The organism is Providencia sp. SP181, assembly GCF_050446505.1.
Classification (GTDB): Bacteria; Pseudomonadota; Gammaproteobacteria; order Enterobacterales; family Enterobacteriaceae; genus Providencia; species Providencia vermicola.
In genome coordinates this window covers 1-57671 of the sequence record NZ_JBBPXM010000018.1, presented here as the reverse complement: position 1 = coordinate 57671, position 57671 = coordinate 1, and the positions used below count along the sequence as shown (strand labels likewise).

Here is a 57671-nt window from a genome sequence, read left to right as displayed (position 1 = left end):
TTTGACGCCTCATTTTATGCGCCTCACTCACGGTATGCTGATTTTCCGGAGGAGCTTATTCGAGAGTATACGGACTTGGAAATACTAGCGAGTTCTGAAGAAGCTGGAGCTTACTTATTTGCGTCTAAAGATAAACGCCTTGCTTTTGTTACAGGGCACCCTGAATACGATAAAGATACGCTTGCTCAGGAGTATTGGCGTGACTTTGATGCGGGGATATCTCCAGAGATCCCATGTAATTATTTTAAAAATAATGATCCAAACAACCCGCCATTGATCAGTTGGCGGAGTCATGGGCACTTACTTTTTTCTAATTGGTTGAATTATTATGTGTACCAGATCACACCTTTCGATCTTAGTCACATGGAGCCGACTTTAGACTAAAAAAGAATCATTATTTTGCTGGTTTTTTAATAATCATTAGGAATGTGGGACTTTATTAATTTTTATGGGGTTAAATTCCAGTTAAAAGATCATTTACAGTATAAAAGCAGCTACTTTGTAGCTGCTTTTTTGTTTTTCGGACAAACTATTCTAATTATAAATCGTTTGATAATTACTTTATTTAACAGATAGTTAACATATTTTATTTTAATAACGAAAATAAAAACCTAAAAAAATTTATAAAAAAACTCATATTTATCATTTAGTTATTAGTGTTTTTCATTAAAATGGAAATCGTTTTTGATTTATTTTGTTTTTGAGATTAAGCTTAATTCATAAACAAATATGAATGAGGGTTGCTCAATGGAACACCAATTATTAGCATCAGATTTAATATTTACTAAAGGAATAGCTGATCGAGATAATCGAGTATTACATAATGATTCTATTGAATTTCTTGTTCATTTAGTTGAGGTTTTTTTACCTCGCAGAAATCAATTACTGAAAGAAAGGCTGGAAAGACAGGCAAAAATTGATGCAGGTGAATTGCCAGGTTTTATTTCGGAATCGAATTCCATAAAAAATGAAAATTGGAAAATACAAAATATTCCAGAAGACTTACGTGATCGTCGTGTTGAAATTACAGGCCCTGTGGAACGCAAAATGGTTATTAATGCCTTGAACGCTAACGTTAAAGTTTTTATGGCAGATTTTGAAGATTCTCTTTCGCCTTCTTGGGAAAAGTTAATTGATGGGCAGATCAACTTAAGTGATGCTATTAACGGTGATATTTCCTATACCAATGAGAATGGTAAGGTTTATCAGCTTAAATCAGATCCTGCTGTATTAATTGCCCGCGTCAGGGGTTTGCACCTCGATGAAAAGCATGTGTTATTTGGTGACACGCCAATTCCTGGCGGGTTATTTGATTTTGCACTGTATTTTTACAATAACTATCAAGCATTGTTAAAAAAAGGCAGTGGTCCTTATTTTTACATTCCAAAGCTAGAATCTTGGCAGGAAGCGAAATGGTGGAGTGATGTTTTTAGTGCTGCCGAAGACTTTGCAGGATTACCTCGAGGAACAATTAAAGCAACGGTTTTGATTGAAACATTACCTGCCGTATTTCAAATGGATGAGATCCTTTATCACATGCGCCACCATATTGTTGGATTAAATTGTGGACGCTGGGATTATATTTTCAGTTATATCAAAACATTAAAAGAGCACTCTGATAGGGTGTTGCCCGACCGGCAAGTCGTCACAATGACCCAAGACTTTTTAAGTGCATATTCTCGTTTGTTAATTAAGACGTGCCATCGTCGCGGGGCGTTTGCCATGGGGGGGATGTCTGCATTTATTCCGAGTAAAGATGAAGAAGAAAACCAGACGATTCTAGCCAAGGTAAGAGCTGATAAAGAATTAGAAGCAATAAATGGCCATGATGGCTCCTGGGTAGCGCATCCAGGTTTAGCTGATGTTGTCATGGCGGTTTTTGATAAGACACTTGGTGAGCGGGCTAACCAACTTGATGTGTCTCGTGATTCTGACCCAGAAATCACCGCTGAGCAGCTTTTAACACCTTGTTCTGGTGAAAGAACTGATGCTGGAATGAGAGCGAATATCCGCGTTGCAGTGCAGTATATCGAAGCTTGGATATCGGGTAATGGCTGTGTCCCTATTTATGGACTAATGGAGGATGCGGCAACAGCTGAAATTTCAAGAACCTCTATTTGGCAATGGATAAGGCATGGTAAATCCTTGTCAAATGGTGAAAAGGTAACCAAGGTTCTTTTCGAAGAGATGTTAGATGAAGAGCTTCAGGTTATCCAAAAAGAGCTGGGAGATAAGCGCTTTCAAAGTGGGCGTTTCAGAGAGGCGGCAGATTTAATGAGGCGCATTACAACGCAAGACGAGCTCATTGAGTTTCTGACTATCCCTGGATACCAATTATTAGACTAATAATTGCAAATATAACATTCGATAAACCCTACATATTTTTATAAAGGAAGTGGATCATGACGACATCGCGCTTAGAGCAAATTGCCCAATTAGAAAATGAATGGAAAAAACCACGTTGGAAAGGTATTACACGCCCGTATTCGGCTGAAGACGTTATTAAGTTACGTGGTTCAGTTAATTTGGAATATACATTAGCACGTAAAGGCGCTGAACGTTTTTGGGAACAGCTGCACGGGAAATCTAAAAAAGGCTATGTTAATGCACTTGGTGCATTAACGGGCGGGCAAGCTTTGCAACAAGCAAAAGCAGGCATTGAAGCGATTTATTTGTCAGGTTGGCAAGTCGCTGCTGATGCAAATACTGCTTCGAGTATGTATCCAGATCAGTCACTTTACCCTGTTGATTCCGTACCTTCAGTTGTGCAGAAGATTAATAATACTTTTCGTCGAGCTGACCAAATTCAATGGGCTAATGGGATTGGGCCAGATAACAAAGAATATATTGATTTCTTTTTGCCTATTGTTGCGGATGCCGAAGCGGGTTTTGGTGGAGTACTAAACGCCTTTGAATTAATGAAGAATATGATAGAAGCGGGTGCGGCGGCTGTACATTTTGAAGACCAACTTGCGGCAGTGAAAAAGTGTGGTCATATGGGGGGAAAAGTTTTAGTGCCGACCCAAGAAGCTATCCAAAAATTGGTTGCTGCAAGGCTAGCTGCGGATGTGTCTGGGGTTCCAACTATTTTAATTGCTCGTACAGATGCGGATGCTGCTGACCTTTTGACTTCCGATTGTGATGAGTATGATGCAGGTTTTGTGACGGGAGAACGTACATCAGAAGGCTTTTTCCGTACTAATGCGGGTATTGAGCAAGCGATCAGTCGTGGCTTAGCTTATGCACCATATGCTGACCTTGTTTGGTGTGAAACATCAAAACCTGACTTAGAAGCTGCAAGGCAATTTGCGAATGCTATTCATGCGAAATACCCTGGAAAGCTACTGGCTTATAATTGCTCTCCATCGTTTAACTGGAAGAAGAACTTAGATGATGCCACGATTGCCCGCTTCCAAGATGAACTCGCAGCTATGGGTTATCGCTTCCAGTTTATTACATTAGCAGGTATCCACAGTATGTGGTTTAACATGTTTGACCTTGCACATTCTTATGCGCAAGGAGAAGGAATGCGCCATTATGTAGAAAAAGTTCAGGAATGTGAATTTGCGGCAATGAATAAGGGGTATACCTTCTCTTCACACCAACAAGAAGTGGGGACAGGCTATTTTGATAAGGTGACAACTGTTATTCAAGGTGGAACTTCTTCAGTGACGGCTTTAACGGGGTCAACAGAAGAAGAGCAATTCTAGTCAGTATTTTCTTTATTCGGTGTTTCTGTTTATTTGATGTATCGGTTAACTTTCAGGCACGTTAAGTGCCTGTTTTTTCTTTAAAGAAATAAATGGGGGGTCAATATGATCCTGACAACTGAGCAGATCATCGCCCAAACAATCTTGCAGGGATTTGATGCGCAATATGGGCGCTTCCTTGAAATAACATCGGGGGCTCAAGAACGGTTTGAGCGGGCAGACTGGCATGCTGTGCAATCTGCGATGAAACAACGTATTCAACTATATGATCATCATGTTGGATTAGTTGTTGCTCAGTTACAATTTATGGGGTTAGTACAATCATTAACACCTGATAAATTGGCGTTAATCAAAAATGTTTATAAAACATTGTTACCTGATTATCCACGCTTTGAAATTGCAGAAAGTTTTTTTAACTCAGTATACTGCCGATTATTTCAGCATAGAGAACTGACCCAGGATAACTTATTTATCTTTACCTCGCAGCCAGCGAGGCGCTTTTCTTCTTCTCCGCGGCCTCTCGCGAGGGAATACCATGCGGATGATAATTTAGCTTCTTTGCTGTTTTCAATTTTGAGTGGGTTGCCATTAAGGTTACCTTGGAGAAATTTAAGTTTTGATATTCAATGTATTATAAAATCTCTTGAACATCAGTTTTTGAATGCTAATTTGCAAAAATGTAGCCTGCATATTGCAAATGAGCTGTTTTACCGCAATAAAGCAGCTTGGTTGGTAGGCAAAATTTATATTAACGATAAAGTGTATCCATTTTTATTACCAATTCATCAAGATGAACATGGCAAAATATATATTGATACTTGTTTAGTCACATTTGATGAGGTGAGTATCGTATTTGGTTTTGCTCGTTCTTATTTTATGGTATATGCCCCTTTTCCTGCAGCACTGGTGTTTTGGTTAAGGGAAATCCTGCCAAGTAAGTCGATTGCTGAGCTTTATATGGCGATTGGGTGCCAAAAACATGGGAAAACAGAATATTATCGAGAGTATTTAGCGTACATTAACTTTTCTAGAGAGCAATTTACCATTGCGCCAGGGGTTAAAGGGATGGTGATGTTGGTGTTCACTGCACCTGCTTTTGATCGGGTATTTAAAATTATTAAAGATACATTTGCACCGCAAAAAAATGTGACAAAAGAAAGGGTGCAAGAGTGTTATCGGATCGTCAAAGAACATGATCGAGTCGGGCGAATGGCGGATACCCAAGAATTTGAAAATTTTGTGATAAATAAAAGTGCGATTAGTTACGAATTAATGAGAGAACTGTTAAATGAAGCACCATCACAGATTGAAGATCTGGGGGACAAGATATTAATTCGTCATTTATATATGGAAAGAAAGATGGTGCCGCTGAATATTTACATGGATAACGCAAATGGTGAGCAGTTAAATAATGCATTGAATGAGTACGCCTGGGCAATTAAACAGTTGGCCGCTGCAAATATTTTCCCAGGGGATATGCTTTTTAAAAATTTTGGTGTCACACGGCATGGGAGAGTTGTGTTTTATGATTATGACGAAATTTGTTATATGACGGAGGTCAATTTTCGTCATATACCCGAAGCACAGTACCCTGAGCAGGAATTATCTGGGGAGCCGTGGTATAGCATCGGCGAGCATGATGTTTTCCCAGAGGAGTTTGCTTCATTTATTTGCCAAAATAGGCAAATTCGTGATTATTTACAGCAACATCATGCCGATTTGTTTTCAGCGGATTATTGGCAAACACGACAAAAACGCATTTTAAATGGTCATGTAGAGGATGTTTATGCATACCGTGAAGAATTACGTTTTTGCTATCAATTTAACGAATTACTACCTTGTTGAGTGGTCGTATTATCCCTTGTAAGGCGAGTTAGATAGAGACTCGGTGATAGCCGAGTCGTTGATAAATTTAGGCTTGTATACCTTGAATTGCATCTTGAGCTAACTGTGTGATTTTTTCATAGTTCCCAGAGTTCAATGCATCTTCAGGGACTAACCATGACCCTCCAATACAAAGCACGTTATCTAGAGCTAGATAGTCACGATAGTTAGTTAATGATATTCCACCAGTTGGGCAGAATTTTACTTGCGAAAATGGGCCTGTAATGGCTTTGAGTGCTTTAACGCCACCATTAGCTTCAGCGGGGAAAAATTTGAATTCTTTTAAACCATAATTCATACCAAGCATCAGCTCTGAAACGGTAGAAATACCTGGAATTAAGGGGATATTTCCTTGAACTGCGGCGGCTAATAGTTCTTCGGTTAAACCTGGGCTGATAGCAAATTGAGCACCTGCTTGGGAAACTTCCATGAGTTGTTTTGCATTAATGACAGTACCAGCTCCGACAATGGCCTCTGGTACTTCTTGAGCAATTAAACGAATTGCATCAATGGCACACTCAGTTCTTAGAGTCACCTCTAACACGTTGATACCACCATCAATAAGGGCTTTTGCGAGAGGTACGGCTTGTTCTAGTTTTTTGATAACAATGACGGGGACGACAGGACCTTGTTTAAGAATAGCCTCTGCTGACGTTTTCCAATTATTCATATTTTATTCCTATTAGTAAAAATAGATTAAAAATCAATACTGCAGGCGCCTTTTTCGGCATCAGATAAATTGCGTCTTAATGCACCGAAAAGCTCTCTGCCGCAACCCATATGCTTATCACTCAAGCCATGTTTACATACGGGACGTTTCGCGATTTCTTGCTCATCAATAAGGAGTTGTAGTTCACCAGTTAGCGCATTCACTCTGATCATATCTCCATCTTTGACTTTTGATAGGAGCCCACCAGTGTATGCTTCTGGTGTCACATGAATGGCCGATGGTACTTTACCTGATGCGCCTGAAAGTCGTCCGTCAGTCACTAGGGCAACTTTATAGCCCCTATCCATTAGCACACCAAGAGGTGGCATTAATTTATGAAGCTCTGGCATGCCATTAGCGGATGGGCCTTGAAAACGAACGACGATGATACAATCCCGATTTAAAGCTCCTGACTCAAATTGGGCGGCAATATCATTTTGATTATTAAAGACAACTGCAGGAGCCTCAATAATCTGATTTTCTTCAGGAACCGCAGATGTTTTCATCATTGCACGGCCTAAATTACCAGAAAGTAATTTTGTTCCACCATGATGGGAAAAAGGCTTATCAATTTGTGCAATGACTTCGGGATTATATGAATCTTTAGGGCCATCACGCCATTCTAAATGACCGTTATTTAGCCAAGGTTCTTGTGTATAACGGGAAAGGCCAAAACCTGCAACCGTGTTAACATTTTCATGTAATAGCCCTTTTTGTAGTAATTGATGAATTAATAATGCAACACCCCCTGCTGCTTGAAACTGATTGATATCCGCCTGCCCATTTGGATAAATACGGCAAATCAGCGGGACAATCTCAGAGAGATCAGAGAAATCATCCCAATTAATGATAATACCTGCGGCACGGGCAATGGCAACGAGGTGCATGGTGAGGTTGGTTGAACCTCCCGTTGCAAGTAGGGCAACAATACCATTGACGATCACTTTTTCATCAACTAAATGCCCGATAGGTAAATATTGGCCTGATTGTTCAGTTAAACGAGTGATTTGTTGTGCAGCTGCGTTTGTTAATGCATCACGTAGGGGCGTTTCGGGAGGAACAAAAGATGCGCCTGGTAAATGTAAGCCCATGACTTCCATAACCATTTGGTTTGAGTTAGCTGTTCCATAAAAAGTACAAGTTCCAATACCATGATAGGATGCGGCTTCGGCTTCTAATAATTCGCTTCGGCCAACTTTCCCTTCAACATATAGCTGGCGAATACGCACTTTCTCTTTGTTGGGTAACCCTGTAGACATGGGACCTGCGGGAACAAAAATCGCGGGAAGGTGGCCAAATGATAAAGCACCAAGCATTAAACCAGGCACAATTTTGTCACAAATGCCTAAATATAGTGCACCATCAAACATATTGTGAGATAAGCCAATTGCTGTTGACATTGCGATGACATCACGACTGAGCATAGATAGTTCCATACCATCTTGCCCTTGAGTCACGCCATCACACATGGCAGGAACGCCAGCTGCGACTTGTCCGATAGAGCCTGCATTAAGTAATGCTTTTTTTAATTGTTCTGGGTAGTGATCGTATGGACGATGCGCAGACAACATGTCGTTATAAGAATTAATAATGGCAATATCCGCCCGAGTCATACTTTTGAGTATTTGTTTTTCTTCTGTCTGACAGGCAGCAAAACCGTGAGCGAGGTTACCACAAGCTAACGAAGCGCGATGAACAGTTGTGGTACGAGCCTGTTCAATTTTGCTCAGATAAGCGGCACGTGTTTGTGCTGAACGACAAATAATGCGTTGAGTGATATGTGCCAGTTCATCATGGATAGTGGTTAATGTCATGGTTTCAGAGATACTTTTGCTCATGATAATTGCTCCATAAGGCGGATAAAAAATAATGATTTCTACTTGGTTTTAGATTGTGTCTTGTTCATTCAGCAGCCGTTATTTTTTCAAAATCAAACATTGTTACCGGTAACATTGTTTAGCTAAAAAGTTTAAATAGCAATCATCAAAGTGAAAATTAAACACTAACTGTGACTTTAATCAAAATTAGCCAATCAACAGCTCTGTGCAGAAAAAGAGCAAATCGCATGCTATAGTGATAAAAATAAAGGTGTTAATGGCTGATTGATGCTATTTATACGATGATTGAGTTAAATGTAGCGGATAAAAATACAAGAGTCTTCGAATGCTAAAACACGTTGTTATTGTTGTAGTGTGGTTATATGCATCCATTGTGAATGCACAGGTAGCGCTATCCGCAGGGTCGTATACGGTTTTGATGAATATACTCAGCCAGCAACGTGAATTAAGTCAACATCATCAGCAAGCAGAAAAAGTTGAAATGATTACTCAGTCTTTAATAGGCACACCGTATAATAAATATACGTTAAATCAATCTCGGGCCACCATAGAAACACTCGTTGTGAACTTAAAAGCGATGGATTGTATGACGTTTATTGAATATACAGAGGCATTCAAACGCTCTGAAAGTTATGAGCAATTTATAACAAACTTAACAGATATTCGTTATGTTGATCAGAATATTAGCTTTACTAATCGGCGTCATTTTTTTTCGGATTGGGCACAAGAACCTAACCCAATCGCTTGGGATATTACTCAACAAATCAGTCCACATGCGGTAATGGTAAATAAAAGACTTAATTTGAATAACCAGGGTAGTTTTTTTATTGCAGGGGTGTCTGTAAAAGACAGGCTAATCCACTATATACCAGTGAGATTTGTTGATAATAATGTCATTAATCATTTAAAAACAGGGGATTACATTGGTATTTATTCTAAAAAAAGTGGGTTGGATGTCTCACATGTCGGTATCATTATTAAACAAGGAGATAATACTTTATTTAGAAATGCATCGTCACTAAAAGGAAACTTAAAAGTCAGTGATACCGAGTTAAAGCATTATTTAGCAGGAAAACAGGGCATTATTATTTTTAGGGCAAAATAGATTAATTATCAAATCATAAGGATTAAAATAATAGCTATTTAATCATTTTTGCTGATTATTTGTCATAAATAAAAGGGAGTTTCATTTAGGTAGCAATTAAACAGTTAGTTTCACTTTTTTTAAAAAATGAAATTAAATTAAGAATATGAATTGGTATGTATTTTTATTAGTTACTAATTATTACCAGTAACATTAAAAGTGTAAAAGGATATTAAATTATCGATTTGATCAATAAAGTATCACAATATATTTTAAATGCATTAAATTTAAAAAAAGCTTTTATAAAGCAATAGATTGCTTTATAAATAATACGAAAGTCTCTTTTTTTTGTATATAAAAAACAGGTTTACCTATCAATTTCTGTTATTTTGATTGTTCATAACTATTTTAAATGTATTCGATTAATTTTATAATGATTAATACTAGCTAAATTTTATTTTCTTATTTAGGAGATGGTTATGCATATCGTTAACAAGAAAAATATTTATGCATTATTGGGAAATCATTTACGAAAAGCTAGAGTGAGCAAGGGGTTATCTGGGAATGAGCTAGGTTCAGTTATTCAGTTAAGCCAGCAACAAGTGTCTCGTTATGAGTTAGGAATTAACAAATTAAGTTTAGATAAATTAATTGAAATAGTCATTTTTCTAGATATCGATATTAATGAAATTACTAAATTGATCATAAAACAGGTTGAGTATGAAAAAAATGAGCTAATACCAAGTTAAAAATTTTTTATGATATTTCAATAAATTTCATGGTTAATCTGCTGTATTAAAAAGTGATTCTACCTACAAGGAACTGATTTCTCATTTATTACGTTGCCTAATAAAAATAAATTAATGGATTGTACTTACTGTTATAAGTATCGTTATGATGATAAATTCTTAAGAGTGAAAAATATTCAAGTCTATTTTGCACAACTGTAATTAATTGAATTAATATTTTTTCAAATTAAAGCGATTAATATCTTCTTAATAATTTTTTGTATTTTTATTTCATTTTTTAAGTGGGTAACAACAAGCGCCTATTAGTAAAAAATGGTGATTGATGAAAGTTTTTTTGTTTCATTCTGAACATAAAAAATGTATTGTAGTATGAAAAACAAGCTTACTTATTTTTTCTATAAGAGATAGAAGAGGGTAGGTAAGCTTTAAAAAATGCACCTATGCTAATTTATTCTACCTACAATTTTTCTATTAAGTTCTACTATAGAAAAGCTGTACGGTTTCTATAGTGTTATCGATAACCTTGTGTTTAAATATGTAACACACTACAGGTAGGATAAGGTTAAAGTTTGATGTTGAAATATATAGGGATATTTTTCATTTTCTTACTTGTTGGGTGTACAGCTCCCACGTCAAATAATGGTTATTACGTCGATAAACGCTACCCTTCTCAAAATACCAGTGAACGCATCCAGTATGTTATTTTGCACTATACGGTGTCTGATGATAATCATTCTATTAAAATATTGACGAAAGGTAAGGTCAGTTCTCACTATCTAATTCCAAGTCATCCAGATACTAAAGAGGGTAAACCTATTGTATTGCAACTCGTTCCTGAAGAGTTAAAGGCTTGGCATGCAGGTGATAGCCGGTGGCTTTACCATACCAGCCTGAATGATTCTTCAATAGGGATTGAAATTGTGAATGCTGGCTTTCAGGGAGATAAAAAAGGGGACAAAAGCTGGCCTCCTTTTAATGAGTCACAGGTTACAGCCTTAATTCCGTTATTAAAAGATATTATGCAGAGGTATAACATTCCTCCCGAGAATATCATTGGTCATAGTGATATTGCACCGTTACGTAAGCAAGACCCTGGTAGAGCCTTTCCATGGCAACGCCTTTCACAACAAGGTATCGGGGCTTGGCCTGATCCTAAAACAGTGAGTAAGTACCTTGCAGAACGAAATGTGAATGAGCCTGCTAATATACTTCGTCTCCAGAAAGCGCTGAAGTTTTACGGGTATTCAGGTATTCCGTTATCAGGTCAGTTGGATGTACAAACGAAAAAAACCTTACGTGCATTTCAATTACACTTCAGACCGCGGGATATTGAGGGGTTAGCGGATGCAGAGACAGAAGCTATCGCCCTTGCATTGATTGAAAAATATCGCGATATATCAAAATTTAAAGCCTTTGAGAGAACGAGGCAGCTAGAACATGTTCCTACTACACAGCAAGGGGATTAGTTTTTTAAACACCCTTGGTTTTACAGTGTGTTACCAATAAAAGTGCGGGTTTCCCCGCATTTTATGTTTCTGAGATGCTGAAACTAGCGATTTGCCCCATACTCGCGGCTAATTTCTTTTGCCGCTTTGATGACCATCGCACCTAACTCTGTAATGCGGTCATCTGTGATTCGAGATAACGGCCCAGAGATAGATATCGCAGCAAAAGCCTCTTTGTGTTCATCATAAATACAGGCACCAATGCATCTTAAGCCTAAAGCATGCTCTTCATCATCATAAGAAAACCCTTGTTTCTTGGCTTGCTGTAAATTTTCTTTTAATGCAGAAGGGTTGGTTAAGGTAAAGGGGGTATAAGCATGTAACCCTTTACGGCTTAAAAGTGGAATGAGCTTATCTTCAGGTAAATTAGCGATAAACGCTTTACCTGCACCAGATGCATGTAAAGGGAGTTTGCCACCAATTGGCGCAGACATGCGCATTAATGCAGTACATTGTACTTGGTCGACAATAACGGCATCGTACTCAGTATGGTCAAGAATCGCTAAATTGACGGTTTCACCAGATTCATCCATTAAACGACGTAAAATAGGGTGAACTAACGCTAACAAATTCCGACTTTCTAAGAAACTACTACCAATAATAAAGGCGTTGGAGGCGATAACCCACAAACCTAAGTCACCCGTTTGGCGTACAAAGCCGTGCTGTTCTAAGGTCATTAATAGCCGGTGTGTTGTTGAGTTTGGTAAGCCCGCTTGTAATGCGAGATCAGTTAAAGCAATGCCCCCAGTAGATTCAGAAATATATTCCAACAGTGTGAGTCCACGGCTTAATGATTGAACTTGCCCTGCTGCGGTTGCACCACTTGCTGGCCCTTTTGCTTTTTTAAGTTTTTTTGTAATTGGTGCCGTTGCCATTAAGCCTCTCCTGACTGTAATGAAATTTGATTCTATTATGAACTAACTAAGCTGAAAATACTCATCGGATCAGTGAGGAAGTGATCGTCACATAACCTGAGAAACTCTCATCATAACAGTGAATTTCAAACACAAAAGTTATGGTAGGATGTTAAGTGTAAAAATTTGACTTATTTCTCAGTGTTTCCGATCAGGAGGGCAGTGCAGTGTCCGAAAAAGTGAATCAATTAGAACAAGAATTAAAAAAACGTATATTGGTATTAGATGGTGCGATGGGGACAATGATCCAGCAGCACAAACTAACAGAAGAACAATTTCGTGGTGAGCGTTTTGCGGATTGGCCAAGTGATTTAAAAGGCAACAATGACCTGTTAGTCCTCACTCAGCCTGAGATCATTCGAGAAATTCATAGTCAATATTTTGAAGCGGGCGCAGATATTGTTGAAACCAATACATTTAACTCCACATCTATTGCGATGGCGGATTATAAAATGGAAGCAATTTCCGCAGAAATTAATGAAGTCGCTGCACGTATTGCTCGTGAATGTGCAGATGAGTGGACACGGAAAACCCCTGAAAAGCCACGTTATGTTGCTGGGGTATTAGGGCCAACCAACCGAACTGCATCGATTTCTCCAGATGTGAACGACCCTGCTTTTCGTAATATCACCTTTGATCAATTAGTTGAGGCATATAGAGAATCAACTCGATCACTTGTAAAAGGTGGCGTTGATCTGATCATGATCGAAACTATTTTTGATACGTTGAATGCCAAAGCAGCTATTTTTGCAGTAGAAACTGAGCTTGAAGCGTTGGGCGTGTCATTGCCTATCATGATTTCAGGAACAATAACTGACGCTTCAGGCAGAACACTTTCAGGGCAAACAACAGAAGCTTTTTATAACTCATTGCGTCATGCGCAGCCGATATCATTTGGGCTGAATTGTGCATTAGGGCCAGATGAGTTGCGTCAATATATTGCAGAATTGTCACGAATTGCTGAATGTTATGTGAGTGCTCACCCTAATGCGGGGTTACCAAATGCTTTTGGTGAATATGACCTTGATGCACAAAACATGGCGCAGCAGATCCAAGAATGGGCAAAAGCAGGTTTCTTGAATATTGTTGGTGGGTGCTGTGGAACAACACCGCTGCATATTCGTAAAATGGCGGAAGCTGTAAAGGGGATATCGCCCCGTCAATTACCCAGTTTACCTGTTGAATGCCGCCTTTCAGGGTTAGAACCGTTAAACATTGGGGCAAAATCGTTGTTTGTGAATGTGGGGGAAAGAACCAATGTCACAGGATCAGCAAAATTTAAGCGTTTGATTAAAGAAGAAAACTACCAAGAAGCCTTAGATGTGGCTCGCCAGCAGGTGGAAAGTGGTGCCCAAATTATTGATATTAATATGGATGAGGGCATGTTGGATTCCCATGCGGCTATGGTGCGCTTTTTGAATTTGATCGCGGGAGAGCCCGATATTGCTCGAGTGCCAATTATGATTGACTCCTCGAAATGGGACGTTATCGAGGCAGGCCTTAAGTGCATACAAGGCAAAGGTATTGTGAATTCCATTTCAATGAAAGAGGGAGTTGAGGCCTTTGTTGAACACGCCAAATTATTGCGCAAATACGGTGCTGCTGTTGTCGTCATGGCATTTGATGAGGTAGGCCAGGCTGATACACGTGAACGGAAAATTGAAATTTGCCGCCGTGCCTACCAGATTTTGACGGAAGAAGTGGGCTTTCCCCCTGAAGATATCATTTTTGACCCTAATATTTTTGCTGTCGCGACAGGTATCGAAGAACATAATAATTATGCAGTTGATTTTATTGAGGTTTGTAAGGATATCAAAGAACAGCTTCCCCATGCGATGATTTCTGGTGGTGTTTCCAACGTTTCTTTCTCATTTAGGGGAAATGATCCTGTTCGAGAGGCGATCCACGCGGTGTTCCTGTATTACGCGATCCGTAATGGCATGGATATGGGGATCGTCAACGCGGGGCAATTAGCCATTTATGACGACCTGCCTACGGAGTTAAAAGATGCCGTCGAAGATGTGATTTTAAACCGCCGTGATGATAGTACGGAGCGTTTGTTGGAGCTGGCTGAAAAATATCGCGGTTCAGGCTCGGTTGAGCAGCAAGTTCAACAGGCGGAGTGGCGCAGTTGGGATGTGGAAAAGCGCTTAGAATATGCTTTAGTGAAAGGGATTACCGAATTTATTATTCAAGATACAGAAGAAACCCGCCAGCGTGCATCGAGCCCCATTGAAGTTATTGAAGGGCCATTAATGAACGGTATGAACGTGGTCGGAGACCTGTTTGGTGAAGGGAAAATGTTCTTACCCCAGGTGGTGAAATCGGCTCGTGTGATGAAACAAGCAGTGGCTTATTTAGAACCGTACATTCAAGAGCTTAAGCAGTCAGGTAGTAGTGCAGGGAAGGTATTACTCGCCACCGTAAAAGGCGATGTCCATGATATTGGCAAAAATATTGTTGGGGTAGTACTTCAGTGTAATAACTATGAAATCATCGATTTAGGTGTAATGGTACCATGTGAAACAATTTTAAAAACGGCGCGTGAGCAAAATGTCGATATTATTGGGTTGTCTGGTTTGATCACTCCATCTCTTGATGAAATGGTGCACGTCGCAAAAGAGATGGAAAGGCAAGGTTTCACATTGCCATTATTGATTGGTGGCGCAACAACCTCGAAAGCACATACTGCGGTAAAAATTGAGCCAAATTATACAGGGCCAACTACCTATGTACAGAATGCATCACGTACTGTTGGGGTTGTTGCTGCACTCTTATCTGAAACACAAAAAGAGGATTTTGTTGCGCGCACGCGTCGTGAGTATGACACTGTGCGTATACAACATGGGCGAAGAAGGCCGAAGACCCCACCCGTTACGCTGGATATCGCACGAGCGAATGCCGTGAATATTGACTGGCAAGCTTATCAACCTCCTGTACCAAAATCGCTAGGCGTTCAAGAAGTTAGTGCCTCAATAGCGACCTTGCGAGAGTATATCGACTGGACGCCATTTTTTATGACATGGTCATTGGCAGGCAAATACCCGCGTATTTTAGAAGACGAAGTCGTCGGGTCTGAAGCTCGTAAGTTATTGAATGATGCCAATGAGATGTTAGATAGACTTGAAAAAGAGCATTTACTGATTCCCAAAGGTATTTTTGGCCTATTCCCTGCCAACCGTGTTGGTGACGATGTTGAAATTTATACGGATGAAACTCGTGCTAACGTTCAAGCGCGGAGTTTGAATCTACGCCAGCAAACCTTAAAAACGGATTTTCCGAATTATTGCTTATCAGATTTTGTGGCACCAAAAGATAGCGGTAAAGCAGATTATATTGGGGCATTTGCTGTTACAGGTGGCCTTGAAGAGGATGCGCTGGCGGATGAATACGAAAAACAGCATGATGACTATAATAAAATTATGGTCAAAGCGCTGGCGGATAGGCTCGCGGAAGCATTTGCAGAATATTTACATCAGCAGGTGCGTACCCAATATTGGGGCTATGCGGCGGATGAAAATTTGAGTAATGAAGAGCTAATCCGCGAAAATTACCAAGGTATTCGTCCTGCACCAGGGTATCCTGCTTGCCCTGAGCACACAGAAAAAGAGAAAATTTGGCAGTTATTAGACGTTGAAAACCAAGTGGGGATGAAATTGACAAGCTCCTATGCAATGTGGCCAGGGGCGGCGGTATCGGGCTGGTATTTTAGTCACCCAGACAGTAAATACTTTGCGGTGGCGCAGTTGCAAAAAGACCAAATAATGGACTATTCACAGCGTAAAGGGATGTCGGTAACGGAACTGGAGCGCTGGTTAGCCCCTAACTTAGGCTATGACCCTGAAGATTGATAAAACAGTGTATTGATTTTTCAGGTGTTTGGCACCATCTTATGGATAAAGACATTAAAGGGGTCCAATGATGAGCTATGAATTTATTATTGAAAATGAACTGCCACAATCTGTGGCATTTCCTTATCAGAGCCAAAACAGTGCGGCACCTGGCACTTTTCTGATGAGTGAAGATGCGGTTAGTGCCATGATGAGCATCTTACAAATTATGGATAAGCTCGATACAGATGAGTCCCTTGATGAGCACTGTTTTAACCAAATTTGGTTAAAAAGTGAGTTAACCCCCGCACGTGCAGAAGAAATTTATTTGTTTTTGGAAGAACGTTTAGCGGTAGAACCCTTGCCTTCGCAAGAAGAGATTGCGGCATTTCATCAGGCACAAGTGGATGAAAACAAGCTACTATCGCAAGAAAGTAGCAAAGAGGGCATGATCCCAGTCCATAAGTTTTCCACTAATGATGGTTGGTTAGTGACGACGAAAGAGTGCGAATGGATAGCAGAGGTATTCGCTCCCGAGTTGGTGAGTGAAAACCACTTTGTGGTGTCGCAAATTTCTGAGTTATGCAAAATTAGCCATCAAAAACTGGAGCATTTACTGATTGAATGGGGCAAATTTAATTTATTTGCTAGTAAACATGGTGGTTACCGTGTTAATTAAGTTTCTGATGGTTTAATCTTTGATTTAGGTGGTGGTCATTTTAGTCGTGAATGAACATCACCTAAGCTTTTCGACGAAATTCCTTTCTAATCGTGTTTTTTCAGCTTGAATCCCTTATGAATTTTTTATTGGAGTGTTATGTTAGCAATATAACGCCAATGAATAGGTTGTGGTGATGAAATTACGGTATTTATTTTTAGTAGTTTGTTTGGGTATAACCTCTTTTGCTCAGGCGACTTCTGAAGCGCCTTCCACAAAAAATAAACCAGCAGAAACGACAGCGCAGAGTCGTGATGTGGTGCTTCCCGATGATTTTAAAGCTCAGTTAAGATCGGCTAAAGCAGGGGATGTTGATGCGATGGTGGATATTGGGCTTGCCTATATGGAAGGAACTGATTTTTTAAACATTGATGATAAAGAAGCTTATCGTTGGTTTAAAAAAGTGTCTGATTTGGGTAATACTGATGGGGATTATTATCTCGGTATGTTATTGCAAAATCAGGAAAAATATAAACAAGCTGAGCGTTGGTATCGGCGTGGTGCAGAAAAAGGGGATGCATATTGCCAATATGCGCTGGGCTACTTTTATGAGCATGGTTTAGGTGTTACGCAAAATTTCAAGCAAGCCAAAGCGTGGTATTCGGAAGCTGCAGAGCAAGAACATGCTAATGCACAATTTGCTATGGGGCTTTTTTACCATGATGGTCTTGGTGGGAATGTGGATTACCAAAAAGCTCGTGAATGGTATGAGCGAAGTGCCGTCAATAATATCGCCGCCGCCGTTAACAACCTTGCCGTGATGTATGAAAATGGTGAAGGCGTTGAAAAAAATGATGAAACCGCTATTTATCTCTATCGCCAAGCGGCCAATATGGGCTCTGCGATTGCGCAAAACAATATGGGTGACTTTTATCAGCAAGGCCATTTGCTCATCGAAAAAAATGGCTATCAAGCAATGTACTGGTATAAACGAGCCGCTCAGCAAAATAACGTTGATGCGCAACTGGCTATCGCAAGTGCCTATGAAGCTGGAGATGGCGTCGGAAAAGATTTAGCCGAAGCATTTGTTTGGTACGAGCGTGCTGCACAAAATGAGTCACTGGATGCGGGTATGAAAGTGGCTGAATTTTATGAAAAAGGATTAGGTGGTATTGAGAAAAACTCAGCAAAAGCCATTGAGCTATACAAAGCGTTAGCCAAGAATGAGTCTGATGATGCGCAAATTAAATTAGCGAAGATGTATGTTGCTGGTGAAGTAAATGATGTGAATATCAAGGATGTCGTCAATTGGCTGCAGCTGGCGGAAGACGATAGCCTTGAAGCCAAAAACCAATTAGCGATTTTCTATTTAACGGGAACGGGTGTTGCGCAAAATACACAGAAAGCACGCCAACTATTGGAAAAAGTGGCTTTTAAGAAAAATAGTGATGCGCAAAATAACCTTGCGGTGATGTATGCCCGAGGTGAAGGCGGAGAGAAAAACATTTTTCGTTCTGTGATGTGGTTTGAGCGAGCAGCAGAGTTAGGGAATGAAACGGCAAAACGTAATTTATCGCTCTTGCAGAATAATAAAGAGGTTAAGGCCTCGATGCTGCGCTATACCGATAATATCAATCAATCGATGGAAAACTTGAAAAAGCGTTAAGTTTCCAATTAAAAGGCGATCATGAAGATCGCCTTATCGTTTTTTGATCGGATCGTGTGGATTATTCGAATAAGTTACTGTGTAATGTACGAACGATATCTTCCGCATCATCACCTGGAACTAACAAGCAAATATTGTGGCTGCTTGCTCCGTAGCTGATCATACGAATATTGAAGGACTCTAATGCACCGAAAATTTGTTTCCCGAGTCCATTCACTTGCGACAGTTCATTACCGATAATTGCCACTAACGCTAAGTTTTCTTCCACTTCAACACGGCATAATGCAGAAAGCTCTGTCATGAGAGCGTTGGTGAGTAAGCTGCCATTTGTCCCTGTTGAACCTGTGGTATCTAACGTTAATGCAACGCTCACCTCTGAAGTGGTAATTAAGTCCACGGAAATATTGTGGCGCAATAAGATAGTGAAAATTTCTGCTAAGAACCCACGCGCATGCAGCATTTTCAGGCTATGTAATGTTAATAATGTTTGTTTACGACGCAGTGCCAATGCCCTAAATTGCGGTGGATTCGTGGTTTTGTCACTGACAATTGTCCCACCCGCTTCTGGAGCTTTACTGGAGCCTACGAACACAGGGATACCTGAGCGTACCGCAGGTAGTAATGTGGCTGGATGCAGAATTTTTGCCCCAAAAGTTGCCATTTCTGCCGCTTCATCGAAGGCGATTTCATCAATACGCTGTGCATTTGCTACTACGCGCGGATCAGTGCTGTAGATACCAGGAACGTCTGTCCAAATATCGACACGAGATAAATTCAATACTTCAGCCAATAGGGCTGCGGTATAGTCGCTACCACCGCGTCCCAATGTGGTTGTTCGGCCTTTTTCATCGCGGCCAATAAAGCCTTGCGTAATCACGACTGACTCGCCTAAGCGAGTTTGTAAGTGTTGTTCTGAAAGGGCTTTTAACTGGTTGAGATCAGGCTCAGCACGTCCAAAACTGTCGTTGGTTCTCATGATCTTACGCACATCAAACCATTGTGAGTTGGCATTGCGTTGGCGTAGAACTTCAACAAAAAGCAGAGTCGACATCAATTCCCCATGGCTTACCATTTCATCTGTCAATGCATCTGAAGTGGCAAGAGATGCAGAATCTGCTAAATGGGCAATGTTATCAAGTAAGCGATTGATTTCTTCACGAATAACCTCTGCAGTCTGTAAGTTATCAATAATTGCATATTGAATATCTTTAACCTTTTGCAGTAGCGCATTGCGTTTATCAGCGTCACAACCTTCAGCCAATTCAATCAATAAGTTAGTAATGCCTGCGGAGGCGGAAAGTACCACAACGCGCACGTTGGGGTTGGAAAGAACAATATTTGCGCTGTTGTTCATTGCCTCAAAGTTCGCGACACTGGTGCCACCAAATTTTGCAATAACAAACTGATTGTTGTCTGACGAAGACGCTACGGTATTCATGGTGTCAATCCCTTTGGTTAAACCTAAACTTTATATAGATTTATCGGGTAAATAGAATCGCGTCAATCAAGAATCGAAGCAAATCAGTAATTCTAATGATGGGGGGGTTATTATCGGTTTTCGTCATACGCGTCATCCTTCAAGCTGCATGGGTGTTGACTGCGTTTAGATAGCCGAATCACATACTTGTGTATGCTCATCGGTCTATCTTCACTTGTCGCCTACATGCAACTCGAATGATTTAGCGTATGTAGATTAGTCGCTTTTTCAAGCTGCATGGGTGTTGACTGCGTTTAGATAGCCGAATCACATACTTGTGTATGCTCATCGGTCTATCTTCACTTGTCGCCTACATGCAACTCGAATGATTTAGCGTATGTAGATTAGTGGCTTTTTCAAGCTGCATGGGTGTTGACTACGTTCAGATAGCCGAATCACATACTTGTGTATGCTCATCGGTCTATCTTTACTTGTCGCCTACATGCAACTCGAATGATTTAGCGTATGTAGATTAGTGGCTTTTTCAAGCTGCATGGGTGTTGACTACGTTCAGATAGCCGAATCACACACTTGTGTATGCTCATCGGTCTATCTTCACTTGTCGCTTTTTTTAAGCTAAATGGCATTGAAAGTGCGTATTTCATATAAAAGGGATAATTAAGTCTGGAAAAGTACGGCAGAATTGGGGAATATCAATATAACGCAGAAAACCGATAAGCCCTGTTTCCTTGACGGGTTACAATCTATTTCTATTGAAAATTGTTTGGAGAGTGTTATCCATGAGAAGTATTAATCCAAGCCAGACGGCTGCATGGCGGGCGCTAGAACAACATTTTGCGCAAATAAAAGATGTGCATATGCGTGATTTGTTCGAGCAAGATAAAGACCGCTTTACCAAATTTTCGGCAACGTTCGATGGTCAAATCTTAGTGGATTTCTCCAAAAATAGAATAACGCAAGAAACCTTAGACAATTTATTAGCACTGGCAAAAGAAACTGAGCTAGAAAGTGCCATTAATAGTATGTTCAAGGGTGAAAAAATCAACCGCACGGAAGACCGTGCTGTGCTGCATACGGCTTTACGTAATCGCGACAACACACCAATTTACGTAGATGGTAAAGATGTGATGCCTGACGTTAATGCTGTGCTGGAAAAAATGCAGCAATTTAGCCAACGCATTATTAGTGGTGAATGGAAAGGCTTTACGGGTAAGGCGATTACCGATGTTGTGAATATCGGGATTGGTGGTTCTGACCTTGGCCCATTCATGGTGACTGAAGCATTACGCCCTTATAAAAACCACCTGAATATGCACTTTGTTTCTAATGTGGATGGCACGCAAATCGCTGAAACGTTGAAAACACTGAATCCAGAAACGACATTGTTCTTAATTGCGTCTAAAACATTCACTACGCAAGAGACAATGACTAATGCGCATTCAGCTCGTGATTGGTTCTTAGCATCTGCAAAAGATGAAAGCCAGGTTGCTAAGCACTTTGTGGCACTTTCCACCAATGGTGAAGAAGTCGCTAAGTTTGGTATTGATACCAACAATATGTTTGAGTTCTGGGATTGGGTTGGTGGCCGCTATTCATTATGGTCAGCGATTGGTTTATCCATCATTTTATCCGTCGGCTTTGATAACTTCGTTCAATTATTGAATGGCGCTCATGCAATGGATAAGCATTTCACCCAAACACCGCTGGAGAAAAATATCCCCGTATTGTTAGGGTTGATTGGCATTTGGTATAACAATTTTTTTGAATCAGAAACTGAAGCGATTCTGCCATACGACCAATACATGCATCGTTTTGCGGCATACTTCCAACAAGGCAATATGGAATCCAATGGTAAGTATATCGGCCGTGATGGAAAACCCGTTTCATACCAAACTGGCCCAATTATTTGGGGCGAGCCAGGGACGAACGGGCAACATGCGTTTTATCAATTGATCCACCAAGGGACAAAAATGATCCCTTGTGACTTTATTGCGCCAGCAGTCACACATAATCCACTGGGTGACCACCACGAGAAGCTGCTTTCTAACTTCTTTGCGCAAACAGAAGCGCTAGCATTTGGAAAAACGCGTGAAGTGGTCGATGCTGAATTTGCTGCGCAAGGCAAATCAGTGGCCGATATGGAATATGTGGCACCGTATAAAGTATTTGAAGGTAACCGCCCAACGAACTCGATTTTACTCAAAGAAGTTACGCCATATTCATTAGGTGCGTTAATCGCGATGTATGAGCATAAAATCTTTACTCAAGGGGCGATTTTAAACATCTTCACGTTTGACCAATGGGGCGTAGAATTAGGTAAACAATTAGCGAGCCGCATTCTGCCTGAATTAGAAAGCAGTGAAAAAGTCAGCAGCCACGACAGTTCAACCAATGGCTTAATTAACAACTATAAAGCTTGGCGTTAATGGTTTATTGAAATTACGTCGTGAAATTAAGCGGGAAGTGTTGGTGGCTTCCCGTTTTCTTTATTAGAAGAAACATCAGAATAAGTTAATGTCAGCTAGATTATTAAAGTATTAACGAATTTTATTTTTGTTTATAACATGTTATTAATTATGGAATCTTTCACTATTTTTTTACAATTTGTGTTGAATTTGTGACTTTTTATATAAATTGTTAGCTAACTTTAACCTTGTAGCAAAACAACGTGATATTCTACTTGGTAAGAAATACAGAAATCATAACCATGTTATTCATGGTGGAATTTACGTAATGGATGAAACGCTATTTACCTCGCAGCCAATTGAATGGATTGCGCAGGATGATGAAAGAGTTCCCGCTAACATGCTCGATTGGTTACTTGAACTTGGCTCCATGACAAAACGTTTTGAACAACATAGCCAGAAAGTGACTGTCATTCCATATTTAGAACGCTATGTATCGCAAGTGATGCTGAGTACGGAAGAAGCACAAAATTTACCTGCAAGTCATCGTTACTGGGTGCGCGAAGTGGTTATGTATGGAGATGGTACTCCGTGGTTGCTTGGTCGTACGGTCATTCCGGAAGAAACACTCACCGATGATGACCAGCAATTAGTGGATATTGGTCGGATGCCATTAGGGCGCTATTTATTTAGTCGAGATAACCTAACGCGTGATTACATTCATATTGGTCGTTCCGCAGAACGTTGGGTTCGCCGCTCTCGATTAAGGTTATCCGATAAACCTTTATTGTTAACCGAGATATTTTTACCAGAATCACCTGCATATCGTTAATTATCCAAACTATTTCAAATTATAGATTTTGGCAAAACACGACACTAATACACAAAAATCCGTGATTTGCTCAACTGAGTGGTGTGAACACCTACCTATTTTGAAGTATGATGGAGTGAGAAAAGGAGCACGACAAAGTGGAGGGAAGTATGACGCTAAGTAAATGGCATGCATACAGCCGTTTAATGCGTATTGATAGACCCATCGGTTCACTGTTATTACTTTGGCCGACGTATTGGGCACTCTGGATAGCTGCTCAAAGCACGCCCAATTTGCACATTTTGATTGTGTTTACTGCGGGGGTGTTTTTCATGCGCGCCGCAGGTTGTGTGATTAATGATTTCGCTGACCGACATTTTGATGGTCATGTGGAACGCACCAAACATCGCCCATTACCCAGTGGGGATGTGACGGAAAAAGAAGCTAAAATTTTGTTTGCAAGTTTAGTGGGTGTGTCCTTCTTGCTGGTTTTAACTTTAAATTTAATGACAATTTGGTTGTCCATTGCGGCGCTTGCTTTGGCATGGATTTACCCTTTTGTTAAAAGAGTCAGTCATTTACCTCAGGTTGTACTGGGCGCAGCATTTGGCTGGTCGATTCCAATGGCCTTCTCTGCGGTGGGTGAAACACTTCCGTTAGTATGCTGGGTATTGTTTTTCATAAATATTATTTGGTCAGTGATTTACGACACGCAATATGCCATGGTTGACCGTGACGATGATTTAAAAATCGGCGTGAAATCAACAGCCATTTTATTTGGCCAGTATGACAAATTAATTATTGGGTTACTGCAATTACTGATGGTCGGCTTGCTGGTGGCTGTGGGATCATTGGCTGCTCTGGGGAGCATTTACTATTTTTCTCTGGCGCTGGTTGTGGGGTTATTTGTTTATCAGCAAAAACTGATGGTCAATAGAGAGCGTGCTCCCTGTTTTAAAGCTTTTATGAATAATAACTATGTTGGTTTTATCTTATTTGTCGGAATTTTTTTGAGTTATTGGTAAACAGGTTGTTGACGATTAACAGGAGCATGCTTTTCAGCTTTTCCTCTCAATGGCTGGAAAAACCCTAACCAAATGGCTAGGGTTTTGAGTGAGCAAATTACTAACGCTGCAGTACTATTTTAGGCGATGTCGCGTGGGCAACTTTGCCGTTTGGAAAATTAACGTGGACCACAAAATAAATAGTCTCCCCGACACTGGATTTTGCATTATCTCCAAACTTTATAGTGTTTCCGTCGTCAGTAACAATTGAACCACTGTAAGTCTTCTTACCAACCGGATACGTTTGTTCCTCACCGATCTTTATGTTCCTGTATTCACTGAGGGTTATTGATATCGGTTTGCCATAACCGAGGTGCGAATAATTTATCACCATATTGTACCCATATCCGGAGCGATTCCCTATTTGGTTGCCGTTATATATTTCTACTAGATGTGATGGTATTACTTTAACTACAGTGACCTTATTCGATTGAACTTGCGCACCTGTACTCGGTGTTCCGCTTGATGAGCGAGGGATGACATTGAAATAAATTTCACACCCTATATCTGCATCTTGTATGTGATAAGTTCTGCTTGTTGATATCGCCTGATGATTATTGCCACGCAAACAGAACCACTCGAAACTGGTTCCACTCTCAGGATCGCTCGGGCTGTCCCCATCGTGGTAGCGATAATTTCCGGTTAGTAATCCACCAGGCTCTGGCTGACCATCAATTTTCACATCATGAGCTTCTGGTGCTAGCCCTCTAGTAGTGAGAGTTGATGAAGTGAATATAGCGCCAGTTGCTGGTTCTGTGATTTTAGGGTCGGTTTGTGGCGTGACCTCGACCGACAGTTGTTTTCCATTGCCATCGCCGGGGACGAGTTTATAGCTATTTTGCGTGGCTCCTGAAATATTTTTACCATCGAGTTTCCATTGAAAAAGTGATGTCTCTAATGCATCCTTATCTGCATCCGTTATCTTTGGATCAGCGGTGACCGTGTCATTAACGGCGGGTGTCTTATTATTAAATTGAACATCAGTCACGACAGGTGCATGACCGATAACGGGAAGCGTTTGGGTATTGACTTCGATCACAGAAGCGGATACGCCTCCTACGATGACCAATCCTGCTGCCAGCGTTATCAGACGAATAAGGGGGATAATTTTTGTCCTCTCTGCCATTTTATGAATATCCTCTTCTGTTATCGCAGTGTGTTATGGGTGCTTATTATCAAAAATACCGCAGCGAAATGTTTCGCTGCGGGGGATAGTGATTATTTGTTCGAAACGATAACCTGAATTTTACGTTTCTGCTCTGTGCCCTTAACCGTGTATGTTGCTGTGGTTGCACCTGAAATATCTGTGTATTTGCTCGAATTCACAGAGTCTTGAATCTGCCACTTGTAAGTCAGGTTATTATTACAAGTCCCGTGACAGGTGACATTTGCTTTCAGCGAATCACCAACCAGCGGTCGTGACCCAGCTCCAGTGAGACCCGAAATAGTTACTGATTTCACGATATCGCCATTCACTGTTGGGATATTAGTGCCGCCCACTATTGTCTTACCACCGATATCGATGAAGGTTGCTGCTGCTACGGCTACACTCTCTGACGGCTCCGTCTTAGCTGGATCCGTTTTTGCGACGGCCTTAACGGTAATGTTTTTACCTAACAACGCCGATGTCAGTTTCAGCGTGTCGCTCGTTTGCCCTGCAATAACATTTTTGCCGTCATGCCATTCATAGACGATAGACACTAGTGTATCGTTGTCTTTATCACTGAAGTCAAAACCTGACGCTTTCAACTCATCATTCTCACCTAATACACCGTCATTGTTCTTATCTGTGGCCGTGATGGTACCCGCTTTTAGCTCTGGTGCATGACCAATAACCGCAGTTGTTGCTGGGGAAGTTATCGAGATCGGAGTCTGAGTCGTGGCAGCGAGTGCCGATGTACCAAAAGTCATGCCTAACACGGCTCCCGCAATCAGGACAGATAGGTTGTTTTTGCGGATCATTGGGGTTTGTTGATTTTTGTTGCTCATCTAATTATTACCTTATATTTTAAATTTATTAAGTTGCCCTATAGGCGTATTTATTGTGCGGTCACTCGCAGCCTGCGTTTTTGCGTGTCTGCGGTGACTGTATATGTCATGGCTGTAGCGCCATTAATCGCTTGATACTGTCCTGATCCTTGTATTGTCTCCACTTCCCATTGCCAAGCTGTCGGCAAAATGCAGTTGACTTGGCACTCTGGTGTTGCTGTTAGGACATCCCCAACGACGGGGCGCTTTTTTATAACACTGCCGTTATGAAATATTTGTAATCCTACGGGGGCTGCCATCACTTCTATTTTTGTTGACGCTAGATTGATCCCCTCTACCTTCGGACTAAAAATGAGGGTGCCCGGCAATTTTCCAGTGGTGATGGTGGTGGTATAAACACCCGGTGCAGTTTCTTTCAACGCCTCCAACTTAACGCCACTTTGCGAAGGCGATAGTGATGACCCACCTTTTTGTGTCGTGAAGGCGAACGGCAACTGAATCGATGAAGCCAATTTAGTCATCGGTGCATTCTGCTCATCCCGCATCGTCAGCGTTAATACCTCCGACTGACCGACATTCAGTACACCTGATCCAACAGTCAAACTTGAGTAGCGGTTAGAAAACCCTGCGTCGACAATCACTTTTATATAGGCTGGTTTTGATGCATTTCCCTTTCCATCCCATGCAATAGCACTTAGGGTATAAGTATTGCTTTTACCCGCCTGCCAAGCAGGTAGGCGAATTTGCCAAGCTGTTAAACTTTTGCCAACAGACTGTACTTTCCCACCGTTGGATGAAAACTTTGTCAGCATTCCCCATTTCACACGTTCAGCACCATATTTCGCTTTTAAGATAGCGCTCAGTGACTGTAGGCTGGCACCTCGACCACGGATTTCCTGCGGCAGTATTAAACTGATCAAATCCTGTTTACGGTATTCGAGTACAATGTTGTTATTGCGCTCAACCAGTGCCATTAGGCTGCCTGAGAGCGAACGCAGGCGAGCAACTGAACTCGATGATATTTGGTCTTTCCAAGGCACACCGAATGAATAGGTCAGTTGTGCCTGAAGTTGCAGATCATCAGTTCCTTGTCCTGTACGCCAGTCAGCCCCAAGGGTAATTAATGGAATAGGGGTGTAATTCAACCCTACAGTCATTGTTTTTGGCGACTTACTACGAGAGTCCTTACCTTTCATTGCCACTTCATCACCGAAATATTGTTCATATTTCAGTTTGCCACCAAGTTGTGGATAAGATGGCAACCAAGCACTGGCGGTCATATCAAATCCGTTGGCGGGGCGTTCATCGTAGTCGTCAAAATCCCGTGACTGATGCCAGTTGTTGAGTCGCAGATAACCATTGGTTGAAAAGCGTAGATTATCGGACCACAATTCTCCGCCAATACCGAGTCGGCTGTTCCCACCTGTAATATCAGCGTCATAAAAGGTGTTGACGCCATACATCCATTGCTCATTGAACCGACGAGCGCCCACTCCTAAGTTTAGGGTGGTGCGATCATTAAGGTTCCGACCTCCTAACTGAGTGAACACCAGCCAATCTGGGTTTTGATATACGGGTAACAGCATGTCGGCAGACAGCGTACTCTGTGACAGTTTATCTCCCGGCTGTATACTAATTTGTGCAGTACCATATTGATTTAACCAACTCTCCATGGTTGATGACGCTGTGCTCACCGCCATATCCTTGGCCTGTTTAGTCAGGTACTCTTCTGCACTTTGTGTGTTCATCGCTTGGAAAAAGTTAGGGGCAGTTTGGGCCAACCAGTTCTCAATTTCACTATCTGAGTCGTTTACTTGTACACCTTTCTTCGTCGTTTTATCTGTCGTATTGGCGATGTAAGTGCTTGGTACATCGATTTGATCTCCAGCTGAGAGTTGTTCAAAAGCGCGGGCGAAATTGCGTTTTTGATTTAATGTTTTTAATTCCTCCACTGTCAGATTGTATTGATGAGCCACACTGTGAACGGTCTCTCCTGTCTGCAGGTGGTAAGGCTTCACTTTCATTCCATCTACAAACCCAGTAGCAAAGACTGAACCAGTTGGTATGATGGATACGGACAGTAAAACGGGAATCAATAAGGGCATCTGAGATGATTTGATACTGTAACGGTTAATACCAAAAATCATTTATTTATTCCTTTTATTCCTTTTATTCCTTTTATTTCTTCCTTTAAGTTGTTGTTTCCATAATGAGGATATTTCCATTGTGAATAAATGAACTATCAAAGGTGCTAAACACCAATAATAGAGTGAGATAAGCAGATATTGAGTTGCTGTTATAAATTTCAGCTATGTAATCTAATGTCTCATTTTGATGATGGATGTTAATACTCGACTCAATGATTGCATTTCGTCTTACGGTGAAATTTATATATTTAGATTGATAATGTGAACGTACTTGTTTGGACTAAATAAGAAGTTATAGAGAGTGGGATTAATTAAGAAATGATAATTTATTATGAATTGAAATTATTTTTGATATTTACCATATTTCAAATTGCGTGTTTTTTTTTGAATTTATTTTTATTTATCAATTTTTTATGTTGGGTTTTGGCGGCTTTTCTTTTATTGAAATAATATTGAATACACATAAAAATCGCCTATCCTTCTAGCTATCAATATTAGGTATTGGCTGTTTTGGTTAGTGTGGCGGAATTCGATACTTTTCCAGTGAGTCCTATATCTAGGAACCAAAAGTAAGCGCCATTGGTTTGGATTTCTTTAACCAAGCGATGCTCAGAGATAATACTAGATAAATAATTCAGCAACATCACCTTGATTAATCGAACTCAGTGGTTTCAAAAAACAATTCATCATTGGTGCGGCACTTCGAATTATTTAGGACATAGATTATTGTTAGCACTAGCTCTATTAAATCAAAGGGGTAATGTGAATAACATTACCCCTTTTACTTATTTAGTGCCAAGATTTCTAGTCTACATTTGTTTCAGCTTCTGTACTCTTCTCTATCGCAGTGGAAAACTCATCGTCTTGGCTAACACTTTCAATGGTTAAACGGATTTCTGGGGACATTAACCGCGCAAGAACCGCATACAGTTTTTTAGCGTTAGTGGTGAAGATATCATTTTCATTGTTATCGATATAGCCTTCTTCTCTAAGCGTATCAACGAGCGTTGAGAATACTGCTTTATCAAAGAACTCAGGGGCATTAATACCGTGAAGTACAGAGAGACGTTGTGCAAGAATACGGCTTTCTTTTTCCAACGTATTACGGCTTATTTCAGGGCTGGCATTGAGTAATGACAGCGTGATTGCGTAGCGTTGTAAAGTTTCACGTACACCAGCGGCTAAGAGTTGTAATGGACGAATACGGCGTGGGTTCAATACCACCATTTCGTCGTCTCTTAGACAGATAAGTTTTTGATTATTTAGCTCATCAATCAGAGTATCGACTGTTTCACGCAGCTGTTCGTCGTTATAACGCATAAACAGTTCAGCTTTTAAGAACGGATAGATTTGGCTGACTTGATGGTGAATTTCTTGACGACTGATACGCTCATGGTGCAACACAATACTGGTGATCAGTGACGGTAACACCAATAAGTGGTGGATATTATTACGGTAGTAGGTCATTAATACGGCATTTTCACGAGGAAGAATAATAATATCCCCCATGCTGTCTTTTTCTACCTCGAATTTATCCATTTGCAACGCGTGTTCGAGCAGTTGTTCAGCCGTTTTATTTGGCGTAGTCGCATCGGCGGTGTATGGCACATTGCGTAATAATTGCAGATAACATTCCACTTGCTCAATTAACTGCTCACGGGTTAATGAACGTTGACGTGAGGCCAGTAAAGCCGTTGCGCACAAGTTGATAGCGTTAGCTGCGGCAGCATTATTGATATTCACCATGATGTTATCTGCTAACGAGCTGACTGTTGGGTTTAACCAAGTTGGGCGCTGCGGCTCAATAGGGTCAATCGAATCACGCCAATCTGGCACGCGTTGGTTAAGGTAATGAGAAAGGGAAATTGGCTGGCCAAAGTTCACATATCCTTGACCTAAGTTACGCAGCTTGCGCAAGCCGCGGATCATTGAAAATAAGCCTTCTTTCTCTTTTTCTGCACCGCGCAGCTCTTTTGCGTAAGTGCCTACTTCCATCACATGTTCATAACCAATATAGATAGGTACGATAGTGATAGGGCGCGAATCACCACGTAGCATGGCTTGCAGTGTCATTGATAGCGTTCCCGTTTTTGGCTGTAATAAACGGCCAGTTCGGGAACGTCCACCTTCAACAAAATACTCAATAGAGTAACCGCGAGCAAATAACTCACTTAAATACTCACGGAAAACCGTGGAATAGAGTTTATTTCCTTTAAAGGTGCGGCGGATAAAGAAGGCACCAAGGCGGCGGAAAATTGGGCCAGCTGGCCAAAAATTCAAGTTGATCCCTGCGGCGATATGCGGCGGGACTAAGCCTTGATGATAAAGAACATAAGACAGCAATAGGTAGTCCATGTGGCTTCGGTGGGAAGGCACATACACAATTTCATGGCCATCTTGCGCTAATTGGCGAACGCGCTCAGCATGCTGCACATTAATGCCTTGATAGAGGCGGTTCCATGTCCAGCTCAGTACACGGTCAGTTAAACGCACGGCTTCATAGGAGAAGTTCGCAGCAATTTCTTCCATCATATTCACCGCATTTTGCTGTGCTTTTTTCAGTGGAATTTTTTTACTGCGTGCTTCATCTTCGACTGCTTTTTCAATCGCTTTTGAGGTCAAAAGCTTATTGAATAGTTCATAGCGTGCGGGCAATTTCGGGCCGACAGCCGCAAGGCGTTGGCGGGAATAGTGAATGCGGGCGACACGCGCTAATTTATTCGCAATAATGGTATCTGTGCCGTGGTCTTGCGCCATTTTCCCGATGGAAACGGGGGGCGATAGGCGAACAAAGCTATCACGACCTAACCACAGGACAGCAAAGAATTTTTGCACCCCGTTTAATAGCTTCAGTGGTGGTGCAGGGGTATGCCCTTCACGACCTGGAGAGCGCCCAAACATAACCGATGCGGGGAGCATTTGAATATCCAGATTCGGATTGTTTTTATGCAAATCTAAATACGCATGGAATGTTTTGACGGAATCTTTACGCGGATCTGGTGAGTAATAACGAAATACGCGTGGGCCATCATCGATAAACACATAAGCAGGAAGCTTTGTTCCATTGATGTCGTTATCAACCAAAGGGTCAGGCAGACCGATAGCCAAGCATTGATGCCGTAGCGTTAGGAGGTCGGACTTAGAGTGATAAGGCAATACATACAGCGTTGGCCTGTTGGTATCAAGCTGCAGCTCTGTAATTGGGTCCGATGGAATTAGTTTACTTTTTACCAATAATTTAAGTGGTAAATTCAACGTGTTGTAATATATTTTACGCCATAGTGACATAAATGATTATAGCCTCTTGTTAACAATGCTGCGCAATCATACCAGAAATCCACTGGTAGATCTGTTACTGACGATTCACTTTGACTGTAAAAATCGATTATTGTTTGAATTTTTTAAGGAATAAATATGGCAAGTCAAACTAAGGGTTTTACCCGCGTGATTAAAGCAGCAGGGTACTCCCTTAAGGGGTTAAAAGCGGCTTGGATAAATGAAGCGGCATTTAGGCAGGAGTCTGTTGCCGCAGTCATTGCGATTATTATCGCCTTTTGCTTAGATATCAGTTACGTGGATAGAATATTGCTGATCAGCTCCGTTGTGCTGGTGGCTATCGTCGAGTTACTAAATAGTGCAATAGAAGCTGTTGTTGATCGTATTGGCAGTGAATATCATGAACTTTCAGGGCGCGCTAAAGATATTGGGTCAGCGGCTGTATTCATCAGTATTGGTTTAGCGTTATTTATATGGGCACTGATTTTATGGCAGCGTTATTTTTCTGCCTAGCCAATAAACCTTGTTTAGAGTCGAGAAAAGAGAGTCAATCGATAGCAAATGCCTAAATTCAGCAATTTAACTGTTTCAAATCTTCATTTACCTGTATATACTCACAGTTTGACTGTATAAACAAACAGGGGAACGGAATGAAAGCACTGACGGCTCGACAACAGCAGGTTTATGATCTGGTGCGTGACCACATTTCGCAAACAGGTATGCCTCCTACACGTGCTGAAATAGCAGCAAGTCTTGGTTTTCGTTCGCCTAATGCGGCAGAAGAACATTTAAAAGCCTTGGCTCGCAAGGGTGTAATTGAAATTGTTTCTGGGGCATCACGAGGCATCCGTCTACTTCTTGAAGAAGAGGCTGAAGATCAAGGGTTACCTTTGATTGGGCGCGTTGCCGCTGGCGAACCTTTACTGGCACAAGAACATATTGAAAGTCATTATCAGGTTGATCCTGAACTTTTTAAACCTCACGCAGATTTCCTATTACGTGTGAATGGTATGTCGATGAAAGACATCGGTATTATGGACGGTGACTTATTAGCAGTTCATAAAACACAAAATGCGCATAATGGCCAAGTGATTGTTGCGCGCATTGATGATGAAGTGACTGTTAAACGTTTTAAACAACAAGGTAATCGTGTTGAGTTAATCGCTGAAAATCCTGAGTTTGCGCCGATTGTTGTCGATTTACGCGAGCAAAGCTTCACCATTGAGGGTTTAGCAGTTGGGGTGATCCGTAATAGTGATTGGTATTAATTCTTAGATTATCAGGTAGGTAGCGGCGCGCTGCTTGTTTGATTTTTCCATTATTGCTGGCAGATTTCACATTGATGTATAGAGATCTGCCTGCTTTACTTAGTTCTTATCTTTTATATCCTTTTTTATACTACTTTTCGTATTCTTTTCTTATATAAGTAATGTCGTGGATTCTACAACGTTATTTGCTACTTTTTTTTGCAGTGATCGGTTGCTCATGGTCATGGCTACAGTGTGCGTGGTCTTTGCAGCTATCAATTTCATCACACTTTTTACATAAACCATGGTTTTCCACAACAGTATGTCTTAAACGGAACTGATTAGTTTCCGCTAGGCTAATAATGGCGGCTTCTATTGTTGCGCAATCACTTTCAGTCACACTACCGCAATGATCACAAATTAGCATCACTGAGATATGACTTGGGTTATCAAAGTGATGGCAAACAACGTAGCTGTTGGTTGACTCTATTTTATGAATAAAGCCTTGCTCCATTAAAAACTCAAGCCCACGGTAAACAGTGGGTGGTTTTGCTTGTGGTTCAACTTCACGCAGTAAATCTAATAAATCGTAGGCACTGATAGCTCCGTGTTGCTGTGCAATAAGACGTAACACGGTTTCTCTCTGTGGAGTCAATCTAACGCCCCTTGATTGGCAGATACGCTCTGCCATCACAAGTATCTTATCTTCACTCATTTTTTTCATTTTTGACTCCAACTTCGAAAACTAAGTATCGACTATAGGAACAAGTTTATCATAGTTTTCTGACTGAAATAGCTTGAAAAGAGAAAGTAGAAGGGAGAAGGGCATGTACTCAACTGAATTTTGTTAGATAAAAATGAAAAATAAAAGAAATAATAAATGGAGAAAACAATGAATATATTTTTATTTATTAAAAATATATGATGGTATTCTATGGATACGATAATAAATATTAGGCAAAGAATTAAATCTCTGCCTAATATATTATGGGTTAGTATTTATATTCAATACCTAACCAATAGTTGCGACCTTCTTCAATATAGCCATTGGTATATTCATAAGACTTATCAAATAAGTTATTCACTGAGCTATTGACGGAAACGCCTTGCCCTAAGTCATAATCTAAACGCAGGTCAGTTTTAGCAAATCCGCGCACTTTACTTTCAGCATCCACATAGTTAAATGCCCAGCTTCTGGCTTCTTCAGTCACCGTAATACTAAACGGTTCGTAAGGGGTAAATTTCACCCAAGCAAAGGCTTTATGGGTTGGCAGCTCAGCCACATGCTTGACGCTGTAGTGTTTTGGATCGGCATGAATATACCCGTAGCTTAAACCTGCTTCCATCCAATCAGTAATTTGGCCTGTCGTGCCTAAATCAATACCGAAGTAGTCGACTTTTCCGCTATTGCGGTTTTGTAGTAAATCGCCACCATCGTTATTTTTTCCGATATGGTGTGCCATGATGGCATCCGATACATGATTATAATAAGCGCTAGTTGTATAGGTCCATTGAGGAGTAACGTATCCTTTATAGGTTAAATCGTAGGTTAGTGCACGTTCTGCATCAAGATGAGGATTGATCTCGAAGGAGTCTTTATTTCTGATTTTATTCTTTGTATAGCGTTCTTTTTGTGTAGGGAAACGACTTCTTTCAGAAATAGAGAATTGTACTGTGTCTTCATTTGCTAAGTGGTAACGCGCCATGACTTCCCAATTAAAGGCATTTTGGTTGTTGCTATCATAGGTTTCAATGCCAGTGACGACATTCTGCTTATTATAAATATAACGTTTTCCATCATCGCTTTTACGCCAGTCGTAACCAATACCACCAATAATATCTAGTTTATCAGTTGCAACCCATTGGTATTCAGCAGCAGTAGACCACGTTTGGTCTTTATAACGATCAAATGGGACAACCTTATTACCACGAGAACGGTGAACGTCTTCTTTCCAGTGTGCGGCGAATGACAACATATCGAGTTCACGCACGGTGAAATCAACACGCATGTCGGCACCGTTGCTGTAGTCATCGTAACGGCTGTAATTCATATTCCACTTTTTGTATTCGTCATAGCTAGTGCTTTTTACCTTACTTTTAGCATCAGTATATTGGTGAAGGGTATTTTTAAAGCTATCGTGATAAATCCGGCTTTGTAAGGCAATATCACTGGTTATCTGTGTTGTTCCGTTAAAGTAAATACTTTCTTTATCGTATGCAGGCCATTGCCAACGTTGTAATCCTTTTTTTACATCGGGAGCAATATCTGTAGCGCTATCTTTTTGTCCATCTTGTTTAATATAGGTCACCACATACTCATCGCTTTCTCGAGGTGTCCAACCTGCTTTAATCATTAAGCGTTTATCATCACTAGATGAGTTTGTTCTGCGGCCATGTGTGCCTGCAAAAGCATTATTATCATCAGAGCCAGGTAAGCCAGCAAAACGCTGCTTATACTGGCTACCACTGACTTGAATAAACCCTAAGTCATTGCGGCCACCTAATCGTGCGCTAATATTGTGGGCATTATCTGCACCACGAGCAAAACCTTGGTTTAAGCTGATATTGGCTTCAAACGGCTTTTTCGGTGTTGCGGTGGTTAAGTTAATTGCACCACCCATCAAGTTTGGCCCTTGCAGTAACGAGGTATAGCCCGTCGAAAGCTCAACACTCGCCAACTCGCTAGTCATAAAGCGGCCTAAGTCCAACGTACCATCATAGGGCACGTAGGTTGGGATACCATCAAAGAAGATAGGTACTTGGCGGCTATCGAAACCACGCACATTCACCTGTGTTTCGTTACGGTTACCTGATTTTTGAATAGAGATCCCTGGCATGGTGCTCAATGCTTGCGCTACGTTGGTTTTATTCAATTGCTTCATTTGTTCTTCAGTGATGACATTGGCATCCGCTGCAAGTGGCGTACTCCAAACAGACATCACGTCAGTATTTTTCTCTGCTTTAGGGTCAGATGCGGCGTGCCCTTGTGCTGCGAATAAAGCCATCCCAACTAAATAGGTTATTTGTTTTATTTTCATTATGTCTTTCCAGTTTCATTAATTACGATATATTATTTTTTATATAACGATGTGCGTCATTAGCCATAAGTTAGTACAGCCTATGGGGGTAGGCTGTTTTAGCGAATGGTTTTTTTAACGCAGACTTCTTAGGTTACTGCTTAAAAATCTTCACTTTTATATCTCGAGGTGCCGCATAATATGGTGCGGAAGTCACCAACAATGGCACGCCTGTTTGGGCGAATTCTTCAATGGTTTTTAAATTGATTCCACCCGCTAAAGACAACTGACAAGGCCGATTCTGCGCGTTAGCCAGCTGCTGTAATTGCTGAATTTGGTTTGTTGGCAATTTATCGAGCTGCACAATATCTGCTTGCGCTTTGATGGCAAGTTCAGCTTGTTGATAATCGTCGGCTTCCACAATGATTAACTTTTCGGGTGCATTTTGGCGTAAAGTTTGCACATGCGCATTCCAATCATCTGGATTTTCAAGGCACTGGCGATGGTTAGTAAACAGCAAAATACTTTCTGCGCTGCCTGTTCGGTGAATAATGGCGCCTCCTGCCAAAATCGCAGTTAAGGCAAGAGGCTTAGTGTTTGGAATGGTTTTTCGCGTACAAGCGAGTTGCCCATTAGGTTGATACTGGCGCAAAATAGAGACCATTTGCTGGGTGTAGTGGCTAACACCCCCGCACCATTCAAGGACGTTTTGCACCGCTTTCCAGCCTTGATGTAACGCTTCAATCGGCCCTGTGGCACGAATTAAAATACTTTGCGGTTCGACAATCTGCCCATCATGAAAATGGCATTCACAGGTAATCCCTAGCTTTTCTAGCATGCGTTTTGCAATGTGAATACCACTGACGCAGCCCCCTTGCTTGGAGGCAAATGTCATTACGCCAAGTTGTGAGTGCAGCCCCAAGGCGCGGGTGGTTAAGTCTCCATATTGAATATCGTCTAACAGCAGCTGGTCAATTAATGCATCAGGTAGATAAATCATAATGTCAGTTCCGATTCATCCACAACATCCCACGAGACCATCGCCCAGTCCCTTGATGGATAAGATATTTTCTTACCTGATGCTGTTTGAACATCGTAATAGTGGCGAAGAATATCCGTTTCTTCTGGCGTGATATTTTTGAGTGACCAATTGACACTATCTACAAAGGCTTCAAAGTTATCAAAGCCGCCTTTATTTGGGCTCTTAATAAAATCGACACGGGCATTGATACCCATTTGATGCAGGATGTTCACCGCATAAATATAGGTTGGCAAACGAATTACTTCACGGCCAATTTCACGGATAATATTTTCATCAATAAAGGTTGGGTTGATGGTATGCGTGGTGTAAACGCGCAGTTTTGTCTGGCGATTTAGCTTAAGTAGTGCCGCTTTTAAATCATCGACTAACGTTGAGCGGGAAGCGACGGATATATCCACTTTAGGCAGAGTTGCCCAACTGTCTTCCCAGGCAAGTTGCTCAAAGTGGGCATTGGGAATACCAAGTTCTTTAGCGCGAAGCCGTGCCATCTCTAGCATGCCACCGCTGTAATCAATACCAATAACCTCTTTAAATTCATTGGCGAGGCACAGGCTAATCGAACCTGGGCCACAGCCCACATCTAGCAAAGTGTGTGCGCCCGTAAAATCCATCAGTTCACGAAAGCGTACTAAATAGGGGTCATTAGGATTTGCACAATTTTGTGCCATTTGCTGGGCTTTTTTATCCCAATGTTCGGGTTCTTTGCGGGTTCTATGCGCTTGCTGCATATGCTCTTGGTACATTTTAGAAAAATCAATTTGGTTGATTAACATGATCCCTGACCTTAATAAGAAAACGTTGATGGAAGCTGGAAGTGAGCTTGAATACTGCGCTCATCCACATTATAAAGTGCTGCCAAGTTAGTAAGTGTTAACATACTTTTTGATAAGCCTTGTCGCGCTTTTTGTTGTTTGTCTAGCAAAATGACGTTGTCAGCGATGGCGGCGGCGTGTTGTGGGTGATGGGTCGACATCAACACGGTCATGCCATGGGCTTTCAATTTCTCAATTTGCTCAAGTAGGCGAATTTGGTTACCAAAATCGAGGCTAGCGGCAGGTTCATCCATAATCAGTAGCAAGGGTTTTTGTATTAACGCGCGGGCGATTAAGACTAATTGTTTTTCGCCGCCACTGAGTGTGCTGTAAAGGCGAGTCGCAAGGTGAGGGATGTTCAGCCGTTCGAGTTGTTGAAGAGCTTGGTTTTTTTCGCTATCACCAGGGACAGAAAATAAAGAAATATGAGGGGTTAAGCCCATCATAACCATATCTAATACAGTAAAGGTAAAAGGCGTATCGTGGGCTTGTGGTACGTAAGCAATCACTCTTGCGATGTCCCGCTGTTTTAGCGTTTTTATGGACTGATTATTGAGCGAAATTTCGCCATGGATTGCGGGTAGCAAACCTAATAACGTTTTCATTAAGGTGGTTTTGCCGCAACCATTTGCACCCAGCAGGCAAGTAATTTCCTTTTCAGGTAAGGAAAGATTGATGCCATCAATGATTGTGGTGTTGTGGTAGCCAATGGCAACGTTATTAAGGGTCATTATCGTCATTTGACCCGCCTTGTTTGCAATAAAATAGCCAAAAAGAACGGTGCACCGACCGCAGAGGTGAGGATCCCCAACGGTAGTTCAATGGCGGCAATTGTACGAGCGAGGGTATCCGTGATCAGCAGCATAATTGCTCCAATCGCCAGTGATGCAGGGAGCTGGTAACGAAAGTTAGCGCCCACTATCATCCGAGTGATATGGGGGACAATCAACCCTATCCAACCAATAATCCCCGCAATGGATACCGCACTCGCCGTGAGTAACGTGGCGCAGACGATAAAGATAGCGCGCATTAAACTCACATTAATACCAAGGCTTTTGGCTTCTTCATCCGATAAGCTCAGCAAATTCATTCGCCATCGTAATAATAGCAGGGGAATGATGCCGATTATCATTAATGGCAAGACGGACAAAAGGTCTTCTTGCGTAATGGATGATAACCCGCCTAACAACCAAAATGTAATTGAAGGTAATTGGGTGTAAGGGTCTGCCAAAATTTTCATCAAAGAAATGGCAGAGCCACAAATGGCGCTGATGGCAACACCGACAAGGACTAACGATAAAATTGGATCATGTTGGCGTGCAAGACGCGCAATAAAACACACGACGGCCACGGTGATTAAGCCCCCAATAAAGGCGGCTAACTGAATATAAATCAATGATTGTCCAAAGAAAATACCGACAACAGCGCCAACGCCAGCACCTGCTGAAACCCCTAAAATATCGGGGGAAACCAGTGGGTTGCGAAACATACCTTGGTAAGCCGCACCTGCAATGGATAGTGCTCCGCCAATAATAATTGCAGCTAATGTGCGAGGGAAACGTATTTGCCAAAAAACGGTTTCATTACGTGGGTCACTAACATCAACTTGAGAGGAAAATAAACTGGCAAATAGGCGGTACAGTTCATCGAGGGTAAGTGAATACTTACCACTCGTTAAAGCAATCACTAAGCTAACGAATAAAATGAGAATTAATAATAAGGGTTTAACCCCTTTGTACGTCATTCCACTCATGATTTTTCCATCAGTAAATCAACCTGCTCAGAGGTTAATGGTGAATGATAGAAAAGGTCAAAGAATTCAGCGATATCTTGCTTTATCGTCGCGGCAATATGGCCATCAAAGTGGCTTTGTAAACGGCGCATGCCAAGAAGGCGGTTAACGCCAGGAGGGCCATCTAACCAGCCAAATGGCATGCCCGTAAAGACAAGCAATTGCTGATTGGCGATAGCATCTAGCCCTTTCCACAGTGGTGAGGACGTCATAAATTCAATGGCTTCATCATATTGCGTTATAATAATATCAGGGTTCCATTGATAAAGTTGCTCCATGGAAATGGAGGTGAGCCCGCGAAAATTAGGGATATCCACGACGTTACGCAAACCGAGCATTTCTATCGCTTCGGTATGAATCGAGCCTTTAGCGCCTGTTTCTAGCCCTTTTGCCCCACGAGCAAGGTAAAAGCTTAATGGTTTTTGTTGGGGTTTATTAGCAAAGGCAACCGCATCATCCAGATAACGCTGGGCGAGTTGGCTGAGTTTTTGTGCTTGAGGTTCAACACCGAGAGTTTCACCAAGCTGAGTGAGTTGTTGGGGGGAGTCTTTTAATCCACCTGCAATCAATAAATAGGGAATATTGGTCTGTTTCGCCACTTTCTCTGCTTGTGAGCGATAAGTATCATCAATATTGCCAGTGTCTATAATTAAGTCAGGGTTATAGGATAAAAGTTGTTCTAATGATAGCGTACTGCCTCGACCCGCTAAGCGGCCGTAAACGGGAAAATTGCGCCATTGTTGTGCAAAAAGCCCAGTATGGCCTTTGTTTAGTGAAATCGAAGCAAACCCCACCATTTTTTCTGGGGCAAGAGCAAACATCAGTAAATCAGAGAGTGGTCCCGAGCTGATAACGCGCTGAATATGGCTTGCAAGAGGAAGTTCGCCAAAGAGTGCTTCTTCGACAAAGCGCTGGCCTTTAGCGAAACTAGGCAAACTGTAGAAAGCCGCAAGTAAGGCACTGGATTGAAGAAATTGTCTACGATTGATTGCCATAATAAATATGAACACACCCGTTATGATAATAGTTATATAGCGCGAAAATTAGCGGAGTCATAGTAGAGAGTCAACCTGAAAAGTCGAGTTGTTAGAAAAACTCGACATTTGTGTGATGTAAATCAGTAACAAACATTGCTATCAATAAAAAGATAGCTGAACATAGAGAACGTTAATTTAATGAATATCACTTTGGACTTATGAAGAAGAAAAGACCCTCACTGCAGGATGTAGCAGATCAAGTCGGCATCACGAAAATGACGGTGAGCCGTTTTTTACGTAATCCAGAGCAAGTTTCAGAGCCTTTGCGCGAGAAAATTGCCGAAGCGCTCGAAAGTTTGGGCTATATTCCCAATAAAGCCCCTGATATTTTGTCAAATTCAACTAGCCACGCGATTGGTGTTTTGCTTCCTTCATTAACTAACCAAGTCTTTGCGGAAGTGATCCGAGGGATAGAAGCGGTCACTGATTGTCATGGCTATCAAACCATGTTAGCTCACTACGGTTATTTACCTGAAAAAGAAGAAGAAAGGCTAACCTCATTACTCTCTTATAACATTGATGGCGTGATTTTGGCTGAGAGGACGCACACTGAGCGCACCTTACGTATGCTAAAAACGGCAGGCATCCCTGTTGTTGAGATTATGGACAGTGTTTCACCTTGCTTAGATGTTGCCGTGGGGATTGATAACTTTGAAGCTTCTCGCCAAATGACACATGCGATGATAGAACGAGGTTGTCGCAAAGTGGTGTATATCGGGGCGAGGCATGATGAGCGAACGTTTATCCGCTTAAAAGGCTACGAGCAAGCCATGTTAGATGCCCATTTAGAGTTCCGTAATGTGATGACACAGGAGAGCTCATCTTATTCGCTAGGGGCGAAGTTATTGCATGATTGTTTAGAGAAGTACCCCGATACAGATGGGTTGTTTTGTACCAATGATGACTTGGCGATAGGGGCGATATTTGAATGCCAGCGGTTGGGGATTCATATTCCACAAGACTTAGCTATTTCAGGTTTCCATGGGCACGATGTGGGTCAAGTGATGACACCGAAATTGGCCAGTATCCTTACGCCAAGAGATCAAATGGGGCGCAAGGCGGCAGAAGTGCTCCTAGCCCGCATGTCAGGTAAGAAGCTTACGGAGACGCACTTTGATGTGGGGTTTTCTGTTCTTACCGGCGAAAGCATCTAATTATTCCTCGTCATACTTCGCGCTGTCGCGTTGTTGCCTGCACTCGCCAACCCTAGTCACATACTTATGTATGCTCCTAGGGCTTGGCTCGATTGCCGCCTAGCGACACCACGAATTATTTAGAGGAATAGTGCGGCGTAATATAAAGCTAAACTACATTGTATACACTAAAAGTGTTAGCTGCTTTCGGCCACTTGGGTCACATACTTATGTATGCTCCTAGGGCTTGGCTCGATTGCCGCCTAGCGACAACACGAATTATTTAGGGGAATAGTGCGGCGTAATATAAAGCTAAACTACATTGTATACACTAAAAGTGTTGGCTGCTTTCGGCCACTTGGGTCACATACTTATGTATGCTCCTAGGGCTTGGCTCGATTGCCGCCTAGCGACACCACGAATTATTTAGAGGAATGTTTGAAGGGGAATGCTTGAAGAGAAAGAATAAATTTTAAATATACTTTTTGTTTTTTATTTACGAGTTTTGCTTTGTTCTTCACCTGCCTTTTCTGATTACAGATTGAGAGTGGTATCACAGATCTGTTCTCTTATTCGCCAATTTGATTGCAATAAATCCGTACTGATAATAATGTTACCCGTAACAAAGTTACCGGTAACATATTACTGGATGATGAAAAGAATAGAACAACAATAAAGCCTAAGGAGTTTCCTATGAGTGATACCCAAAAACAAAACTACACATTTGTCCTAATGGGGGTATCGGGTAGCGGTAAATCAGCGGTCGCTAATGGGGTTGCACAGCAATTACAAGCCGCTTTTCTTGATGGTGACTTTTTGCACCCTAAATCGAATATTTTAAAAATGGCATCAGGGCATGCTCTAAATGATGAAGATCGCCAGCCTTGGTTGGTGTCGCTGAACCAAGCCATTTTTGCTATGCAAAGAACGAATGAGATTTCGTTAGTGGTATGTTCTGCACTGAAGAAAGCTTATCGTGATATTTTAAGAGAAGGTAATAAGAACTTATTTTTTATCTATTTAAAAGGCGATGCTAGCGTTATTGAAGAACGACTCAAAGCGCGTAAAGGGCATTTTTTCAAGCCAGAAATGCTCAAAACGCAATTTGCTACTTTAGAAGAGCCAAATGAAGCAGAAACTGATGTGCATGCGGTTGATATTCGCCAGCCTCTTGAAGACGTCATCGGTAATACCTGCTCAACGATTACACAGGTTGTCGCAGGAGATAAAGTATGAATACCGTTGAAACACTCAGTACGCTCACGTTGGTGCTCACCGCAGTGGGCTCTGTTGTTCTGCTGCTATTTTTAGTGATGTACGCACGCTTGCATGCTTTCGTCGCGTTGATGATTGTTTCCATAGGTGCAGGACTATTTTCAGGGATGCCTGTGCAGCAAATCACGGAAACCATGCAGAAAGGGATGGCGGGAACATTGGGGTTCTTGGCAATCGTGGTCGCACTCGGTGCGATGTTCGGTAAGATTTTGCATGAAACAGGCGCATTAGACCAGATAGCGAATAAGCTACTTAACTTGTTTGGTGAGAAGAATGCCCATTATGCAGTGGGTGTTGCTGGGCTAATTTGTGCACTGCCTCTTTTCTTTGACGTGGCTATTGTTTTGTTAATCGGTGTGGTGTTTGCCGTCGCAAATCGTACTGGTCATAATGTTGTTCGCCTTGCTATCCCATTATTTGCCGGGGTTGCAGCCGCAGCGGCCTTCTTATTACCTGGGCCAACACCGATGTTGGTTGCATCGCAAATGGGGGCTGACTATGGCTGGATGATTTTAATCGGCTTGTGTGCCGCTATTCCAGGTATGATCTTAGCTGGACCTTTATTTGGTAATTTTATCAGCAAGTTTGTTCATATTGATATTCCTGCGGATTACCAAGCACCTAAAACAGAGCATGGCAAAATGCCAAGTTTTGGATTCAGCTTATGTTTAGTGCTGTTTCCATTAGTGTTGGTGGGTTTAAAAACGATTGGAACACACTTAGTTGAGAAAGGGACCCCACTTGAACATTGGCTAGAATTTATTGGGCACCCTTTTACTGCATTATTGTTAGCCTGTTTACTAGCAATCTATGGTTTAGGCTTCCGCTATGGTATGGATAAAGAAAAAGTCATGGCGGTGTGTTCTGCGGCTATCCAACCTGCTGGGATTATCTTGCTTGTAACAGGTGCTGGTGGTGTATTTAAACAAATTTTGGTGGATTCTGGTGTTGGCCCTGCGCTAGGTGATTCTTTAATTGGTGCAGGTTTACCTATTGCTGTTGCGTGTTTCGTTCTCGCGGGAGCTGTACGTGTGATCCAAGGCTCAGCAACAGTAGCTTGTTTAACAACAGTTGGTTTAGTGTTACCTGTTATCAATGAACTCGGTTACTCTGGTGCGCAGTTAGCCGCACTCGCAATCTGTATTTCAGGTGGTTCATTAATTTTAAGTCATGTGAATGACTCAGGTTTCTGGTTGTTCGGTAAATTTACGGGCGCAACAGAAGCACAAACCCTGAAAACGTGGAGTGTGATGGAAACGATTTTGGGCACGACAGGTGCGGTTATAGGAATGATTTTCTTTGTTTTTTTGTAAGTTAGCACAGTAAGAAATTATTGATATTCATACATCACGAAAGCCTTCACTTCACATTGAAGTGAAGGCTTTTTGATATTTAGTTCAATGTAATTTTAGGAATAATAATTTCGTTTCTCTGTTTTTTAGCTCCTGAAACAAGCCGAATATTTGTATCCGTAGGGGATAATGCAATATGTTGTGTAAAAAGAGGTAATAGCCCCATATCATGGGTGGAAAAGAAAATAATGGAATTTTTTAGGTTAAACTCATTGATGAGTAATCGGATAAATACTATCGCATCATGCGTTGCCATAAACGAAGTTGATTCATCTAAAAAGAGAATTTCAGGCCTTTTGAATAATGTAATAGCTAACATTAACTTCTGTTTTTCACCAGTTGAAGCTTGAACGTCACTGATGAACATATCATCCAATGTTTCTTTGCTAATATTCAGTCTTGGGCAGCATAATTTGATTATATGAATGATGATGGTATTGTCGAAAATGCCATGAAGGTTAAAGTTATCCCGGATGCTGCCATTAATAAAAGTAGAAATGCCAGAATGATAAGCCACTTTTTCTTGAAAATAACGTACGGAAATTTCATTGAGCTTCACGTCATTGATTGTTACTTCGCCAGTATAATTTGTTGATGTGCCATTCAGTACATTGATAAGAGATGTTTTTCCAGAACCAGATAGGCCTGTGATACCGATAATATCACCTGCTTTTGCTTCAATATTCAGGTCATTAATAATTGTTTTTCCATTGAAACTTATCGCTATATTTTTTGCATCAACACTGTTTATAGAGCCGATTAAAACACCTTCTTCTTTGTAATTAATGATAGCATTTTGAGTTAGCTGATTAATACTCGATTTAATATGAAATAAATGTGTTTTGGCTACAAAACAGCGGTTAATTGTACTTGTGATCGAAGCTGAAAGCCGGCCATTAATAATGAGTACTGCAATTATTGATGCCAGGCTAAGAGCTCCGCTGTCGATAGCTAGATAACAGGATACATACATGACTATCATCGATATAAATGAATTCATTTTAATGACTTCCATCCAATGATGATTTGCTTCGTTAAGCTGTAATTTTATTTTTTCATCTTCATTGGTTTTAGCATCAATATAGTATTTAAAATGCGAATCATTGATAAAGTTAAGCTCTTTTTTCTTCTGCTCTAATGAGTAAAGCATAGCGGACTTTTCATAATTAAGCGTATTTGCTTTTAACATATTTTTATATGATTTAAAACGAATATGCAGGCAAAGAAAAACTAGTCCTGTGTAATAGAGTAGGAGAAAAATGGAGAAAAACCCGAGCATACCGATGATGCATAAGGAAAATAAAGCTGTAAGGCCAATATCATAAATTATTTGTGGTCTAATTTCCCATATTTGTGAAATAGATGTTTCAATGGTTCTGATTTTGATGGCCGCATTTTTGCAATTAGATTTTCTCAATAAATTAATAAAATATCGATTACATATACCAATATTTAACTTAATCTTTTTTAGATTTTTTTCATGAATAAGATGTTTAAGAAAAAATTCAAATCCAACAACAAAAAGAAAAATAAAACTAATATAGATTAAAGATGTAACTGATTCGCTATAGACTAACCTAGAGTTAAAAAGGTTAGAGTATAAAGGCAATAATAAAGCGAAAAGGATTAAAGGCAGAGAGAATAAGTTTGAATTAGGTGTTAGTTTTATCAATGATGAATATATTCCATCTTCACTTAATGGCCTTTCACTAGCTCTAAAGAAAAATAAATTTTTATTTTCAAGAAGTTCTTTATTAATAATTTCATTGGTCGTCAGGTTTATAAATTTATTTCCTTGATTTTTAATGACTATATACTTATCTTCAAAAATTTCCATTATGAATAATGTTGGCTTTGCAGTATCGTTATTATAATCTATAGCAGCATATTGGTATGTGAAAAAATCATTATCAATAAATTCATTAATATGTGTTAAAATATATTTTTGGTCATAGGATAATGATGATGACATCAGTGGCTCACCCAGTAAAAAAAAATATTTCTTAATTGCTTCATGAAAATTATGTTCTTTCATTATCGTTACTCTTCAAATAACATGTGTTAATATTTTCAGTATCTTCAATAGGTGAATTGGCCGTTACATTAACTTTTTGAATGTTTCGTTTAATTAATATTGTGTTATAGATAGTGTAAGTTAATGCTGCATCTAAGTTTAAGTTATGACCATAACTACAATAAAGGTCGATATTTTTAGTTTGAGTTTTTTTTATTGCTGTTAAAACCTCACTACTGAATATCAATGATTTCATCATGTTTAAGTTAACATATTTACCTTCACCTGCACCTTCACCTTTATCTTGATAATCAACATTCATTAAAACTGCTTTATTTTTATTTTTTTCCTCTGTTAATGCGCTTGCTAAGACGTTTGCTAATAGTACTGACATGAGGAGTATCATGGTTGCAACGGCTGCTGATAAAGCAGAAATGAAACCTAACATATAATCACCATACGTTGAATGAAATATTATCGCTAATTAATGCCGTTAAGTAACTCAGAACTGATACTTTCTTACTTGATATATAAACCATGACAGGTAAACCATCATGTTCAGGTAAAATAACAGTATCTTGTATAGGCGTTATTTGGATTGAATAAAAACGTTCATTACTCATCCGTTCTTTATCTGCAAAAGAGTCTGCACTAATTTTTGTCACTTTTCCAAGAATGATTTTCTTGAATCCAGGGGAGTTCACAATCACCTTTGCTGGAAGCTCGAGACTAATGAATGGTCGATATTTAGCAAGTACTTTTGCATCAATAACCCGAGAGTCTTGATTCTTTTTGATCACCATAACAACGTTTGAAGCTTCAACATAGGATCCTTGCTCCAGATCTTTTTCTATACTTAATACAATACCATCAGTTGGGGATAGGACACTATTTGCTCTAATTTTGTTTTGCAGTAATTCCACTTGACCTATATTTTCTAGCCTTTCTTTTTTCAGTCGATTAAGTTGATCTTCATTATCCTGTATTTCACTAATTAATTTAGTTGTATATTTTTTTTCTGATAATGCAATTTCTCTTAGTAACCCTTGAGCATTCAACTCCCCTGTTGTTACTAATGAGGTTGTTCTGCTGATATCTGCATTATTATTCAGTTTTTCTATTTCAGGGGCTCCAGCTGAAGCCAATAACTTTCCTTTTCTTTTTAGAATTGTAATTTGATTTTTTAGCTCAATTAAATCTTTATTTTGAGCAATATACTGCTCTTTTAGGTTATGGATCTCCATGTGTAATAAAATATTTTCATATAACCCTTTATAAGCACTGAATGTCTTACTTTTTTTATGGGTGGTTCTAGCAAGAAACTCTGATTCATTATTAATATCGCCATCTAAAATATTATTTAATAATTTTTTGTTTTCCTCTAGTTCACTAATTCTGTCACTAGCAAAACTAACTAAATTGGTGAGTGTTTTCTCTTGATGAAAAGTATCCAAGTTAGTATATGAAAATAAAATTTGGTCTTTATTAACATTATCACCTGTTTTTATATTAAATTGATTAATAAAACCCGATGCAGGGCTTACAATCTCTAAACGATTAGATGTGCCAGAAATAACCCCCTCACCAGGAGAAGAAACATCAATTTCAGCAAAAATTAAATATGTTATAAATATGGATATTATGCCTATGAAAACACGAATTTTTTTCGATGTACGGAAAATGTTACTGATGCAGTTTTTTAATTTCATTTATATTTCCAATTAGTTGTATATATTCCATCTTATTTTTCATATCTGAAATCGTTAGTTCTGCAATACGCCTTTCTATTGTCAGTATATCGAATAAGGTATTGACCATTTCGTAAAATGACGACTGTGAAATACTATATTCTCGCTCTTGGCTTTTTATAATAGAGTACATAGTATTACGTTGCTCTTGGAGTCCTGCCAATTCTGATTGGTTAGAGGATGATATCAATTTTAAATTTTTTATTTTTGCAGTGAGTTCTTGATATTTATAATCAGCTTTTTTTTGTACGGCGGAATATGTTTTTAGCTGAGCTGATTCGGAAAAAATTTTGTCAATATCAAAAACATTAACTTTGAGATCTAATCCAATATAAGACTCATTATGACTTCTTTTTTTCTCGGCATACTTTTCTTCTGCAATTAAATTAATACTGAACAGGGAATTTTGCTGATAAGCATTTTCTTTTATGGCATCTGCTTGCATCTTCAGCATGTTGTAATCTATATTTTGATTGGTATGGTCATTATCAATAAAGGTTGACTTTAAATTTTTAATTAACCTACTAGGAACATTAACACCTTCTTTAGGAAAGGTAATACCAGAGATCACTTCAATATTCGATTTATATTGTTCGATTTCCTTTTCAATGTTTTTTCTTTCTGTCTCAATGCGTTGCATTAGCAATGTTGCTTGCTCAACATCACTGATTTTGGCAACGCCACTATTATAGCGTCGGTTAATTAGGTTAAAGATATCTTGTGCATTATGATGTAATTTTGTTGTGCTTTTAGTTAATTCAGATAGGAAATGAATACCAATTAAATTTCCCGTTACTGCTGTATAAAGCTCCTCTTTTTCTTTATTGAGTGCAAGCTCAGAAATTTTTAGCTTGAGATTCTTCTCTGAAAATCGATGCATTAGAGCGCTGTCATAAATCAGTGATGTTGCCGTCAAGCTTCCATCTGCTGGCTCTTTGTTATTTTTAATCTTGCTAGTAGCAGATACTTTGGGTAAATAAAAATATTCAGTTTGTTTGGCTCGATATCCTTCAGCTTCTAGTTCTAGCTCTTTTATTTTTACTGAAGTTGAATTATTTAATACTTTATCAATAAATAAATTGAAGCTTTCACTATTTGCAAAACAATGATTGATAGAAAAAATAACCATAGAAATAGCTAATGTATAATATATTTTACGCATGCTTTAATCCATCGATAGCAATGCTATCATTTTGTTTTTATTTTCAAGGGATTTTTCTTTCATCCATTGCGTGGTTTTATTGATTTCTAATATAATTTCTGCCATTTTGGCATTATCAATTTTTCTCATATTTTTTTCTTCAGTTAAGTGATTTTCGAGTATTTCTTTCCAATCATCATGAGATGTTTTAATCGATTTCAAAACATTAAGATTTTCCATCGTACAAGATGATAACGTTGCTAAGTGAACAGATATTTCCTTGGCTAAATCATTGTTTTCTGAAATGGAAATTATTTTTTCAGCGATATTAATATTGATATCTTTTAATGAAGCCAGCTTTTGTTGAATATCATCTATTTCGTTGGTGTATTTTGAAATAGATTCCTTTTTCTCTTTTTTCTGTTCCTTTTTATAAAAGAAATTAAAGAAATTTAGACTAATCAAAAGTAAAACTGAGATGGCTACACCAAGAATTGAGGTTAAAAAAGCAAATGACATTGAATTTAGTGCCATAGAGATAGACGAAATCATGGCATTCATTTTTTCCGAGACATCCCCATCGCCACCGAGTGATGCAGAAATCGCAGTTATCATCCCTGTTAAACCGATAAATGTACCAATTAGCCCTAATGACACACTAACAGATGCAGAGAGTTTGGTTTGGTTAGATAGAAAAATATAGTTTTCCTGTTCATTCCGTTTGAAAGTTTTGTGATACAAGAAAATAATTAGCGGATAAATATATATACCAATCATGGCATAGCTTATCTCGGGCGCTAATAAAAGACATTGTGCTATCATTTCTTTAACTTCTTTTAGTAAAAAAGAAGCTGAAAAAGTCACCGCATAAAAGAATAATCCAATATAATACATATTATTTGTAATCCCAATAGATACATGAATTCCATCCTGAACAATACTCACTCATTCCTTTTTCAAAAAGTACAGTTTTATTTAATTCAAGATTTTTTATTAATGATGCTATATAAATAAGGTTATAGATGTTTTTATCTTCACTTTCAGATATGTTATTATCAACATACCCTTTCAATATTATTTTGTTACCAATGCTATTTTTAAATTCCTCAATTAGTACTTGAGCGTTATCTTCTTTTAAGTTAATGCCTCCTTTGAAATAAATAACTCTTTTTTTTATATCAATATGAGCACTTTCAAAATTAAGGTTTTCATAGTTTATATATGAGATAACGTTTTTCATGCCACTGAATATAAAAACCATAGAAACTAAAATTATAATACATAGTGTTCCACTTAATCCATCAACCATGGGGGCGAGTTCTTCATCCGAGCCATCATAGTCCTCTTCTTTCATTTTGTTTTTAACTCCATGAGCATTCTTTACTGCGAGCTATTATAGGTATTATTATCTTTAGCTCATAAGATAATCAGCTCAAAATAATGGAGTATCAGTTCATATGGTGCTGTGAGTCTAATTATTTTTTATAAATCCTATATAATGTAAAAATAGAAATATTTATTTTTTAAATTAATAGAAGATTAAGTGGGAAAATGGAAAGTATAAATAATTCGTCAGATAAAAAAGATATAGTGATTAAATCCTTTAAAGTTCAAGGGTTAGATCTCATTGTTATTAAACCAGATGGAACATCGAGTAAAATTCCTAATGGACTATCTGATATTATTTTGGGGAATATTACCTTAACAAATGAAAATGGTAACTCAATATCTCAAGATGAAATTATATCTTCAATAAAAATGAATATTGGTGTGGATTCAGTATATATCAAAGAGCAGTTCTCCAGTGACTTTGTTGAAATGAACGATAATGAAGAAATTGAGGATGACATAGAAAATGATTCACAGAAATTTATTGAAAAATTAGATGCTTTAAATAAAAAGAACGAAGAGTTAGCTGAGATTGTAAGCGGTTTGGAGTTGATAAATGAAAACCAAGAGGCGCAAATAAATGCGTCATTGGCAAAGTTAGCTGAAGCGAATAGCCAATTAGAACAACAAGCAAAAGCGAAAGCACAGGCGGCTGATAAACAAGAGGAGGCTGCTACACAGCCTTCAGCTCCCCCTTCACTGCCGCCTGCGCCACCGTCTTCATCAGTGTCAACAAGCTCTTCTGCGAGTAAACCTAAAGATAATAATGCTGCTATTCTTCCGCCTTCGACAGTACATATATCAGGGAAATTGAGTGAAGAGAGCGATTCAGGCAAAGTTGGGGATCACATTACTCAAAATAATACCCCAACTTTTACGGGAACTGTTTCATTAGACTCAAATGCCTATTTAATGATTGGTGGTACACGCTACCCCATTACCGCCGATAACAATGGTAACTGGGTATTGCAAATTACTCCCCCGCTCAAAGATGGGGTACATGATTATGAATTAGGAGCATCGCGAGGTAATGAGGCACCTATACTGGTTAAAGGGCAACTGACAATTGATACAGCGCTTAACACATTAACTGCTGATATTGATGTGCATGCTGACAGTGGCACGTTAGGAGATAAGCTGACGCATCATTCACAACCGACATTTACTGGTGTATCGGAAGCTGGGAGCACTGTTGTTCTTACAATTGATAAACAGGTACTAACGACTGTCGCGGATGAAAAAGGCATCTGGCGGGTGACAGTAGGAAATTTGCTTCAGGATGACCAATATACATACCATGTGACAGCAACGGATGCTGCTGGGAACCAAAATACGACCACGAACACGTTGACAATAAAAACCACGGCACCAGAAATTACCGCTACTCTTGATGGGGGCAATGGTTTTTTAACCAATCAGACGCAGCCAATATTAATGGGGAAAACGGAAGCGGGATTAACGGTTAAGGTATCTATTGATGGTCAAGAGTACAGCGCGCAGGCAGATGACCAAGGAAATTGGTCATTACAAATTCTGCAAGGGTTGCCGAATGGAAACCATTTGTTTAGCGTCAAGGTAATGGATGCGGCGGGAAATCAGAGTACGGTTACCGATAGTATAGTGGTAGATACGCGAAAGCCTTCTGCTACGGCAAAACTCACAAGCGAAAGTGACAGTGGAAAAGAAGGGGATAATATCACCCAAGACCCTCAACCTATATTGACGGGGTCCACGAAACCTGATTCAGCGATCCGCATTATTTTTGATGGCAATTCATATCCAGTGACCACCGAAGCTGATGGTTCATGGCATTTGACTCTGCCAACGCTCACTCAAGATGGAAATTACGACTATCAAGTACATGTTACTGATTTAGCGGGAAACGAATCCTCATTCAATGGGTTTTTTACCCTTGATACGACAGTAGAAAACGTTACCGTTGGTTTAGATACTCAAACAGACAGCGGCGCGGTAGGGGATAAGCTAACTAACAATAAACAGCCTATTTTTTCAGGTACGGCGGAGGCAAACAGCAAAATTACCCTCAATATTGCTGGTCAAATACTGACTACGGTTGCGGACGAAAACGGTGTTTGGGATATTTCTGTCAAACAACCGTTACCAGAAGGGTTATCTAAATACCAAGTGACCGCGGTTGATGCGGCGGGAAATCAGAAAACGGTAGAAGATACGGTCATCATAAAAACATCCTTGCCCAATGCAACGACCATTTTAGAGGGAGGGCATGGCTTTCTAACAAACCAAACCACACCAACGTTATCAGGAAAAACCGAAGCAAATGCGACCATTAAGGTAACGATAGGAAAGCACGAGTACAGCAGTAAAGCGGATGAGAATGGGGATTGGTCGTTACAAATCTCTGATGCGTTGACTGATGGCTCCCATTTATTAACGGTCAAGGTAACCGATAACGTGGGTAACCAAAGCGTATTCATGGAAAATGTCCAGATTGATACCGTCCCTCCTTCTGCGGACGCAGGCATGAAAGCTGAAAGCGATACAGGTGTGATTGGCGATAACATTACACAGAAGATACAGCCATTTATTTGTGGTATGACGAAGCCTTATTCAACCGTAATAATTAATTTACCTGGTTATGCGGGAGGTACGCGAGAGCGAATTGCAGATGAAAATGGCTATTGGGAAGTTCGTCCTACCGTTCCACAATCTGATAATACAAGCACGTATACTGTCACAGTCACTGATTTGGCAGGTAATACCTCGTCATATCAAGGTCAATATACCATTGATACTCAAATTGCATTGACGGTGGATTTGGATCCTGCGAGTCAGAGTGATACCGTATTTGATGGGCAAACAACGCATTTAGCCCGTCCACAGATTAGCGGGACATCAGATCCAGGGGCTAAAATTACAGGGCAGTTCAAAGACACGACTAAAATTGTATATGCTGATCAAGATGGGAAGTGGTCATTAGTATTTGATGTTGATGCAAATACTGATACAAGTAATACGTACACGATTACGGCGAGTGATATCGCAGGTAACGAGAAAACAATCACCAAAGATTTTAACTTTTTACCCATCCTTGTCGGTGCAGAAAGAAGCCCTGAGCTGACAGCCAAGTTACATATTGACAGTGACAGCGGTATACAAGGTGATAACGTTACAAATGTTAATACACCTAAATTTGAAGGGATTGCGACAGCAGGGGCATCAATTACCTTAAATATTAATGGTGTAGATTACCCAGTTACCGCGGATATGACCACAGGTGAATGGACAGTTACGACCAAACCATTGCCAGAAGGAAATCATAGTTATGTGGTTACCGCGACACACTCTGGTTATAGCAAACCAACGGAAGTACACGGACATACATTTGTTGATACTATCTCTCCTAGTTCTATTATTACACTAACCCCAGAAACAGATTCTGGTACACAAGGTAACTTTATTACCAGTAATCGCAATCCTGTATTTACAGGTAAAAGCGAAGTGGGTTGTACAGTTACATTGGCGTTAAATAATCAAACTGTTTCTATGCTTACAGACAGTAATGGGGAATGGTCGTTAACGCTGCCAAATGAGTTACCAGAGAGTTTTTCAGGGAGGTTTGAGGTATCCATTACAGACGTTGCAGGTAACCTCTATACAGAAGAAGGCCAACTGGTTATTGATAATACGATGCCTGTCCTATCAGATATCAAATTTACATCTCCATATAATAATTATTATAGCACCTGGTACTCGAATGATAAAACGCCAACTTTTACGGGTAAAGTTTCCCCTGGGTCAAGTTTAGAGTTTTCATTTGATATGGCATTTAACAGTAAAACATATCCGCAACACTTTACAATTACGGATATTGATGAAAATGGTAATTGGTCTTTCACCTTTCCTGAAGGAATGATTCAAGGGAATACAAATTATTATTATCGAATTAACAATATGGAGTTTAAAGCGACATCGCCGTCAGGAGGGGAAACAACGGAGAAATTTCACCCAAGTGGTATACATATTAGGGATGCTGCTATCACTATTACGGGGGGAGTCGCTGCACAATCCAGTCCAACGGGAAGTGAAGGTCAGCATTTAACTTTTTCTCGCAACCCTGTATTACAAGGCTCAATTACCGATGGTGATAAAATGAGTGGATATATTGATATTGGAAACAAGCAATATCAATTATCCTTTTCCAAGGATAGTAGGAAATGGTATATCGTTCTACCTTCAGATACACAATTACTATTAGGTGAAAATAACTACACTCTTACTATGACTGACATATATGGTTCTAAGTTTGAATATTCATCTTATGTTACTGTTTCAGATTTTAAATATTGGTTAGATCCAGACTGTGACTCAGGGAAGCTTGGTGACCATGTTACCAATACTACGAAACCAGTCTATAAAGGGATTGCTGAGATTGGTGCAAAATTATCCGTAAAAGTTAATGGAGTATTATATCTAATTGATGTTGATAACAATGGAGAATGGAGTTTTGAAGTTCCAATAACAGGGGATGGGGATTATCAAATTGAATTTATTCAAGTCAATAATGGGGTGATTGTCGCGAAAGATACGCTCACTATTGATACGATAGCCCCTGAATATATAGATGGAAGTGTTTATTCTGGAAATGCCCATCCAGGTACTTTAGTCGCGAATAATAATGAATTTCATATTTTCTTAAATTACAAAACGCCAGTTGATTATTATACGATTGAAATCAATAACCAAACAATTACACATAATCGGGTGGAAAAACCCTTTGATGGAAATAGCACGCAAATTGGCGGTGTATTAAAACTACCTAATGGTGTGCATCATGGTAAAGTGATTGCTTATGATAAAGCCGGTAACATATTAGAACACGATATTATAATACCTGTATTAGCGGGAGACCAAGCAATTAATCCCCCTAAAATTTCAGTGGGTTTACATGATAAATTATTAATATCTGAATCAGATAAGCATGTGGCATTTAACAATAATACCCTGAAGTTAATTGGAACCACAACACCTGGTAGTAATATCGAAGTCATGGATGCACAAGGCCATTTATTAGGAACAGCTCAAGCGAATAATGACGGTGTATGGGAACTACAATTATCTGAAAGTCTTATTCCTATTGGGATCTTACATGATGAAAGTATTCAGTTGGTCGTTAATGTAAAAGATCTACTCAATCGCGAAAGTCAATTAAACTTTAATATTACTTATGATAATCAACCCCCCGAAATTACAGGCGCTGTCGACGATGTTTTATTAGAAGATATACAGCAAATCAATATTAATACACCTACCTTTAGTGGCGAAACGAAAGCATATGCAGATGTTAAACTGACGATTGGTCCCCACGTATTTACAACAACAGCAGGTTCTGATGGAAAGTGGCATTATACTATTCCCCCAGAAACGCCTCTCGATGATGGTTCTTATTTATACAAGATAGAAGCAACCGATATTCTAGGGCAAGTCAGCACACAAAAAGTCAATGGTAATTTTATCGTCAAAACGACGGCATTTATTTCAGGTGGTTTAGATCCCAATGAAGATTCTGGCATTCAGGATGATGGAATTACCCATTTCAATAAACCTAAATTTGAAGGTATTACAGAACCGAATGCGATTGTACGACTTATCTTTGATAATAAAATAGCTTTTGCTTATGAAACGATAGCCGATGATCAAGGTCAGTGGGTAATAGAGGTTACTTCTAAATTAGAAGATGGCCCTCATGATTATGTGATCACCACTAAAGACCTACAGCAAGGCATTTCTGGTCAAATCGGCGGTAAGCTGACCATCGATACAATAGCACCAGAGGGGCTTATTGGTGGCGTTGTTGATCACCAGGATCTCATGATTAAAGACCATATTCTGACTAATAACACAACACCCACTTTCAGTGGATTTGCCGAACCAGGGGCTAATTTGCAACTGATGTTTGGCCAATCTGTATTTGTCCTAATTGAAGTAGACAAACAAGGCCAATGGACATACACCTTTCCACAACCGTTTCCAGATGGCGAGTATGAATATACTATCATAATGGAAGATATTGCTGGAAACCTCAGCAGTACTGGGCTAACCGGTAAAGTTGTGATTGACACGACACCTCCGCTGTTGACATTGGATATTGCAGGACTAAATGCAGATAAAGATAAAAGCCAGATAGCGGTGGATCACAATAAACCTATTTTTAGTGGGACGAGTGAGGAATATGTCAAGATTGTATTGATGATTGATGGTAAGCCATATAAAGAGGTCACTGTTGATGCATCAGGGGAGTGGAAAATAGCCGTCACAGATGAATGGGAAGATAAAGCTTATCAGTATGAAGTGATAGCTGTTGATGGTGCAGGTAATGAAGTGAAGAACTCCGGGACAATTACCGTTGATACGGTTGCCCCAACGCTGGTGGATTCGGGGGCGGTTAATCCAAATACATTAAAGGCCGAAGAGTCTATCGTAACGAACTCATCGACACCGACCTTTAAAGGCAGCAGTGAAGCTGGCTCGGTGATCAGGATAGACATCGGGGGGAGTTCGTTTAAAGACATTCCGACGAACGAAAAAGGGGAATGGTCATTTACGGTTCCCCCCTCCGTACTGCAAGACGGATTGCATAAGTATACGATAACGGCAACCGATGTGGCGGGGAATCAATCCGCTCCGCAAAAAGGGCAAATTACCGTTGATACGGTTGCCCCAACGCTGGTGGATTCGGGGGCGGTTAATCCAAATACATTGAAGACTGAAGAGTCTATCGTAACGAACTCATCGACACCGACCTTTAAAGGCAGCAGTGAAGCTGGCTCGGTGATCACGGTAGAGATAGGCGGGAATTCGTATAAAGACATTCAAGTGAATGGAAAAGGGGAATGGTCGTTTACGGTTCCCCCCTCCGTACTGCAAGACGGATTGCATAAGTATACGATAACGGCAACCGATGTGGCAGGGAATCAATCCGCTCCGCAAAAAGGGCAAATTACCGTTGATACGGT

Annotated in this window: 41 protein-coding genes (1 of these 41 running past the window's edge); 19 read left to right on the top strand and 22 right to left on the bottom strand. The window is 40.2% G+C overall.

Annotated features, from left to right (window positions below):
- The 4 genes from metA to aceK form a co-directional block, all read left to right on the top strand.
- Positions 1-384: the final stretch of a homoserine O-acetyltransferase MetA gene (gene metA / locus AABS66_RS19630; RefSeq protein ID WP_272539930.1), read on the top strand. 546 nt of this gene lie to the left of the window's left edge; only the last 384 of its 930 coding nucleotides appear in the window; the start codon falls outside the window, past its left edge; the stop codon is at positions 382-384.
- A 363-nt stretch (positions 385-747) separates the two neighbouring features.
- Positions 748-2346 (top strand): malate synthase A, encoded by a 1599-nt coding sequence (gene aceB / locus AABS66_RS19625; protein WP_430225344.1) that lies wholly within the window; start codon positions 748-750, stop codon positions 2344-2346.
- A 56-nt stretch (positions 2347-2402) separates the two neighbouring features.
- Positions 2403-3710 carry an isocitrate lyase gene (aceA, locus tag AABS66_RS19620; protein ID WP_206086209.1) on the top strand — a complete coding sequence of 436 codons (1308 nt, stop codon included), beginning with the start codon at positions 2403-2405 and terminating at the stop codon, positions 3708-3710.
- Between the two features lie 105 nt (positions 3711-3815).
- Complete coding sequence (aceK, locus tag AABS66_RS19615; protein WP_430225343.1) at positions 3816-5555, top strand: bifunctional isocitrate dehydrogenase kinase/phosphatase; 1740 nt, start codon at positions 3816-3818, stop codon at positions 5553-5555.
- Between the two features lie 67 nt (positions 5556-5622).
- On the opposite strand, the gene AABS66_RS19610 is transcribed toward aceK, so the two are convergent.
- Both AABS66_RS19610 and edd read right to left on the bottom strand, forming a co-directional pair.
- Positions 5623-6264: a bifunctional 4-hydroxy-2-oxoglutarate aldolase/2-dehydro-3-deoxy-phosphogluconate aldolase gene (locus tag AABS66_RS19610; protein ID WP_206086211.1), complete on the bottom strand. Its 642-nt coding sequence runs from the start codon at positions 6262-6264 to the stop codon at positions 5623-5625.
- A gap of 26 nt (positions 6265-6290) precedes the next feature.
- Positions 6291-8117: a phosphogluconate dehydratase gene (gene edd / locus AABS66_RS19605; RefSeq protein WP_375084293.1), complete on the bottom strand. Its 1827-nt coding sequence runs from the start codon at positions 8115-8117 to the stop codon at positions 6291-6293.
- Positions 8118-8466: 349 nt separating this feature from the next.
- Here edd and AABS66_RS19600 point away from each other — a divergent pair, with 349 nt between their 5' ends.
- From AABS66_RS19600 to AABS66_RS19590, 3 genes are all read left to right on the top strand, one after another.
- Positions 8467-9246 (top strand): N-acetylmuramoyl-L-alanine amidase-like domain-containing protein, encoded by a 780-nt coding sequence (locus tag AABS66_RS19600; protein WP_206086213.1) that lies wholly within the window; start codon positions 8467-8469, stop codon positions 9244-9246.
- Positions 9247-9704: 458 nt separating this feature from the next.
- The gene (locus AABS66_RS19595; protein WP_225820633.1) at positions 9705-9974 is read left to right on the top strand and encodes a helix-turn-helix domain-containing protein; all 270 of its coding nucleotides are present in this window, start codon (positions 9705-9707) and stop codon (positions 9972-9974) included.
- A 572-nt stretch (positions 9975-10546) separates the two neighbouring features.
- Positions 10547-11440: an N-acetylmuramoyl-L-alanine amidase gene (locus AABS66_RS19590; protein ID WP_206086215.1), complete on the top strand. Its 894-nt coding sequence runs from the start codon at positions 10547-10549 to the stop codon at positions 11438-11440.
- Positions 11441-11523: 83 nt separating this feature from the next.
- On the opposite strand, the gene iclR is transcribed toward AABS66_RS19590, so the two are convergent.
- On the bottom strand, positions 11524-12354 hold the full coding sequence (gene iclR / locus AABS66_RS19585) for a glyoxylate bypass operon transcriptional repressor IclR (protein WP_225820635.1): 831 nt from the start codon (positions 12352-12354) through the stop codon (positions 11524-11526).
- Positions 12355-12560: 206 nt separating this feature from the next.
- Between iclR and metH the strand changes: the two genes are divergently transcribed.
- The 3 genes from metH to AABS66_RS19570 all read left to right on the top strand — a co-directional run bounded on the left by metH (position 12561) and on the right by AABS66_RS19570 (position 18547).
- Entirely contained in the window at positions 12561-16244 is a 3684-nt protein-coding gene (gene metH, locus AABS66_RS19580) for a methionine synthase (protein ID WP_206086217.1), read from the top strand.
- Between the two features lie 67 nt (positions 16245-16311).
- A complete protein-coding gene (locus AABS66_RS19575) occupies positions 16312-16902 on the top strand; it encodes a hypothetical protein (RefSeq protein ID WP_206086218.1) in 591 nt (196 codons plus the stop codon).
- A 175-nt stretch (positions 16903-17077) separates the two neighbouring features.
- Positions 17078-18547: a tetratricopeptide repeat protein gene (locus tag AABS66_RS19570; protein WP_430225342.1), complete on the top strand. Its 1470-nt coding sequence runs from the start codon at positions 17078-17080 to the stop codon at positions 18545-18547.
- A 61-nt stretch (positions 18548-18608) separates the two neighbouring features.
- On the opposite strand, the gene lysC is transcribed toward AABS66_RS19570, so the two are convergent.
- Positions 18609-19985 carry a lysine-sensitive aspartokinase 3 gene (lysC, locus tag AABS66_RS19565; protein WP_206086220.1) on the bottom strand — a complete coding sequence of 459 codons (1377 nt, stop codon included), beginning with the start codon at positions 19983-19985 and terminating at the stop codon, positions 18609-18611.
- Between the two features lie 779 nt (positions 19986-20764).
- Here lysC and pgi point away from each other — a divergent pair.
- The 3 genes from pgi to ubiA all read left to right on the top strand — a co-directional run bounded on the left by pgi (position 20765) and on the right by ubiA (position 24226).
- Positions 20765-22411, top strand: a complete 1647-nt coding sequence (pgi, locus tag AABS66_RS19560) for a glucose-6-phosphate isomerase (protein WP_272539935.1) — start codon at positions 20765-20767, stop codon at positions 22409-22411.
- A gap of 298 nt (positions 22412-22709) precedes the next feature.
- Positions 22710-23222: a chorismate lyase gene (ubiC, locus tag AABS66_RS19555; protein WP_206086360.1), complete on the top strand. Its 513-nt coding sequence runs from the start codon at positions 22710-22712 to the stop codon at positions 23220-23222.
- 149 nt (positions 23223-23371) lie between these two features.
- Positions 23372-24226: a 4-hydroxybenzoate octaprenyltransferase gene (gene ubiA / locus AABS66_RS19550; RefSeq protein WP_430225341.1), complete on the top strand. Its 855-nt coding sequence runs from the start codon at positions 23372-23374 to the stop codon at positions 24224-24226.
- 100 nt (positions 24227-24326) lie between these two features.
- On the opposite strand, the gene AABS66_RS19545 is transcribed toward ubiA, so the two are convergent.
- The 5 genes from AABS66_RS19545 to plsB form a co-directional block, all read right to left on the bottom strand.
- The gene (locus AABS66_RS19545; protein ID WP_430225340.1) at positions 24327-25391 is read right to left on the bottom strand and encodes a hypothetical protein; all 1065 of its coding nucleotides are present in this window, start codon (positions 25389-25391) and stop codon (positions 24327-24329) included.
- 92 nt (positions 25392-25483) lie between these two features.
- Entirely contained in the window at positions 25484-26254 is a 771-nt protein-coding gene (locus AABS66_RS19540; RefSeq protein WP_430225339.1) for a ZirU family protein, read from the bottom strand.
- A 50-nt stretch (positions 26255-26304) separates the two neighbouring features.
- Positions 26305-28401, bottom strand: coding sequence for an inverse autotransporter beta domain-containing protein (locus tag AABS66_RS19535; protein WP_430225338.1), 2097 nt, complete (start codon positions 28399-28401; stop codon positions 26305-26307).
- 494 nt (positions 28402-28895) lie between these two features.
- Entirely contained in the window at positions 28896-29048 is a 153-nt protein-coding gene (locus AABS66_RS19530; protein ID WP_412990642.1) for a transposase, read from the bottom strand.
- Positions 29049-29205: 157 nt separating this feature from the next.
- Positions 29206-31689, bottom strand: coding sequence for a glycerol-3-phosphate 1-O-acyltransferase PlsB (gene plsB, locus AABS66_RS19525; protein WP_430225337.1), 2484 nt, complete (start codon positions 31687-31689; stop codon positions 29206-29208).
- A gap of 126 nt (positions 31690-31815) precedes the next feature.
- Between plsB and AABS66_RS19520 the strand changes: the two genes are divergently transcribed.
- Positions 31816-32190: a diacylglycerol kinase gene (locus AABS66_RS19520; protein WP_206086228.1), complete on the top strand. Its 375-nt coding sequence runs from the start codon at positions 31816-31818 to the stop codon at positions 32188-32190.
- Between the two features lie 137 nt (positions 32191-32327).
- Positions 32328-32945 (top strand): transcriptional repressor LexA, encoded by a 618-nt coding sequence (gene lexA / locus AABS66_RS19515; protein WP_206086229.1) that lies wholly within the window; start codon positions 32328-32330, stop codon positions 32943-32945.
- A 181-nt stretch (positions 32946-33126) separates the two neighbouring features.
- Here lexA and zur read toward each other — a convergent pair whose 3' ends face one another.
- The 7 genes from zur to AABS66_RS19480 all read right to left on the bottom strand — a co-directional run bounded on the left by zur (position 33127) and on the right by AABS66_RS19480 (position 40582).
- On the bottom strand, positions 33127-33648 hold the full coding sequence (zur, locus tag AABS66_RS19510) for a zinc uptake transcriptional repressor Zur (protein WP_272539939.1): 522 nt from the start codon (positions 33646-33648) through the stop codon (positions 33127-33129).
- A 268-nt stretch (positions 33649-33916) separates the two neighbouring features.
- Positions 33917-35962, bottom strand: coding sequence for a TonB-dependent receptor plug domain-containing protein (locus tag AABS66_RS19505; protein WP_430225336.1), 2046 nt, complete (start codon positions 35960-35962; stop codon positions 33917-33919).
- Positions 35963-36095: 133 nt separating this feature from the next.
- Complete coding sequence (gene modD / locus AABS66_RS19500; RefSeq protein ID WP_430225335.1) at positions 36096-36941, bottom strand: ModD protein; 846 nt, start codon at positions 36939-36941, stop codon at positions 36096-36098.
- Complete coding sequence (locus tag AABS66_RS19495) at positions 36938-37756, bottom strand: class I SAM-dependent methyltransferase (protein ID WP_206086233.1); 819 nt, start codon at positions 37754-37756, stop codon at positions 36938-36940. The genes modD and AABS66_RS19495 overlap by 4 nt, the downstream gene beginning before the upstream one ends.
- Before the next feature lie 11 nt (positions 37757-37767).
- Positions 37768-38535: an ABC transporter ATP-binding protein gene (locus tag AABS66_RS19490; RefSeq protein WP_206086234.1), complete on the bottom strand. Its 768-nt coding sequence runs from the start codon at positions 38533-38535 to the stop codon at positions 37768-37770.
- Positions 38532-39539: a FecCD family ABC transporter permease gene (locus AABS66_RS19485; RefSeq protein ID WP_206086361.1), complete on the bottom strand. Its 1008-nt coding sequence runs from the start codon at positions 39537-39539 to the stop codon at positions 38532-38534. The genes AABS66_RS19490 and AABS66_RS19485 overlap by 4 nt, the downstream gene beginning before the upstream one ends.
- A 5-nt stretch (positions 39540-39544) precedes the next feature.
- Positions 39545-40582 (bottom strand): ABC transporter substrate-binding protein, encoded by a 1038-nt coding sequence (locus tag AABS66_RS19480; RefSeq protein ID WP_430225334.1) that lies wholly within the window; start codon positions 40580-40582, stop codon positions 39545-39547.
- A gap of 200 nt (positions 40583-40782) precedes the next feature.
- Between AABS66_RS19480 and gntR the strand changes: the two genes are divergently transcribed.
- The 3 genes from gntR to gntU all read left to right on the top strand — a co-directional run bounded on the left by gntR (position 40783) and on the right by gntU (position 44345).
- Positions 40783-41778, top strand: coding sequence for a gluconate operon transcriptional repressor GntR (gntR, locus tag AABS66_RS19475; protein ID WP_206086236.1), 996 nt, complete (start codon positions 40783-40785; stop codon positions 41776-41778).
- Between the two features lie 672 nt (positions 41779-42450).
- Positions 42451-42993, top strand: a complete 543-nt coding sequence (gene gntK / locus AABS66_RS19470; protein ID WP_430225333.1) for a gluconokinase — start codon at positions 42451-42453, stop codon at positions 42991-42993.
- Positions 42990-44345: a gluconate transporter gene (gene gntU / locus AABS66_RS19465; protein ID WP_206086238.1), complete on the top strand. Its 1356-nt coding sequence runs from the start codon at positions 42990-42992 to the stop codon at positions 44343-44345. The genes gntK and gntU overlap by 4 nt, the downstream gene beginning before the upstream one ends.
- A gap of 79 nt (positions 44346-44424) precedes the next feature.
- Here gntU and AABS66_RS19460 read toward each other — a convergent pair whose 3' ends face one another.
- Genes AABS66_RS19460 through AABS66_RS19435 form a run of 6 tightly spaced genes read right to left on the bottom strand, consistent with a single transcriptional unit; the run spans position 44425 to position 50641 of the window.
- Positions 44425-46419 carry an ATP-binding cassette domain-containing protein gene (locus AABS66_RS19460; protein WP_430225332.1) on the bottom strand — a complete coding sequence of 665 codons (1995 nt, stop codon included), beginning with the start codon at positions 46417-46419 and terminating at the stop codon, positions 44425-44427.
- Positions 46406-46846, bottom strand: a complete 441-nt coding sequence (locus AABS66_RS19455; protein ID WP_430225331.1) for a hypothetical protein — start codon at positions 46844-46846, stop codon at positions 46406-46408. The genes AABS66_RS19460 and AABS66_RS19455 overlap by 14 nt, the downstream gene beginning before the upstream one ends.
- 4 nt (positions 46847-46850) lie before the next feature.
- A complete protein-coding gene (locus AABS66_RS19450; protein WP_206086241.1) occupies positions 46851-48107 on the bottom strand; it encodes an HlyD family efflux transporter periplasmic adaptor subunit in 1257 nt (418 codons plus the stop codon).
- Entirely contained in the window at positions 48082-49308 is a 1227-nt protein-coding gene (locus tag AABS66_RS19445; RefSeq protein ID WP_430225330.1) for a TolC family protein, read from the bottom strand. The genes AABS66_RS19450 and AABS66_RS19445 overlap by 26 nt, the downstream gene beginning before the upstream one ends.
- Before the next feature lie 3 nt (positions 49309-49311).
- A complete protein-coding gene (locus AABS66_RS19440) occupies positions 49312-50232 on the bottom strand; it encodes a hypothetical protein (RefSeq protein WP_241016894.1) in 921 nt (306 codons plus the stop codon).
- Complete coding sequence (locus tag AABS66_RS19435) at positions 50183-50641, bottom strand: hypothetical protein (protein ID WP_206086244.1); 459 nt, start codon at positions 50639-50641, stop codon at positions 50183-50185. Before AABS66_RS19435 ends, AABS66_RS19440 begins: the two co-directional genes overlap by 50 nt.
- A gap of 197 nt (positions 50642-50838) precedes the next feature.
- Between AABS66_RS19435 and AABS66_RS19430 the strand changes: the two genes are divergently transcribed.
- Positions 50839-57671 (top strand): Ig-like domain-containing protein (locus tag AABS66_RS19430; RefSeq protein WP_430225329.1); only part of this gene is annotated, 6833 nt, incomplete at its 3' end.

Bases quoted from the DNA above. Each gene is read 5' to 3' on its own strand.
- aceB (WP_430225344.1), top strand. From the start codon at position 748: ATGGAACACCAATTATTAGCATCAGATTTAATATTTACTAAAGGAATA.
- aceA (WP_206086209.1), top strand. From the start codon at position 2,403: ATGACGACATCGCGCTTAGAGCAAATTGCCCAATTAGAAAATGAATGG.
- aceK (WP_430225343.1), top strand. From the start codon at position 3,816: ATGATCCTGACAACTGAGCAGATCATCGCCCAAACAATCTTGCAGGGA.
- AABS66_RS19610 (WP_206086211.1), bottom strand. From the start codon at position 6,264: ATGAATAATTGGAAAACGTCAGCAGAGGCTATTCTTAAACAAGGTCCT.
- edd (WP_375084293.1), bottom strand. From the start codon at position 8,117: ATGACATTAACCACTATCCATGATGAACTGGCACATATCACTCAACGC.
- AABS66_RS19600 (WP_206086213.1), top strand. From the start codon at position 8,467: ATGCTAAAACACGTTGTTATTGTTGTAGTGTGGTTATATGCATCCATT.
- AABS66_RS19595 (WP_225820633.1), top strand. From the start codon at position 9,705: ATGCATATCGTTAACAAGAAAAATATTTATGCATTATTGGGAAATCAT.
- AABS66_RS19590 (WP_206086215.1), top strand. From the start codon at position 10,547: ATGTTGAAATATATAGGGATATTTTTCATTTTCTTACTTGTTGGGTGT.
- iclR (WP_225820635.1), bottom strand. From the start codon at position 12,354: ATGGCAACGGCACCAATTACAAAAAAACTTAAAAAAGCAAAAGGGCCA.
- AABS66_RS19575 (WP_206086218.1), top strand. From the start codon at position 16,312: ATGATGAGCTATGAATTTATTATTGAAAATGAACTGCCACAATCTGTG.
- AABS66_RS19570 (WP_430225342.1), top strand. From the start codon at position 17,078: ATGAAATTACGGTATTTATTTTTAGTAGTTTGTTTGGGTATAACCTCT.
- lysC (WP_206086220.1), bottom strand. From the start codon at position 19,985: ATGAATACCGTAGCGTCTTCGTCAGACAACAATCAGTTTGTTATTGCA.
- pgi (WP_272539935.1), top strand. From the start codon at position 20,765: ATGAGAAGTATTAATCCAAGCCAGACGGCTGCATGGCGGGCGCTAGAA.
- ubiA (WP_430225341.1), top strand. From the start codon at position 23,372: ATGACGCTAAGTAAATGGCATGCATACAGCCGTTTAATGCGTATTGAT.
- AABS66_RS19545 (WP_430225340.1), bottom strand. From the start codon at position 25,391: ATGGCAGAGAGGACAAAAATTATCCCCCTTATTCGTCTGATAACGCTG.
- AABS66_RS19540 (WP_430225339.1), bottom strand. From the start codon at position 26,254: ATGAGCAACAAAAATCAACAAACCCCAATGATCCGCAAAAACAACCTA.
- AABS66_RS19535 (WP_430225338.1), bottom strand. From the start codon at position 28,401: ATGATTTTTGGTATTAACCGTTACAGTATCAAATCATCTCAGATGCCC.
- plsB (WP_430225337.1), bottom strand. From the start codon at position 31,689: ATGTCACTATGGCGTAAAATATATTACAACACGTTGAATTTACCACTT.
- AABS66_RS19520 (WP_206086228.1), top strand. From the start codon at position 31,816: ATGGCAAGTCAAACTAAGGGTTTTACCCGCGTGATTAAAGCAGCAGGG.
- lexA (WP_206086229.1), top strand. From the start codon at position 32,328: ATGAAAGCACTGACGGCTCGACAACAGCAGGTTTATGATCTGGTGCGT.
- zur (WP_272539939.1), bottom strand. From the start codon at position 33,648: ATGAAAAAAATGAGTGAAGATAAGATACTTGTGATGGCAGAGCGTATC.
- AABS66_RS19505 (WP_430225336.1), bottom strand. From the start codon at position 35,962: ATGAAAATAAAACAAATAACCTATTTAGTTGGGATGGCTTTATTCGCA.
- modD (WP_430225335.1), bottom strand. From the start codon at position 36,941: ATGATTTATCTACCTGATGCATTAATTGACCAGCTGCTGTTAGACGAT.
- AABS66_RS19495 (WP_206086233.1), bottom strand. From the start codon at position 37,756: ATGTTAATCAACCAAATTGATTTTTCTAAAATGTACCAAGAGCATATG.
- AABS66_RS19490 (WP_206086234.1), bottom strand. From the start codon at position 38,535: ATGACGATAATGACCCTTAATAACGTTGCCATTGGCTACCACAACACC.
- AABS66_RS19485 (WP_206086361.1), bottom strand. From the start codon at position 39,539: ATGACGTACAAAGGGGTTAAACCCTTATTATTAATTCTCATTTTATTC.
- AABS66_RS19480 (WP_430225334.1), bottom strand. From the start codon at position 40,582: ATGGCAATCAATCGTAGACAATTTCTTCAATCCAGTGCCTTACTTGCG.
- gntR (WP_206086236.1), top strand. From the start codon at position 40,783: ATGAAGAAGAAAAGACCCTCACTGCAGGATGTAGCAGATCAAGTCGGC.
- gntK (WP_430225333.1), top strand. From the start codon at position 42,451: ATGAGTGATACCCAAAAACAAAACTACACATTTGTCCTAATGGGGGTA.
- gntU (WP_206086238.1), top strand. From the start codon at position 42,990: ATGAATACCGTTGAAACACTCAGTACGCTCACGTTGGTGCTCACCGCA.
- AABS66_RS19460 (WP_430225332.1), bottom strand. From the start codon at position 46,419: ATGAAAGAACATAATTTTCATGAAGCAATTAAGAAATATTTTTTTTTA.
- AABS66_RS19455 (WP_430225331.1), bottom strand. From the start codon at position 46,846: ATGTTAGGTTTCATTTCTGCTTTATCAGCAGCCGTTGCAACCATGATA.
- AABS66_RS19450 (WP_206086241.1), bottom strand. From the start codon at position 48,107: ATGAAATTAAAAAACTGCATCAGTAACATTTTCCGTACATCGAAAAAA.
- AABS66_RS19445 (WP_430225330.1), bottom strand. From the start codon at position 49,308: ATGCGTAAAATATATTATACATTAGCTATTTCTATGGTTATTTTTTCT.
- AABS66_RS19435 (WP_206086244.1), bottom strand. From the start codon at position 50,641: ATGAAAGAAGAGGACTATGATGGCTCGGATGAAGAACTCGCCCCCATG.